Origin of the sequence: Micromonospora sp. NPDC000089, assembly GCF_042899365.1 — a bacterium.
In the GTDB taxonomy this organism is placed as follows: domain Bacteria; phylum Actinomycetota; class Actinomycetes; order Mycobacteriales; family Micromonosporaceae; genus Micromonospora.
Genome location: NZ_JBIAZT010000011.1, coordinates 1 through 56,631 on the forward strand (window position 1 = coordinate 1; position 56,631 = coordinate 56,631).

Annotated in this window: 52 protein-coding genes (1 of these 52 only partly in view); 37 read left to right on the top strand and 15 right to left on the bottom strand. The window is 73.0% G+C overall.

Annotated features, from left to right (window positions below):
- Positions 1-115: 115 nt before the first annotated feature.
- The 3 genes from ACFY3U_RS20240 to ACFY3U_RS20250 all read right to left on the bottom strand — a co-directional run bounded on the left by ACFY3U_RS20240 (position 116) and on the right by ACFY3U_RS20250 (position 2,492).
- Positions 116-811 (bottom strand): winged helix-turn-helix domain-containing protein, encoded by a 696-nt coding sequence (locus tag ACFY3U_RS20240; protein ID WP_387203701.1) that lies wholly within the window; start codon positions 809-811, stop codon positions 116-118.
- Between the two features lie 201 nt (positions 812-1,012).
- Positions 1,013-1,681, bottom strand: coding sequence for a DUF305 domain-containing protein (locus tag ACFY3U_RS20245; RefSeq protein WP_387203704.1), 669 nt, complete (start codon positions 1,679-1,681; stop codon positions 1,013-1,015).
- 10 nt (positions 1,682-1,691) lie between these two features.
- Positions 1,692-2,492 carry a DUF3105 domain-containing protein gene (locus ACFY3U_RS20250; protein WP_387203707.1) on the bottom strand — a complete coding sequence of 267 codons (801 nt, stop codon included), beginning with the start codon at positions 2,490-2,492 and terminating at the stop codon, positions 1,692-1,694.
- A 96-nt stretch (positions 2,493-2,588) separates the two neighbouring features.
- Between ACFY3U_RS20250 and argS the strand changes: the two genes are divergently transcribed.
- From argS to rho, 8 genes are all read left to right on the top strand, one after another.
- Positions 2,589-4,253 carry an arginine--tRNA ligase gene (argS, locus tag ACFY3U_RS20255; protein WP_387203710.1) on the top strand — a complete coding sequence of 555 codons (1,665 nt, stop codon included), beginning with the start codon at positions 2,589-2,591 and terminating at the stop codon, positions 4,251-4,253.
- 6 nt (positions 4,254-4,259) lie between these two features.
- Complete coding sequence (gene lysA / locus ACFY3U_RS20260; protein WP_387203713.1) at positions 4,260-5,642, top strand: diaminopimelate decarboxylase; 1,383 nt, start codon at positions 4,260-4,262, stop codon at positions 5,640-5,642.
- Positions 5,639-6,964: a homoserine dehydrogenase gene (locus tag ACFY3U_RS20265; protein WP_387203716.1), complete on the top strand. Its 1,326-nt coding sequence runs from the start codon at positions 5,639-5,641 to the stop codon at positions 6,962-6,964. Before lysA ends, ACFY3U_RS20265 begins: the two co-directional genes overlap by 4 nt.
- Positions 6,965-7,069: 105 nt before the next feature.
- Positions 7,070-8,119 (top strand): threonine synthase, encoded by a 1,050-nt coding sequence (thrC, locus tag ACFY3U_RS20270; protein ID WP_387203719.1) that lies wholly within the window; start codon positions 7,070-7,072, stop codon positions 8,117-8,119.
- A gap of 99 nt (positions 8,120-8,218) precedes the next feature.
- Positions 8,219-11,491: an efflux RND transporter permease subunit gene (locus ACFY3U_RS20275; protein ID WP_387203722.1), complete on the top strand. Its 3,273-nt coding sequence runs from the start codon at positions 8,219-8,221 to the stop codon at positions 11,489-11,491.
- Between the two features lie 154 nt (positions 11,492-11,645).
- Entirely contained in the window at positions 11,646-12,917 is a 1,272-nt protein-coding gene (locus ACFY3U_RS20280) for an MFS transporter (protein ID WP_387203725.1), read from the top strand.
- 4 nt (positions 12,918-12,921) lie between these two features.
- Complete coding sequence (gene thrB / locus ACFY3U_RS20285) at positions 12,922-13,869, top strand: homoserine kinase (RefSeq protein ID WP_387203728.1); 948 nt, start codon at positions 12,922-12,924, stop codon at positions 13,867-13,869.
- Between the two features lie 298 nt (positions 13,870-14,167).
- Positions 14,168-16,306 carry a transcription termination factor Rho gene (gene rho, locus ACFY3U_RS20290; RefSeq protein ID WP_387203731.1) on the top strand — a complete coding sequence of 713 codons (2,139 nt, stop codon included), beginning with the start codon at positions 14,168-14,170 and terminating at the stop codon, positions 16,304-16,306.
- Between the two features lie 107 nt (positions 16,307-16,413).
- On the opposite strand, the gene ACFY3U_RS20295 is transcribed toward rho, so the two are convergent.
- Entirely contained in the window at positions 16,414-17,403 is a 990-nt protein-coding gene (locus ACFY3U_RS20295) for an AAA family ATPase (protein ID WP_387203734.1), read from the bottom strand.
- 233 nt (positions 17,404-17,636) lie between these two features.
- On the opposite strand from ACFY3U_RS20295, the gene rpmE reads away from it, so the two are divergent.
- Both rpmE and prfA read left to right on the top strand, forming a co-directional pair.
- Positions 17,637-17,861: a 50S ribosomal protein L31 gene (gene rpmE, locus ACFY3U_RS20300; RefSeq protein WP_387203737.1), complete on the top strand. Its 225-nt coding sequence runs from the start codon at positions 17,637-17,639 to the stop codon at positions 17,859-17,861.
- A gap of 99 nt (positions 17,862-17,960) precedes the next feature.
- Positions 17,961-19,049: a peptide chain release factor 1 gene (gene prfA / locus ACFY3U_RS20305; RefSeq protein WP_387203740.1), complete on the top strand. Its 1,089-nt coding sequence runs from the start codon at positions 17,961-17,963 to the stop codon at positions 19,047-19,049.
- Between the two features lie 18 nt (positions 19,050-19,067).
- Here prfA and ACFY3U_RS20310 read toward each other — a convergent pair whose 3' ends face one another.
- Entirely contained in the window at positions 19,068-20,618 is a 1,551-nt protein-coding gene (locus ACFY3U_RS20310; RefSeq protein WP_387203743.1) for a diguanylate cyclase domain-containing protein, read from the bottom strand.
- A gap of 75 nt (positions 20,619-20,693) precedes the next feature.
- On the opposite strand from ACFY3U_RS20310, the gene prmC reads away from it, so the two are divergent.
- The 4 genes from prmC to ACFY3U_RS20330 all read left to right on the top strand — a co-directional run bounded on the left by prmC (position 20,694) and on the right by ACFY3U_RS20330 (position 25,169).
- Positions 20,694-21,641: a peptide chain release factor N(5)-glutamine methyltransferase gene (prmC, locus tag ACFY3U_RS20315; protein ID WP_387203746.1), complete on the top strand. Its 948-nt coding sequence runs from the start codon at positions 20,694-20,696 to the stop codon at positions 21,639-21,641.
- Positions 21,641-22,285 carry an L-threonylcarbamoyladenylate synthase gene (locus ACFY3U_RS20320; RefSeq protein ID WP_387204225.1) on the top strand — a complete coding sequence of 215 codons (645 nt, stop codon included), beginning with the start codon at positions 21,641-21,643 and terminating at the stop codon, positions 22,283-22,285. Before prmC ends, ACFY3U_RS20320 begins: the two co-directional genes overlap by 1 nt.
- The gene (locus ACFY3U_RS20325; protein ID WP_387203748.1) at positions 22,286-22,918 is read left to right on the top strand and encodes a phosphotyrosine protein phosphatase; all 633 of its coding nucleotides are present in this window, start codon (positions 22,286-22,288) and stop codon (positions 22,916-22,918) included.
- A 133-nt stretch (positions 22,919-23,051) separates the two neighbouring features.
- On the top strand, positions 23,052-25,169 hold the full coding sequence (locus tag ACFY3U_RS20330; RefSeq protein WP_387203750.1) for a transglycosylase domain-containing protein: 2,118 nt from the start codon (positions 23,052-23,054) through the stop codon (positions 25,167-25,169).
- A gap of 124 nt (positions 25,170-25,293) precedes the next feature.
- Here the strand turns inward: ACFY3U_RS20330 and ACFY3U_RS20335 are convergent, their stop codons facing one another.
- The gene (locus ACFY3U_RS20335; protein ID WP_387203753.1) at positions 25,294-26,763 is read right to left on the bottom strand and encodes an SDR family oxidoreductase; all 1,470 of its coding nucleotides are present in this window, start codon (positions 26,761-26,763) and stop codon (positions 25,294-25,296) included.
- Positions 26,764-26,871: 108 nt separating this feature from the next.
- Between ACFY3U_RS20335 and ACFY3U_RS20340 the strand changes: the two genes are divergently transcribed.
- The 12 genes from ACFY3U_RS20340 (at position 26,872) to ACFY3U_RS20395 (ending at position 36,576) form a co-directional block, all read left to right on the top strand.
- Positions 26,872-27,288, top strand: a complete 417-nt coding sequence (locus ACFY3U_RS20340) for a hypothetical protein (RefSeq protein ID WP_387203756.1) — start codon at positions 26,872-26,874, stop codon at positions 27,286-27,288.
- A gap of 175 nt (positions 27,289-27,463) precedes the next feature.
- Positions 27,464-27,700 carry a hypothetical protein gene (locus ACFY3U_RS20345; RefSeq protein ID WP_387203759.1) on the top strand — a complete coding sequence of 79 codons (237 nt, stop codon included), beginning with the start codon at positions 27,464-27,466 and terminating at the stop codon, positions 27,698-27,700.
- A gap of 11 nt (positions 27,701-27,711) precedes the next feature.
- A complete protein-coding gene (atpB, locus tag ACFY3U_RS20350; RefSeq protein WP_387203762.1) occupies positions 27,712-28,509 on the top strand; it encodes a F0F1 ATP synthase subunit A in 798 nt (265 codons plus the stop codon).
- 97 nt (positions 28,510-28,606) lie between these two features.
- Positions 28,607-28,843 carry an ATP synthase F0 subunit C gene (locus tag ACFY3U_RS20355; protein WP_357110459.1) on the top strand — a complete coding sequence of 79 codons (237 nt, stop codon included), beginning with the start codon at positions 28,607-28,609 and terminating at the stop codon, positions 28,841-28,843.
- Between the two features lie 27 nt (positions 28,844-28,870).
- Positions 28,871-29,410 (top strand): F0F1 ATP synthase subunit B, encoded by a 540-nt coding sequence (locus ACFY3U_RS20360; RefSeq protein WP_387203766.1) that lies wholly within the window; start codon positions 28,871-28,873, stop codon positions 29,408-29,410.
- Positions 29,410-30,231 carry a F0F1 ATP synthase subunit delta gene (locus ACFY3U_RS20365; RefSeq protein WP_387203769.1) on the top strand — a complete coding sequence of 274 codons (822 nt, stop codon included), beginning with the start codon at positions 29,410-29,412 and terminating at the stop codon, positions 30,229-30,231. Before ACFY3U_RS20360 ends, ACFY3U_RS20365 begins: the two co-directional genes overlap by 1 nt.
- 85 nt (positions 30,232-30,316) lie before the next feature.
- Positions 30,317-31,969, top strand: a complete 1,653-nt coding sequence (atpA, locus tag ACFY3U_RS20370) for a F0F1 ATP synthase subunit alpha (RefSeq protein ID WP_387203772.1) — start codon at positions 30,317-30,319, stop codon at positions 31,967-31,969.
- A gap of 3 nt (positions 31,970-31,972) precedes the next feature.
- Positions 31,973-32,902, top strand: coding sequence for a F0F1 ATP synthase subunit gamma (locus ACFY3U_RS20375; protein WP_387203775.1), 930 nt, complete (start codon positions 31,973-31,975; stop codon positions 32,900-32,902).
- Entirely contained in the window at positions 32,902-34,341 is a 1,440-nt protein-coding gene (gene atpD / locus ACFY3U_RS20380) for a F0F1 ATP synthase subunit beta (RefSeq protein WP_387203778.1), read from the top strand. Before ACFY3U_RS20375 ends, atpD begins: the two co-directional genes overlap by 1 nt.
- Positions 34,342-34,553: 212 nt before the next feature.
- Complete coding sequence (locus tag ACFY3U_RS20385; protein WP_387204228.1) at positions 34,554-35,693, top strand: LCP family protein; 1,140 nt, start codon at positions 34,554-34,556, stop codon at positions 35,691-35,693.
- A gap of 136 nt (positions 35,694-35,829) precedes the next feature.
- The gene (locus ACFY3U_RS20390) at positions 35,830-36,108 is read left to right on the top strand and encodes a F0F1 ATP synthase subunit epsilon (protein WP_387203781.1); all 279 of its coding nucleotides are present in this window, start codon (positions 35,830-35,832) and stop codon (positions 36,106-36,108) included.
- A 12-nt stretch (positions 36,109-36,120) separates the two neighbouring features.
- Positions 36,121-36,576: a DUF2550 domain-containing protein gene (locus tag ACFY3U_RS20395; protein ID WP_387203784.1), complete on the top strand. Its 456-nt coding sequence runs from the start codon at positions 36,121-36,123 to the stop codon at positions 36,574-36,576.
- Positions 36,577-36,604: 28 nt separating this feature from the next.
- On the opposite strand, the gene ACFY3U_RS20400 is transcribed toward ACFY3U_RS20395, so the two are convergent.
- Positions 36,605-37,201: a class I SAM-dependent methyltransferase gene (locus ACFY3U_RS20400; RefSeq protein WP_387203787.1), complete on the bottom strand. Its 597-nt coding sequence runs from the start codon at positions 37,199-37,201 to the stop codon at positions 36,605-36,607.
- 130 nt (positions 37,202-37,331) lie between these two features.
- Here ACFY3U_RS20400 and ACFY3U_RS20405 point away from each other — a divergent pair, with 130 nt between their 5' ends.
- The 3 genes from ACFY3U_RS20405 (at position 37,332) to ACFY3U_RS20415 (ending at position 40,005) form a co-directional block, all read left to right on the top strand.
- A complete protein-coding gene (locus tag ACFY3U_RS20405) occupies positions 37,332-38,510 on the top strand; it encodes a sensor histidine kinase (RefSeq protein WP_387203790.1) in 1,179 nt (392 codons plus the stop codon).
- Entirely contained in the window at positions 38,507-39,205 is a 699-nt protein-coding gene (locus tag ACFY3U_RS20410; protein WP_387203792.1) for a response regulator, read from the top strand. The genes ACFY3U_RS20405 and ACFY3U_RS20410 overlap by 4 nt, the downstream gene beginning before the upstream one ends.
- An 80-nt stretch (positions 39,206-39,285) precedes the next feature.
- Complete coding sequence (locus tag ACFY3U_RS20415) at positions 39,286-40,005, top strand: DedA family protein (RefSeq protein ID WP_387203795.1); 720 nt, start codon at positions 39,286-39,288, stop codon at positions 40,003-40,005.
- 21 nt (positions 40,006-40,026) lie between these two features.
- Here ACFY3U_RS20415 and ACFY3U_RS20420 read toward each other — a convergent pair whose 3' ends face one another.
- Positions 40,027-40,446 carry a VOC family protein gene (locus ACFY3U_RS20420; protein ID WP_387203798.1) on the bottom strand — a complete coding sequence of 140 codons (420 nt, stop codon included), beginning with the start codon at positions 40,444-40,446 and terminating at the stop codon, positions 40,027-40,029.
- Positions 40,422-40,994: a cob(I)yrinic acid a,c-diamide adenosyltransferase gene (locus tag ACFY3U_RS20425; protein WP_387203801.1), complete on the bottom strand. Its 573-nt coding sequence runs from the start codon at positions 40,992-40,994 to the stop codon at positions 40,422-40,424. The genes ACFY3U_RS20420 and ACFY3U_RS20425 overlap by 25 nt, the downstream gene beginning before the upstream one ends.
- Here ACFY3U_RS20425 and murA point away from each other — a divergent pair.
- Entirely contained in the window at positions 40,993-42,432 is a 1,440-nt protein-coding gene (gene murA / locus ACFY3U_RS20430) for a UDP-N-acetylglucosamine 1-carboxyvinyltransferase (protein ID WP_387203804.1), read from the top strand. The two genes, ACFY3U_RS20425 and murA, sit on opposite strands and share 2 nt — an antisense overlap.
- A gap of 72 nt (positions 42,433-42,504) precedes the next feature.
- On the top strand, positions 42,505-43,353 hold the full coding sequence (locus ACFY3U_RS20435; protein WP_387203807.1) for a 3-hydroxyacyl-CoA dehydrogenase family protein: 849 nt from the start codon (positions 42,505-42,507) through the stop codon (positions 43,351-43,353).
- A 57-nt stretch (positions 43,354-43,410) separates the two neighbouring features.
- Here the strand turns inward: ACFY3U_RS20435 and ACFY3U_RS20440 are convergent, their stop codons facing one another.
- Together ACFY3U_RS20440 and ACFY3U_RS20445 are read right to left on the bottom strand one after the other, a co-directional pair.
- Entirely contained in the window at positions 43,411-44,259 is an 849-nt protein-coding gene (locus tag ACFY3U_RS20440; protein ID WP_387203810.1) for an ABC transporter permease, read from the bottom strand.
- Positions 44,259-45,104, bottom strand: a complete 846-nt coding sequence (locus ACFY3U_RS20445; RefSeq protein ID WP_387203813.1) for an ABC transporter ATP-binding protein — start codon at positions 45,102-45,104, stop codon at positions 44,259-44,261. The genes ACFY3U_RS20440 and ACFY3U_RS20445 overlap by 1 nt, the downstream gene beginning before the upstream one ends.
- Positions 45,105-45,260: 156 nt before the next feature.
- Between ACFY3U_RS20445 and ACFY3U_RS20450 the strand changes: the two genes are divergently transcribed.
- The 4 genes from ACFY3U_RS20450 (at position 45,261) to ACFY3U_RS20465 (ending at position 50,732) form a co-directional block, all read left to right on the top strand.
- Positions 45,261-45,785, top strand: coding sequence for a PadR family transcriptional regulator (locus ACFY3U_RS20450; RefSeq protein WP_387203816.1), 525 nt, complete (start codon positions 45,261-45,263; stop codon positions 45,783-45,785).
- Positions 45,782-46,462, top strand: coding sequence for an ABC transporter ATP-binding protein (locus ACFY3U_RS20455; protein WP_387203819.1), 681 nt, complete (start codon positions 45,782-45,784; stop codon positions 46,460-46,462). Before ACFY3U_RS20450 ends, ACFY3U_RS20455 begins: the two co-directional genes overlap by 4 nt.
- On the top strand, positions 46,459-48,612 hold the full coding sequence (locus ACFY3U_RS20460; protein WP_387203821.1) for an FtsX-like permease family protein: 2,154 nt from the start codon (positions 46,459-46,461) through the stop codon (positions 48,610-48,612). The genes ACFY3U_RS20455 and ACFY3U_RS20460 overlap by 4 nt, the downstream gene beginning before the upstream one ends.
- A 113-nt stretch (positions 48,613-48,725) precedes the next feature.
- A complete protein-coding gene (locus ACFY3U_RS20465; RefSeq protein ID WP_387203824.1) occupies positions 48,726-50,732 on the top strand; it encodes a protein meaA in 2,007 nt (668 codons plus the stop codon).
- Between the two features lie 114 nt (positions 50,733-50,846).
- Here ACFY3U_RS20465 and ACFY3U_RS20470 read toward each other — a convergent pair whose 3' ends face one another.
- Both ACFY3U_RS20470 and ACFY3U_RS20475 read right to left on the bottom strand, forming a co-directional pair.
- Positions 50,847-51,143, bottom strand: coding sequence for a DUF1540 domain-containing protein (locus ACFY3U_RS20470; protein ID WP_387203825.1), 297 nt, complete (start codon positions 51,141-51,143; stop codon positions 50,847-50,849).
- 155 nt (positions 51,144-51,298) lie between these two features.
- On the bottom strand, positions 51,299-52,399 hold the full coding sequence (locus ACFY3U_RS20475; protein ID WP_387203828.1) for a polysaccharide deacetylase family protein: 1,101 nt from the start codon (positions 52,397-52,399) through the stop codon (positions 51,299-51,301).
- An 820-nt stretch (positions 52,400-53,219) separates the two neighbouring features.
- Here ACFY3U_RS20475 and ACFY3U_RS20480 point away from each other — a divergent pair.
- Positions 53,220-53,819: a hypothetical protein gene (locus tag ACFY3U_RS20480; protein ID WP_387203831.1), complete on the top strand. Its 600-nt coding sequence runs from the start codon at positions 53,220-53,222 to the stop codon at positions 53,817-53,819.
- Positions 53,820-53,907: 88 nt separating this feature from the next.
- On the opposite strand, the gene ACFY3U_RS20485 is transcribed toward ACFY3U_RS20480, so the two are convergent.
- Positions 53,908-54,525, bottom strand: coding sequence for a DUF4126 domain-containing protein (locus ACFY3U_RS20485; RefSeq protein ID WP_387203834.1), 618 nt, complete (start codon positions 54,523-54,525; stop codon positions 53,908-53,910).
- 71 nt (positions 54,526-54,596) lie between these two features.
- On the opposite strand from ACFY3U_RS20485, the gene nucS reads away from it, so the two are divergent.
- Positions 54,597-55,256, top strand: a complete 660-nt coding sequence (gene nucS / locus ACFY3U_RS20490) for an endonuclease NucS (protein ID WP_387203837.1) — start codon at positions 54,597-54,599, stop codon at positions 55,254-55,256.
- 11 nt (positions 55,257-55,267) lie between these two features.
- Here the strand turns inward: nucS and ACFY3U_RS20495 are convergent, their stop codons facing one another.
- Positions 55,268-56,631 carry the 3' portion of an aldehyde dehydrogenase family protein gene (locus tag ACFY3U_RS20495; RefSeq protein WP_387203839.1) on the bottom strand. 139 nt of this gene lie beyond the right edge of the window, so only the last 1,364 of its 1,503 coding nucleotides appear in the window; its start codon lies beyond the right edge, outside the window; the stop codon is at positions 55,268-55,270.

Consider the following 56,631-nt stretch of genomic DNA (forward strand, 5'->3'; position numbering starts at 1 on the left):
GGTGAGTGCACGAGTAGTCCTCCCGGCCACGGTCGACAGATCCCGTTCAAGACCCGAAGTCAGTTAGGGGGCGGGTCAGACCGGACCGGGAGGACCCTCTCGCACATCCTCACTGTTAGGCGGCGGCGAGGGTGCGGCCGCAGCTGGGGAGGGGGTGCAGGACGATGCGGCGGGGGAGGCGGCGGGGCCACTCGTTCTTCGGCCAGGAGCCGTCCACGATCAGGTGCACCGTCCGCTCCTGGGCGCCGCTGAGCCGCAGCACGAAGTCCCGGGGCAGCGGTGCGTCCACGCCCGGCGTGGTGACCATGAACCGGACCCGCCCGCGCGACGAGACCGCGGAGATCACGTCGGCGGCGGGCATGGTGCCGCGCAGTCGGATCCGCCCGATCCAGTAGACCTCCGCGTCGTGCTCCTGGGCCACCCGGGTGATCGCCGGGTAGTCCAGGCGTACCCAGCGCTCCACCGCGCCGACGCAGAGCCCGCAGGCGCGCTCCCGCGGCTCCCGCGGGCCCAATCCCCAGGCCCGCAGGTACGCCCCGACGGTGCCGGCGTCCGTGGTCAGGTCGAACCGCCGCTGGATCAGCGCGGCCAGGCTCTGCCGCGTCCACAGCTCGTCGTCCAGCCCGAACTCGTCGGGGTGGACGCCCCGCAGCACGTCGATCAGTTCGAGTTCCTGCTCGCGGCTGAGCGCTCCGGACTCGCCCTGCCGATGTCCGCGACGGATGGCTGCCACCGCTCCGTCACCGCCGATGGTGTGGCGCCGGCACCAGCTGGTGACCGAGCGCCGCGCGTCTCTGAGTGCAACCCCCACGTCCTGCGCAACGAGCCCGAATCATAACTGGTCACGATATGTGGGGAGAAAAGTCTCTAACGAGTTCAATGGGTTGCATGTTGCGATTGGTGCTAAAGCCATCAAAGTGCCATCAAAGCACCACCAAGGTCGTAGAAGCGCGGAGGCCCGCGTGCCGCCGAAGCGGTACGCGGGCCTCCGGAGACGCCGGGGCGGAACGGCTCAGCCGCCCAGCCGCTTGAGCGCGTTGTTCATGTTGGTCAGGTCGGTCTGCTGGGTGTTCTTCATGACCTGGGCCACCCGCAGCACCTCGTCGTCGTGCCCCTCGTCGAGGACGCCGTCGAGCATGTGGATCCCGCCGAGGTGGTGCTTGATCATCATCTTCAGGAACAGCACGTCCAGCTGGCGACCCTGGGCGGCGCGCAGCGCGGCCATCTCGTCGGCCGTCGCCACCCCCGGCATCAGCCCGTCGTGCATCAGGGCGGGGCCGTCCGGCATCCAGGCCATCCGCTCCTGCGAGCCGGTCGGGTCCAGCCCCCAGGAGCGCAGCCAGGCCTGCATGGTGCCGATCTCACCCTGCTGGCCGGTGGCGATGTCGCCGCCGATCTGCCGCACCTCGGGGTCGGTGCCCCGCTGGAAGGCGATCAGCCCCATCTCCACCGCCTGGGCGTGGTGGGTGCTCATGTCCCGGGCGAAGCCCGCCTCGGCCGAGGTGTCACCCGGGCGGGTGAGCTTCGGCGTCAACAGGCCGCCGGCGTACCCGAGGAGCAGCCCGACCACGACGGCGGCGGCGAGCGCGAGCACGCCGTAGCGCCCCGCGGCGCGCCGGCCGACGTCGCCGGTGACCGGGGTCTCGTCCGGTGGGCTGGCCGTCGTCGGTGAGGCGGTCATCGCACCGTCCTTACTGGGTGGGCTGCTGCTGCTGGACGTTGTCCCGCGGGGTGGTGCCGGTGGCGGTGATGCCCTGGCCGCAGTTGGCGTTCGGGCCCTCGACCGAGGCGTTCACCCGCAGCGTCTTGATGAACTCGTCGATCCGGCCGTCGTCGGCGTTGTCGACCTTGAGCTGGTAACCCCAAGCCTGCAGGGAGATCGGCTTGTCCAGCCCGTCGAACGGGCTGAGCATCATCTTCTCCTTGCCCTGCACCTTCGCCTTGAGCTTCGCCACCTGGTCGGCCGGCAGGTCGGGGCGGTAGGTGATCCAGACCGTGCCGTGCTCCATGCTGTGCACCGCGTGCTCGTTGGCGATCGGCGCGTCGTAGACGTCGCCCATGCAGTTCTGCCAGGCCGGGTTGTGCGGGCCGGCGACCGGCGGGAGGACGTCGTACTTGATCGGGCCCTGCTGGTGCTGGCCGCCCTGGACGAGCTTGTCGTCCTTCTTGCGGTAGTCCACGATGCCGCTGATGCCGTCGGCGCGCTTCTCCCACGGCTTCGAGCCCTGGAACGTCGCGTAGGCGCCGTACCCGATGATCGCCACGAACAGGACGCCGACGGCGGCGAAGAGGGCGATCGGCCCCCAGGAGCGGCCCTGGCTCACCTTGACCGGCGTGACCGGCTTGCGTGGGCCCTTGCCGCCGCCCGCGGTCTGGCGCGGAGTCGTCGACGGCTTGCCCGCGCCGGACGCGGGCCGGCCGGCGGCCGGCTTCTTGCCGGTGCTGACCACGGTCGGGCGGCGCTCGGGGCCGCCCGGGGTGCTGATGCTCATCGTGCCTCGTCAGGTCGGTCGGTCAGGGATCTGGCGGGCCGGTGACGCGAAGGGTCGCCGCCGAGTGCCCGAGTCTACCCCCGATAACATGGTTCGGTGACTCCCGCAGAACTCGCCGAGGTCGTCCTGTCCGCCGCCCACGCCGTCTTCACCGACCGGGGCCTGGACCCGGCCGCCCTGCCGGCCCGTACGGCGGTGGAGCGCCCGCGCAATCCCGAGCACGGCGACTACGCCTCCACGCTCGCGCTGCAGCTCAGCAAGAAGGTCGGCGTCCCGCCGCGGGAGCTGGCCGGCGCCCTGGCCGAGCAGCTCGGCCGCGCCGAGGGGGTCAAGTCGGTGGAGATCGCCGGCCCCGGCTTCCTCAACATCCGGCTGGACGCGGCCGCCGCCGGCCAGCTGGCCCGGGTGATCGTCGAGGCCGGCGAGGCGTACGGGCGCAGCGACCGGCTGGCCGGCGAGAAGATCAACCTGGAGTTCGTCTCGGCCAACCCGACCGGCCCGGTGCACATCGGCGGGGTCCGCTGGGCGGCCGTCGGCGACGCGCTGAGCCGGCTGCTGCGGGCCACCGGCGCCGAGGTCGGCACGGAGTACTACTTCAACGACGCGGGCTCCCAGATCGACAGGTTCGCCCGGTCGCTGCTCGCCGCGGCCAAGGGAGAGCCGGCGCCGGAGGACGGCTACGGCGGGGCGTACATCGCCGAGATCGCCGAGGCCGTCCGGGGGATCCGGCCGGACGTGCTGGAGCAGGACGACGCCGCCGCCCAGGAGACCTTCCGGATCGAGGGCGTGGCGCTGATGTTCGCCGAGATCAAGGCCTCGCTGGCCGCGTTCGGGGTGCACTTCGACACGTACTTCAACGAGAAGGACCTGCACGAACGGGGCGAGCTGGACCTCGCCCTGGAGCGGCTGCGGGCCCAGGGCCACCTGTTCGAGGCCGACGGGGCGACCTGGCTGCGCACCACCGACTTCGGCGACGACAAGGACCGGGTGCTGCGCAAGTCCAACGGCGAGTGGACGTACTTCGCCGCCGACTGCGCCTACTACCTGGACAAGCGCGAGCGCGGCTTCGAGCGGGTCGTGATCATGCTGGGCGCCGACCACCACGGCTACATCGGCCGGATGAAGGCGATGGCCGCCTGCTTCGGCGACGACCCGGCCGTCAACCTGGAGATCCTGATCGGCCAGCTGGTAAACCTGGTCCGCGACGGGCAGCCGGTGCGGATGAGCAAGCGGGCCGGCACGGTGGTCACCCTGGAGGACCTGGTCGACGCGATCGGCGTGGACGCCTCCCGGTACGCGCTGGCCCGCTACTCCAGCGACTCCCCGATCGACATCGACGTCGAGCTGTGGACCCGGGCCACCCGCGACAACCCGGTCTACTACGTGCAGTACGTCGCGGCCCGGACGGCCAGCGTCGGGCGCAACGCCGCCGAGGTCGGCCTGAGTCGGGGCGACGCGGCCGCGTTCGACCCCGGCCTGCTCGACCACGAGAAGGAGAACGAGCTGCTCAAGGCGCTCGCCGAGTTCCCCGCCGTGGTCGCCTCCGCCGCCGAGCTGCGCGAGCCGCACCGGGTGGCCCGCTACCTGGAGGACCTCTCCGGGGCGTACCACCGGTTCTACGACAGCTGCCGGATCCTGCCCCGGGGCGACGAGGAGGTCACCGACCTGCACCGGGCCCGGCTCTGGCTGAACGACGCCACTCGGACGGTGATCGCCAACGGCCTGCGGCTGCTCGGCGTCTCCGCCCCCGAGCGGATGTAACCCGACATGCGCGCGCACGAGGCCGGCGCCCTGCACGGCGACATCGGCAGCCGCCCGCCGTGGCTGCGGCCCCCGGCCGACGTCAACGACCTGGTGCCGCAGCTGTGGCCGCGCAACGTGGCGCGCGGCGCCGACGGCGCGCTCACGGTCGCCGGCCTGCCCGTCGGCGACCTGGCCGCCGAGTACGGCACCCCGGTGTACGTCCTCGACGAGGACGATCTGCGCTCCCGGTGCCGGGACTTCCGGGCCGCCTTCGACGGCGCGGACGTCTACTACGCCGGCAAGGCGTTCCTCTGCCGCGCGGTGGTCCGGATGATCGCCGAGGAGGGCCTGTTCCTCGACGTGTGCACCGGCGGCGAGCTGGCCACCGCGCTGGCCGCCGGGATGCCCCCCGAGCGGATCGGCTTCCACGGCAACAACAAGTCGACCGCCGAGCTGACCCGGGCGCTGGACGCGGGGGTGGGGAGGATCATCCTCGACTCGTTCACCGAGATCGACCGGCTCACCGCGCTGGCCCGGGAGCGCGGGGTCCGCCCCGGCGTGCTGATCCGGGTCACCGTCGGGGTGGAGGCGCACACCCACGAGTTCATCGCCACCGCCCACGAGGATCAGAAGTTCGGCTTCTCGCTGGCCGGCGGGGCGGCCGCCGAGGCGGCGTTCCGGGTGCTCGACGAGGACGTCCTGGAGCTGCGCGGGCTGCACTCGCACATCGGCTCGCAGATCTTCGACGCCGCCGGCTTCGAGGTCTCCGCCCGCCGGGTGCTCGGCCTGCAGGCCCAGCTCCGGGACGCGCGCGGGGTGCAGCTGCCCGAGCTGGACCTGGGCGGCGGCTTCGGCATCGCGTACACCACCCAGGACGACCCGGCCACCGCGCAGGATCTCGCCAAGCGGCTGCGCCGGATCGTCGAGGCGGAGTGCGCGGCGGAGAACCTGGCCGTGCCGCACCTGTCCATCGAGCCGGGGCGGGCGATCGTCGGGCCGGCCGTGTTCACCCTGTACGAGGTGGGCACGGTCAAAGACGTGGACGGCATCCGGACGTACGTGAGCGTGGACGGGGGGATGAGCGACAACATCCGGACCGCGCTCTACGACGCGTCGTACTCGGCCACCGTGGCCAACCGGGCGTCGCAGGCCGGGCCGATGCTCGCCCGCGTGGTGGGAAAGCACTGTGAGTCCGGGGACATCGTGGTGAAGGATGAATTCCTGCCCGCCGACGTGCAGCCCGGAGATCTTGTCGCGGTGCCCGGCACCGGGGCGTACTGCCGGAGCATGGCCAGCAACTACAACCACGTGCCCCGGCCGCCGGTGGTCGCGGTGCGCGACGGTCGGGCCCGGCTGATCGTCCGGCGGGAGACCGAAGCGGATCTGCTGGCATTGGATGTGGGATGACGTCACCCGTTCGTTTGGCGCTGCTCGGCTGCGGAACCGTGGGCAGCGAGGTGGTCCGGCTGCTGCACGAGCAGTCCGCCGACCTCACCGCCCGGATCGGCGCCCCGCTGGAGATCGCCGGCATCGCCGTACGCCGGACCGGTCGCGACCGCGGTGACCTGCCGGTCGACCCGGCGCTGTTCACCACCGACCCGCTCGGGCTGATCAAGCGCGACGACGTGGACGTGGTGGTCGAGGTGGTCGGCGGGATCGAGACGGCGCGCGGCTGGCTGGTGGAGGCGCTGCGGGCCGGCAAGAGCGTGGTCACCGCCAACAAGGCGCTGCTCGCCGAGGACGGCGCCAGCCTGCACGACGCGGCAGCCGAGGGCGGCGCCGACCTCTACTACGAGGCCAGCGTGGCCGGCGCCATCCCGCTGCTGCGCCCGCTGCGCGAGTCGCTGCACGGGGACAGGATCAACCGGGTCACCGGCATCGTCAACGGCACCACCAACTTCATCCTCTCCGCCATGGACGCCACCGGCGCCGGCTTCGCCGAGGCGCTGGAGGAGGCCACCGAGCTGGGGTACGCCGAGGCGGACCCGACGGCCGACGTGGAGGGCTTCGACGCCGCCGCCAAGGCCGCCATCCTCGCCTCGCTGGCCTTCCACACCCGGGTCTCCGCCGCGGACGTGCACCGCGAGGGCATCACCGAGGTGACCGCCGCCGACGTGGCCAGCGCCAAGGCGATGGGCTGCACCATCAAGCTGCTCTGCATCGCCGCCCGGGGGGTGGACGACGTGGGCCGCGAGACGGTGAGCGTCCGGGTGCACCCGGCGATGATCCCGCTGAGCCACCCGCTGGCCGGTGTCGGCGACGCGTTCAACGCGGTCTTCGTCGAGGCCGAGGCGGCCGGGCAGTTGATGTTCTACGGCCGGGGCGCCGGTGGCGCGCCGACCGCCAGCGCGGTGCTCGGCGACGTGGTGGCGGTGGCCCGCAACCGGCTCGCCGGGGCCCGGGCGGCCAGCGAGTCCGCGTACGCGGACCTGGCGGTGCGGCCGATGGGCGAGGCGCTCACCCGCTACCACGTCAGTCTCGACGTGGCCGACCGCCCCGGTGTGCTGCAGGCCGTCGCCGGGGTGTTCGCCCGGCACGACGTCTCCATCGCCACCGTCCGGCAGGGCCCGGCCGGCGGCGGACCGGCCGGCCGGGGCGCGGACGCCGACCTGGTGATCGTCACCCACGTCGCGCCGGACGCCGCGCTCGCCGCCACCGTCCGCGAGCTGCGCGGGCTGGACATCGTCCGCTCGGTGGCCAGCGTGCTGCGAGTCGAGGGCGGCGCGTAACCCGCCGTCTCGCCTGATGGTTAGGGACGGGTGCGCCGGGTGCCGCCGTGCGCCGGTGGTGGAGTCTGGCAGGCGAGCAGAGCCGACTGAGGCGAGGAGAGCGACATGTGGCGCGGTCTGATCGAGACGTACCGGGACCGGCTGCCGGTCACCGACGCCACCCCCGTCGTCACCCTGCACGAGGGGAACACCCCGCTGCTGCCCGCGCCGGCGCTCGCCGACCGGCTCGGCTGCGAGGTGCACCTGAAGGTGGAGGGGGCCAACCCGACCGGCTCGTTCAAGGACCGCGGCATGACCGTCGCGGTCTCCAAGGCGGTCGAGGCCGGCGACAAGGCGATCATCTGCGCCTCCACCGGCAACACCAGCGCCTCCGCCGCGGCGTACGCGGCCCGGGCCGGGATCACCTGCGCGGTGCTGGTGCCGCGGGGCAAGATCGCGCTGGGCAAGCTGGCCCAGGCGCTGGTGCACGGCGCGAAGCTGCTCCAGGTGCAGGGCAACTTCGACGACTGCCTCGCGCTCGCCTCGAAGCTCGCCCAGGACTACCCGGTGGCCCTGGTCAACTCGGTGAACCCGGACCGGCTGCACGGGCAGAAGACCGCCGCGTTCGAGATCGTCGAGGCGCTCGGCGACGCACCGGACATCCACTGCCTGCCGGTCGGCAACGCCGGCAACGTCTCCGCGTACTGGATGGGCTACTCCGACGACCTGCTGGCGGGCAACGCCACGAAGGCCCCGAAGATGTACGGCTTCCAGGCCGCCGGCGCCGCCCCGATCGTCACCGGTCAGGTGGTGCACGAGCCGGCCACCATCGCCACCGCCATCCGGATCGGCAACCCGGCCAGCTGGACCAAGGCGGTCGACGCCCGGGACGCCTCGCAGGGCCTGATCGCCGCGGTCACCGACCGGGAGATCCTGTCGGCGTACCGGCTGCTCGCCCGCGAGGTCGGGGTCTTCGTCGAGCTGGGCAGCGCGGCCAGCGTGGCCGGCCTGCTCCAGCAGGCCGCCGCCGGCCGGGTGCCGGCCGGGTCCACGGTGGTCTGCACGGTGACCGGGCACGGCCTGAAGGACCCGGAGTGGGCCATCTCCACCGCGCCCGCGCCGCTCACCATCGCCAACGACGCGCTGGCCGCGGCCCGCTCGCTCGACCTTGCCTGAGCCCGACGGGGTAGCGCGCCCCGACGGGGTCGGGGAAGATCGGGTCGGGCACACTTTGCGTACCCCGTATGCCCCTCTCCCCAGGAGTGAGCCAAGCTGATGTCGCTGCTCGCCAGATCCAGTCTCGCCAACCGGGGGTTGGTCGCCCTCATCGCGGTGGTGACCGCGCTGTTCGGGGCGTTCGCCGTGCCCTCCCTGAAGCAGCAGCTCCTGCCGTCGCTGGAGTTCCCCGGCGCCTTCGTCGTCGCGGTCTATCCCGGCGCCGGCCCCGAGGTCGTCGAGTCCCAGGTCACCGAGCCCATCGAGACCAGCCTCCAGGGCATCCGCGGGCTGGAGAAGGTCACCTCGGTCTCCCGGGAGGGCTCGGCCACCGTCTCGGTGCAGTTCGCGTTCGGCACCGACATCGACGCCGCCGCCAACAAGATGCAGACGGCGCTCGGGCGGATCGACGCGCAGCTGCCCGACGCGGTCGACCCGCAGGTGATCACGGGCAGCACCGACGACTTCCCGGCCGTGGTGCTGGCCGCCACCGGCGGCGACGACCAGCGCGCGCTGGTGGAGAAGCTGCGCGCCACCGTCGTACCAGAGCTGGAGGGGATCGACGGCGTCCGCACCGTCGCGATCACCGGGGCCCGCGACCAGGTCGTCACGGTCACCCCGAACCCGGCGAAGTTCGCCGCCGCGAAGCTGGCGCCGACCGCCATCGGCGCCGCGCTGAAGACCAACGGCGTCACCGTCCCGGCCGGCGCCCTCGCCGACGGCACGCGGTCCCTGCCGGTGCAGGTCGGCACCCCGATCGCCACCCTGGACGAGCTGCGCGGCATCGTGCTCACCCCGAGCGCCCCGGGCGCCCCGCCGGTCCGGCTCGGCGACGTGGCCACCGTCGAGCAGCAACTCGCCCCGGCCACCGCGCTCACCCGCACCAACGGCACCGACAGCATCGGCATCGCGGTCACCGCCGCACCGGACGGCAACGCGGTCCGCATCTCGCACGAGATTCGGGACCGGCTGGCCGACCTGCGCTCCGCCTCCGGCGCCGAGCTGACCGTGGTCTTCGACCAGGCGCCGTTCGTCGAGCGCTCGATCAAGAGCCTGACCACCGAGGGCCTGCTCGGCCTGCTGATGGCGGTCGTGGTGATCCTGGTCTTCCTGCTGTCGGTGCGCTCCACCCTGGTCACCGCGGTCTCCATCCCGCTGTCGGTGGTGGTGGCGCTGCTCGCGCTCTGGATCGGCGACTACTCGCTCAACCTGCTCACCCTCGGCGCGCTGACCATCGCGGTCGGCCGGGTGGTCGACGACTCGATCGTCGTGCTGGAGAACATCAAACGACACCTGGAGTACGGCGAGGAGAAGCGCTCGGCGATCGTCGCGGCGGTCCGCGAGGTGGCCGGCGCGGTGACCGCGTCCACCCTCACCACGGTCGCGGTGTTCGCGCCGATCGCGCTGGTCGGCGGCTTCGTCGGGCAGCTCTTCGCGCCGTTCGCGATCACCGTGACGGTGGCCCTGCTCGCCTCGCTGCTGGTCGCGCTGACGGTGATCCCGGTGCTGGCGTACTGGTTCCTCAAGCCGCCGAAGGCCGGCACGGACGGCGCCGCGCTGCGCCGGGCCGCCGAGGAGAAGGAGCTGCGCAGCCCGTTGCAGCGGGCGTACCTGCCGGCGATCGGCTTCGCCACCCGTTCCCGGGCCACCCGCTGGATCACCCTGGGCGTGGGCCTGCTGCTGCTGCTCGGCACCTTCGGCCTGGCCAGCCGGTTGCAGACGAACTTCCTGGACGACTCGGGCCAGGACACCCTCACCATCCAGCAGGAGCTGCCCGCCGGCACCGGCCTGGCCGGCACCGACGAGGCGGCCAAGCGGGTCGAGTCCGTGCTCGCCGACACCGCCGGGGTGAAGACGTACCAGGTGACCGCCGGCGGCACCGACCGGCCGTGGGAGGGCGGCGGTGGCAACAACACCGCCACCTGGTCGGTCGCCCTGGACGAGGGCACCGACGCCAAGGCGACCAAGGAGACCCTGCGGAAGAGCTTCGACGCCCTCGGCGACGGCGTCGGCGAGCTGACCTTCGGGCAGGGCCAGGGCGACCAGCTCGAGGTGGTCGTCCAGGCCGCCGACCCGGACGCGCTGGCCCGGGCGGCCGACGAGGCGAAGACCGCGCTGGCCGGGATCTCCGGCGTCGAGGACGTCTCGACCAGCCTCGCCCAGCGGGTGCCCCGGGTGGACGTGACCGTCGACCGGGTCGCCGCGGCCCGGGCCGGGCTGAGCGAGGCCGCCGTCGGGCAGCTGGTCGCCCAGGCGTACCGGGGCGCCCCGCTGGGGCAGGTGAACCTGGCCGACGCCCAGCAGGACGTGGTGCTGCGCACCAGCGCGACCCCGCCGCTGACCCTGGACCAGCTGCGGGCGCTGCCGGTCGGCCCGGTGAAGCTGGACGACATCGCCGACGTGACCGAGGGCGAGGGCCCGCAGCAGATCACCCGGATCGACGGTGAGCGCAGCGTCTCGGTGACCGGCACGGCCACCGGGTCGAACCTCGGCGCCACCACCACGGAGCTGAAGAAGCGGCTGGCCGACATCGACGTGCCGGGCGCGACCGTGACGGTGGGCGGGGCCAGCGCGCAGCAGGAGGACGCCTTCGGCGACCTCGGGCTGGCGGTGCTGGCGGCCATCGCGATCGTGTTCCTGATCATGGTGGCGACGTTCCGTAGCATCACCCAGGCGCTGATCCTGCTGATCTCGATCCCGTTCGCGGCGACCGGCGCCATCGCGCTGCTGCTGGCCACCGGCACTCCGCTGGGCGTGCCCGCGCTGATCGGCGTGTTGATGCTGGTCGGCATCGTGGTCACCAACGCGATCGTGCTGCTGGATCTGATCAACCAGTACCGGGCCCGGGGGATGAGCGTCGCCGAGGCGGTCCTCGAGGGCGGCCGGCGCCGGCTGCGGCCGATCCTGATGACCGCGGTCGCCACCATCTTCGCGCTGCTGCCGATGGCTCTCGGGCTGACCGGCGAGGGTGGCTTCATCTCGCAGCCGCTCGCGGTGGTGGTGATCGGCGGCCTGCTCAGCTCGACGCTGCTCACCCTGGTCCTGGTGCCGACGCTCTACACGATGGTGGAGCGCACCAAGGAGTCGCTGCGGGAGCGCCGGGCCCGGCGCGGCGGCGCCGGTGACGTACCGGCCGAGCCGGCGCCCGCGGACCGACCGACCGCCGAGCCGGTCCCGGCCCACGCCGGGGGTACGCCGACCACGGCGGACCCGGCCACGGCCGAGCCGGCGCCCCGGTCGGCGCCGTCGGCGGCCCTGGTGGACGGCACCGACCAGTTCGAGGTGCTGCGGCTGCCGCGCAGCCGCCAGTCGCCGCTGCCACCGGCCGAGTAGTCCGCGACCGACCACGCGCCCCCGGCCCGGTGCCACCACCGGCCGGGGGCGCGTCGCGTCCGGTGGTCCGCGGTCGGAGCGGCCGGCGCGGTCGGGTCGGATGTCCGTCGGGCCACCCGGCCGGGTCGCCCGCGCGCGGGTAGGGTTCCGGCACGTGTCACCCACGTGGTCGGTCCTCACCCGCAACCGGAACTTCCGCAATCTCTTCCTGGCCGAGCTGGTGGTCTTCGGGGCCGACTGGTTCGTCATGGTGCCGCTGCTGGTGCTGCTCAAGCAGCTGACCGACAGCGGCGTGTGGGGCGCCCTGGTGCTGGCCCTGGACACCGGCGTGGTGGCCCTGCTGCTGCCGTACACCGGCACCATCGCCGACCGGTTCGACCGCAAGAAGATCATGATGGTGGCCAACGGCGTGGCCCTGCTCGGCGTGCTGCTGCTGCTCGGCGTGCGCGGCGCCGGCACGGCCTGGCTGGCGTTGGCGGCGATCGCCGCGGTCGCGGTCGGCAAGGCGTTCTACTCGCCCGCCGCCCAGGCCGCCCTGCCCAACGTCCTCGACCCGGACGAGCTGGCGGTCGGCAACGCGGTCGCCGGCTCGGCCTGGGGCACCATGACCGTGGTCGGCGCCTCGCTCGGCGGCGTGCTGACCGAGGCGGCCGGCCCGTACGCCTGCTTCTGGGTGGGCGCGGTCGGCCTGGCGCTGGCCGCGGGCCTGGCCGCGCTGATCCGCCGCCCGCTGCAGGCGCCCCGGGAGGCCGACCGGCCGACCCCGCGCGCCTGGACGGCGATCCGCGAGGCGCTCGGCTACATCGGGCACCGGCCGCGGGTGCTGGCCCTGGTCACCGTCAAGTCCGCGGTCGGCCTCGGCAACGGGGTGCTGACCGTCTTCCCGCTGCTGGCCGGGGTGTACGGCGCGGGCCCGGCCGGCACCGGCCTGCTCTTCGCGTTCCGCGGCGCCGGGGCGCTGGTCGGGCCGATCCTGATGCGCCGGGTGCTGACCAACCGGGCCTGGCTGCTGCCCGGGCTGGCCCTGTCGATGTCCCTGTACGGCCTGGCCTACCTGGGCGCCTCGCTGGCGCACTGGTTCCCGCTGGTGCTGCTGCTGGTCTTCGTGGCGCACTTCGGCGGCGGCAGCAACTGGGTGCTGTCCAACTTCGCGCTGCAGGGTGAGGTGCCGGACCGGCTGCGGGGCCGGGTCTTCGCCACCGACATGATGCTCGCGACGCTGGCCATCTCGGTCAGCCAGCTGGTGGTCGCCGCGGTGGTGGACGTGGTGGACGAGCGGGTGGTGCTGGCCGGCTGCGGCCTGGTGACCCTGGTCTACGCGCTCGGCTGGCGGCTCGCCACCCGCCGGCTGTCGCTGTCGGACCCCACCCCGGATTCCCAGGAGTCGGGCGCGGCGGCGGAAGGTCGGACCCGCGACCTAGCATGAGCCCGTGCCGACGACTTTCGCCTCCGGGCCGGTGCGGGTGCGGACGCCCGCGACCAGCGCCAACCTGGGCCCGGGCTTCGACGCCCTGGGGCTCGCCCTCGGGCTGCACGACGACGTCACCGCCGAGGTGACCACGACCGGCGGCGTGACGGTGGAGGTCACCGGCGAGGGCGCGGCCGAGCTGCCGCGCGACGGCCGGCACCTGGTGGCCGCGTCCATGCGGACCGCCTTCGACCTGCTCGGCGGTCAGCCGGTCGGGTTGGCGGTGGAGTGCGTCAACCGGATCCCGCAGGCCCGTGGGCTGGGCTCCTCCTCCGCCGCGATCGTGGCCGGCGTGCTGCTGGCCCGGGCGCTGGTGACCGACGGCGAGCGGCGGCTCGACGACGCCGGGGTGCTGCGGCTGGCCGCCGAGATCGAGGGCCACCCGGACAACGTCGCGCCCTGCCTGCTCGGCGGCTTCACCGTCGCCTGGACGGAGCCCACCGGCGCCCGGGCCGTCTCGCTGGCCGTCGCCGAGGCGGTCCGGCCGACGGTGTTCGTGCCCGCCGAACGCGGTCTCACCGAGGTGGCCCGGGCGGCGCTGCCGGCGACCGTGCCGCACGCCGACGCCGCGTTGACCGCCGGCCGGGCGGCGCTGCTGGTGCACGCGTTGACCACCGAGCCGGCGCTGCTGCTGCCGGCCACCGTCGACCGGCTGCACCAGGGCTACCGGGCGGCCGGCATGCCGCGCACCGCGGCGCTGGTGGATGAGCTGCGTGCGGCGGGTGTGGCCGCCGTGGTCAGTGGGGCGGGGCCGACCGTGCTGGCCCTGACCGCGCCGCCCGACGGCTTCGATCCGGGAACAGGCTGGCAGGGGATCGGGTTGCCGATAGAGGTGCGCGGCGCCACCGTCGTACGGGGTAGAGTTGGACACGCCGAGCGGGGCCCTGTTGCCGCAGGTCGGAAGAGTTGATTACGCTCTAGCCTTAGCACAGCCGCGAAGCATGCGATCTCCCTGCGGGACGGCGCACCCCCGAAGCTCTCGGCGGTAAGCCCGTCACCCCTGCTCAAGGCAGCCGCCACACCGCAGTTTCCGCAGGTCGCCGCAGGCGGCGAGACCCGCTCACCGAGGTCTGGTGGGTCGGGATACCGACCGGCTGTCGTGCTACAGACTCCCGCGACGCGTCAATGCGAGGCGGGTGCACCGAGGCCGCCCGGCCACCTGGTTCTTCGAACCCGGGCAGTCCCGGCCTATCGAGGGAAGGAATCCATTGAGCGACACCACCGACGTGACGTCGGATGTTTCCAACGTCGCTGGCGATGCCACCACCGCCGCCCCCGCCCGCCGTCGGCGTAGCGGAACCGGCCTCTCGGCGATGCTGCTGCCGGAGCTGCAGAGCCTGGCCGCGTCGCTCGGCATCTCCGGCACCGCTCGCATGCGCAAGGGCGAGCTGATCAGCGCCATCTCCGAGCGGCAGGGCGGCGCCGCCACCGGCACCCCTCGACCCCGGGCCGAGGTTGCCGCGGCGGCCGCACCCGTCCGCGAGGAGGTGCACGCCGAGGTTCGCGAGGAGCGGGCCGAGCCGGCGCCTGCCGCTGCGGCCGGCGAGACCGAGGGTCGCACCCGGACCAGGCGCACCCGCGCCGCCGCCGGCGAGGCGCGGGCCACCGAGGCCCGGACCGAGGCGGCCCCCGCCGAGACCGGCGAGCGGACCGACCGTGCCGAGCGGACCGACCGTGCTGAGCGGACCGACCGTGCCGAGCGGACCGACCGTGCTGAGCGGACCGACCGTGCCGAGCGGACCGACCGTGCTGAGCGGACCGACCGGAACGAGCGGGCGGACCGCAACGACGGCGCCGACCGTGTCGAGCGGACCGACCGGGGCGAGCGCGGCGACCGTAACGACCGGGGTGACCGCAACGACCGCGGGGAGCGCGGCGAGCGCACCGACCGGGGCGAGCGGGCGGACCGGGACCGGGGCGACCGCAACGACCGGGGCGACCGCAACGATCGGGGCGACCGCAACGAGCGCGGCGACCGTAACGACCGGGGCGAGCGGGCCGACCGCGGGGACCGCAACGAGCGGGCCGACCGTAACGACCGCAACGACCGGGGTCCGCAGCGCAACGACGACTCCGACGACGACGGTGAGGGTGGCGGCCGGCGCGGCCGGCGCAGCCGGTTCCGTGACCGTCGCCGGGGTCGGGGCGACCGTCCCGAGGGCGGCAACGACGGTGGCGGCCGCGAGCCGCAGGTCAGCGAGGACGACGTGCTCGTCCCGGTGGCCGGCATCATCGACGTGCTGGACAACTACGCCTTCGTCCGGACCACCGGCTACCTGGCCGGCCCGAACGACGTCTACGTCTCGATGTCCCAGATCAAGAAGTACGGCCTGCGCCGCGGTGACGCGATCACCGGTGCGGTCCGGGCCGCGAAGGACGGTGGCAACAGCGGCGACCAGCGGCGGGACAAGTACAACCCGCTGGTCCGGCTGGACACCATCAACGGCATGGAGCCGGATGAGGCCCGTCGGCGCCCCGAGTTCTACAAGCTCACCCCGCTCTACCCGCAGGAGCGACTGCGGCTGGAGACCGAGCCGCACATCCTCACCACCCGGGTGATCGACCTGGTGATGCCGATCGGCAAGGGGCAGCGCGCGCTGATCGTGTCGCCGCCGAAGGCCGGTAAGACGATGGTGCTGCAGGCCATCGCAAACGCCATCACCCGGAACAACCCGGAGTGCCACCTGATGGTGGTGCTGGTGGACGAGCGGCCGGAAGAGGTCACCGACATGCAGCGGTCGGTGAAGGGCGAGGTCATCGCGGCCACGTTCGACCGTCCGCCGCAGGACCACACCACGATCGCCGAGCTGGCCATCGAGCGGGCCAAGCGCCTGGTCGAGCTGGGCCACGACGTGGTCGTACTGCTCGACTCGGTGACCCGGCTCGGCCGGTCGTACAACCTGGCGGCGCCGGCCTCCGGCCGGATCATGTCCGGTGGTATCGACTCGACCGCGCTCTACCCGCCGAAGCGGTTCCTCGGCGCGGCCCGGAACATCGAGAACGGCGGCTCGCTGACCATCCTCGCCACCGCGCTGGTGGAGACCGGGTCCATGGCGGACACGGTCATCTTCGAGGAGTTCAAGGGCACCGGCAACGCCGAGCTGAAGCTGGACCGGAAGATCGCCGACAAGCGGGTCTTCCCGGCGATCGACATCAACCCCTCCGGCACGCGCAAGGAGGAGGTCCTGTTCGCGCCGGAGGAGCTGGCGATCATCCACAAGCTCCGCAAGGTGCTGCACTCACTGGACTCGCAGGCGGCGCTCGACCTGCTGCTGGACCGGCTCAAGCAGTCCCGCACCAACATCGAGTTCCTGATGCAGATCGCGAAGTCCACGCCGGGGGAGTGACCACCCCCGGTTGACCCACCACGAAGGGCACGGCCGTCCGGCCGTGCCCTTCGTGCCGTCCACCCTCCACTTCGGAGCGGTTGCCGGCCGGGCGCGCGGAGCCGGGCTCAGAAGTCGCCCTCGGCCACCTGGAAGACGGTCAGGCCGAGGGAGCGCCACATCCGGACCACCTGCTGCCGGTCGTCGAACACGCCGACCACCCGGTACCGGTCGCGGATCTCCCGCTCGTAGATCTCCCGCTTCACCACGGCGTCCCTGCGGGTGTCGCCGACCGCGCGCAGGTGCAACGCCAGGTACGGCACCCGTACGTGCCGGTCCAGCCAGGCCACCGTGGCGTCCCGGGCCGAGGCGTCCCGCCCGGAGCAGAAGACCACGCCGTACCCGGCGGCGTGCATGGCCCGGACCGCCTCGATCACCGCCTCGTTCGGCCGGTCCCGACCGACCCTGGTCATGTCGTACGGGCTGCGGGAGGTGGCCAGCGCGACGGTCCCGTCGATGTCGACCAGCACCACGGGCGGCGGCGCCGGGGTGGCCGGGTCGACGGCGCCGGGCCGGCCCACCCGGGCGGTGGGCACCGGCAGCGGTAACGGGCGATCGGCCAGGTAGCGCTCGTGCAGCCGGCGGATGTGGTGCGCGCCGACCCGGTCCGGTTCCGGCCGTGCGGCGTCCCGGCGCAGGCACTCGTCCAGGGGCACGTCGGTGAAGTCGTGCACCTCGAAGGCGGCGTCGTGCCGGGCGGCCAGGTCGGCCCACTCACGCAGGGTGCGGGCGCGCAGGTTGGTGTCGTCCACGCACACGCTCACCCCGGCGGCCAGCAGCGCCTCCACCTGGGCCCGCTGGGCGACGGTGACCTGGTACTCCGCCCGCTGGGTGAACAGCCGCTCGCCGTGCAGCATCCGGCGCAGGTCGTCCCGGTTCACCCGGGTCACCGCCGGTTGCAGGGTGCGGGCGAAGGTGGTCTTCCCGGAGGCGGGCAGCCCGCGGGTGGCGATCAGCCGGGGCGTCGGGGGCACTTCGGGCGTGGGGCGTACTCCGGACGCCGGGTGTACTTCGGGCGCCGGGCCGACGACGCGCGCCGCGGGGGACGAATCGGGCACGGTCCAACGGTAGCCGGGCGTGCGGGAATGCCGTCCGGGGGCGGCGGGAATGCGGTGGGGGAGGTGCGCGTTACTCCTGCCGGACCGATCGTGCGGCCCGCTCGGCGGGTCGGCTCACGCCCATGGCACACTGGTCAATCGGCCACGGTTCCGGTTCACGTCCTGGCCCCGGCACCCTGCGGGACCGATCAGCGACGACCCGGCGACCACCTGACGAAAGGACCGAAGGCGATATGAAGCCCAACACCCACCCGGAGTACACGACCACCGAGGTCAAGTGCTCCTGCGGCAACTCCTTCACGACCCGCAGCACCGCCAAGGGCGGCTCGATCACCGTCGAGACCTGCAGCGCCTGCCACCCGTTCTACACCGGCAAGCAGCGCGTCCTCGACACCGCCGGCCGGGTCGCGAAGTTCCAGCAGAAGTACGCCAAGGTTCAGGCCAAGAAGGCCAAGTAGCTCCACCGACGACGCCCGTGTCCGGCCCCGTGCCGGACGCGGGCGTTCGTCCGTTCCCGCCCGTTTCCCGCCCGGCCGTCGTCGAAGGAGCTTCCCCGCATGAGCAGCGAGCGTCTGGCCGCCCTCCTCGACGAGTACGCCGAGCTGGAGAAGCGGCTGGCCGATCCGGCCATCCACGCCGACCAGGGCACCGCCCGCCGGGTGGGTCGCCGGTACGCCGAGCTGGTCCCGCTGCACAAGGCGGCCGGCGAGCTGGAGCAGGCCCGCGCCGACCTGACCGCCGCCCGCGAGCTGGCGGCCGAGGACCCGGCCTTCGCCGCCGAGGCGGACGCGATCGCCGCCGGCCTCCCGGCCCTGGAGGAGCGGCTGGCCGAGCTGCTGATCCCCCGCGACCCGCACGACGCCAAGGACGTGATCATCGAGATCAAGGCCGGCGAGGGCGGCGAGGAGTCGGCGCTGTTCGCCGGCGACCTGCTGCGGATGTACACCCGGTACGCCGAGCGACACGGCTGGCTGACCGAGGTGATCGACGCGCAGGACTCCGACCTGGGCGGGGTCAAGGACGTCTCGCTGGCGATCAAGACCAAGGGTGTGCCGGAAGGCGGAAACGGCGTCTGGTCCCGGCTGAAGTGGGAGGGTGGCGTGCACCGGGTGCAGCGCGTCCCGGTGACCGAGTCGCAGGGCCGGATCCACACCAGCGCCGCCGGTGTGCTGGTGCTGCCCGAGGCCGAGGACGTCGACGTCACCATCGACCCGAACGACCTGCGGATCGACGTGTTCCGCTCATCCGGGCCCGGTGGCCAGTCGGTGAACACCACCGACTCGGCGGTCCGCATCACCCACCTGCCGACCGGTGTGGTGGTGTCCTGCCAGAACGAGAAGTCCCAGCTGCAGAACCGGGAGCAGGCCATGCGGATCCTGCGCGCCCGGCTGCTCGCGGTGGCCCAGGAGCAGGCGGACGCGGCCGCCTCGGACGTCCGCAAGGCGCAGGTGCGTACGGTTGACCGCTCGGAGCGGATCCGCACCTACAACTTCCCGCAGAACCGGATCACCGACCACCGGATCGGTTACACGGCGTACAACCTCGACCTGGCGCTGGCCGGCGAGCTGGACGGCGTCCTGGACGCGCTGGCCGAGGCCGACCGCGCCGCCCGCCTGGCCGGCGACACCGAACTCACCCGCCGCTGACGCACCCGCCCGCCTGGGTCAGCAGGCGCGGGGGCGGGTCTTGGCGCGGAGCATCTCGCGGTCGGCGATCTCGAACGCGGTGCCCAGGGCGTCGCGCAGCGAGGTGCCGGCGCCGTCCACCTCGGCGAAGCCGATGCTGACCCCGACCGGGGTGCCGGGCACCAGCGACTCCCAGTCCTCCGCGCGCACCGCCGCCTCGATCCGCCGGGCCACCTCGGCCGCCTCGGTCATCCCGGTGCCCGGCAGCACCACCACGAACTCGTCGCCGCCGTAGCGGGCCACGAAGTCGCCCCGGCGCATCACCCGGTTGACCACCCCGGCGATCCGTTGCAGCACCAGATCGCCGGAGTGGTGGCCGTGCCGGGTGTTGACCGCCTTGAAGCCGTCCAGGTCGCAGACGCCGATCACCACCCGCTCGCCGCGGGACACCATCGCGCCGATGTACCGCTCCAACCGCCGGCGGTTCGGCAGGCCGGTCAGCGGGTCGGTGAGCGCCTCGCCCTCGTACCGGGCGGCCTCCCGGCGCATCTCCTCGTGGTCGATCCGGGCCGCGATGCCGTCGATGTAGACGTCCCGCAGCCGGTCGTTGCGCTGCCCGGCGAGTCGGAAGGCGATCCGGTCGGCGCGGTGCGCCGCCGCGTGGTCCCCGGCCCGGGCGAGGGCGAGGCTGCGCAGTCGGGCCGGCTCGGCCGCGCCCAGGGTCTCGTCGGAGACCCGGCTGGTGTCCAGCCGGGTGACCGCCTCGATCGGCCGGCCGTCGGCGATCGCCAGGCACGCCTGGCCGAGCTGGCGCATCTCCCGCGCCCGGACGCTGTCCCCGCCGTGCCGCAGCAGCGCCGCCGGGTCGGTGGCGCCGGCGGCTTCCGCCCGGTCGCCGAGCGCGGCCCGGCGGGTCGCCGCGTAGCCGTACGCGGCGAGGCTGCTCGGCCGGATCCGGTCGGCGCGGCCGTCCCGGACGAACCGCTCCAGGTCGGCGGCGATGTCGCGGAGCACCCGTAGGCAGCCGTCGCTGTCGCCGTGATGGTCCAGCGCGACGGCGTTGCGCAGCCGGATTCCCGGGGCGGCGAACATCTCCTCGGGGATGCCGGCGGACGCGCCCAACTGGCGGGCCCGCTCGATCGCGCCGAGCGCGTACCCGTGGAAGCTCAGGTAGGAGTACGCCATCGCGAGGTCGTGCCAGCCCCAGGCGGTGTCCCGGTCCCGGTCCTCCGCCGCGCCCAGCGCCCGGGCGGCCCGGACCAGGTGGGTGACGCAGCGGTCCAGCGCGCCCTGGTGGTGGGCGGCCAGCCCGGCCAGCGCGTTGAGGTGCCCGTGCAGGTACGGCTCGGGGAGGTCGCGCACCGCGGTGAAGGCATCCTCGATGGCCCGGGTGAACTCGGCCGTCCGGCCGAGATTGATCAGCCCGCAGAGCCGCTGCACCAACGCGTCGGCCCGGGTGTACGGGTCAGTGGTGGTGTGCAGCACCCGGTCGAGGACGGTGACCGCCTCGGCCGACCGGTCGGTCTCCTGCAGTTCACGGGCGTGCGTGAGGGCGTCAACCTGGTCGTCGACCCGGTCGAGCCATCCCACCTGGCACCCTCCCTGTCGGTGTGCGCCCGGACGCACCCGCTCGTGTCGTCAACCCCGACGCTTCATGATTATGTCGTGACCTCCCTCCCGCGCCACCCCCCCGAAGGGGCAGAACGCGAACGGCCCTCGGTGGCCGTGGCCCGCGCCGCCCGTACCCTCGCCGCCGCCGGGGTGGAGTCGGCCCGGGCCGACGCCGAGCTGCTCGCCGCGTACGTGCTGGGGGTGCCCCGGGGCCGGTTGGCGCTGGCCGACGGGTTCGCCGCGGACCAGCGGGACCGGTACGCGGCGCTGGTGGCCCGACGGGCGGCCCGGGAGCCGTTGCAGCACCTCACCGGCGTCGCCGCCTTCCGGCACCTGGAGCTGGCGGTCGGCCCCGGGGTGTTCGTGCCCCGCCCGGAGACCGAGCTGCTGGCCGGTTGGGGGATCGCCCGGGCGGCTGCCGAACCCGAGCCGGTGGTGGCCGACCTGTGCAGCGGCTCGGGCGCGATCGCGCTGGCGGTGGCCCAGGAGGTGCCCTCGGCCCGGGTGGTCGCGGTGGAGCGCTCGCCGGCCGCGCTGGCCTGGCTGCGGCGCAACGCCGCCGACCGGGCAGCCGCCGGGGACCGGCCGGTGCAGGTGGTCGAGGCCGACGTCACCGACCCCGAGCTGCTGGCCGGGCTGCTGGGCCGGGTGGACGTGCTGCTGTGCAATCCGCCGTACGTGCCGCGGGCGGTGGCCGTACCCCCGGAGGTGGCCGGTCACGACCCGGACGAGGCGGTCTTCGGTGGGGCGGACGGGCTGGCGGTGATCCGGCCGGTGCTGGCCCGGGCCGCGGTGCTGCTGCGGCCGGGCGGGTCGCTGGGCGTCGAGCACGACGACACGCACGCCACGGCGGTGCCCGCGCTGCTGTCCGGCGACGGCCGGTACGAGCGGGTGCGCGAGCACCCGGACCTCGCCGGCCGGCCCCGCTTCGCCACCGCGTCCCGTCGCGGGGACGGCCCCCACGCCGGAGCGGGCGCGGCGTGGCAGACTGGCTCCTCGTGATGCTCTACGACTGCCGGTCCCCCGCCGACCGCGACCGCGGCATCGCCGCCGCGATCGAGGCGGTCAAGAACGGCGAGCTGGTGGTCCTGCCCACGGACACGGTCTACGGGATCGGCGCGGACGCCTTCACCCCGTACGCGGTGAAGGCCCTGGGCGACGCCAAGGGCGGCGGGCGGGCGGCGCCCCCGGTGCTGATCGGCTCCCGGCACACCCTCGACGGCCTGGTCTTCTCGCTGCCGCGGGCGGCCCGCGACCTGGTCGAGGCGTTCTGGCCGGGCGCGCTCACCATCGTGGTGGAGCACTCGCCGAGCCTGCAGTGGGACCTCGGCGACGCCGGCGGCACGGTGGCGGTGCGGATGCCGCTGCACCCGGTGGCGCTGGAGGTGCTGCGGGAGACCGGCCCGATGGCGGTCGCCTCGGCCAACAAGGCCGGCCAGCCGGCCGCGCTGACCGCCGAGGAGGCCCGCACCCAGCTCAGCTACTCGGTCCGGGCGTACCTGGAGGCCGGGCCGTGCCCGGACCCGGTGCCCAGCACGATCGTCGACCTGACCGGTGAGGTGCCCCGGCTGGTGCGGCCGGGCGCGATCAGCCTGGACAAGCTCCGCGAGGTGGCCCCCGACCTGGTCGACGAGCGGGGGGCCTGAGTGCCGCCGTTCACCGTCCTGCACGTGTGCATGGGCAACATCTGCCGCTCCCCGATGGCCGAGCGCCTGCTGGTGCTGGCCGTCCGCGAGCGGCTGGGCCGGCTGGGCGCCGACCCGGACGACGTCGACGCGCTGCTGCACAGCCACAGCGCGGGCACCGGTGGTTGGCACGCCGGCGAGGAGATGAACCCGCCGGCCGCCCGCCAGGTGCTGGCCCGCGGCGGTGACGTCACCGGGTTCGCCGCCCGCAAGCTGCGCTCGGATCTGATCGACGCCGCCGACCTGGTCCTCACCGCCACCGCCGACCAGCAGGAGTACGTGGTGGCGCTGCGCCCCGACGCGGCGGCCCGGACGTTCGTGCTGGGGGAGTTCGGCCGGCTGCTCGGCGCGCTGGACACCGGCGCGCTGCCCCCGGCGGAGCCCACCCCGGGCGCCGTGCACGCCCGCGGGGTGGCCCTGGTGGCGGCGGTGGACGCGGCCCGGCAGGGCGCCGGCCCGTTGCACTCGGACGACCTGGACGACCCGTGGGGCCGCGGTGACCAGTGCTTCAGCCGGGTCGCCGACGAGATCGAGGAGACGGTGCACCCGCTGACCGCGACGCTGCTGCCCGCGCCGGCGGCCCCGACCGGGTGACCCGGGCGGCGAGTCCGGCGCGGCGCCCGGTGGGGTGATCGCGAGCCGCATCCGGATTCGCCGAAAGGTGAGGGATTGGGCGGTTTGCCGGGTCATGCTGGACGGGTCCTGACGGCTCCTGCGGGGAGAACTCATGATCCGGGCCCAGCTCGACAAGTTGTTCACCGTGCTGATCGCCGGGGTGCTCGCCGGGCTGGTGCTGGCGGCCGCCGCGCTCCCGCTCGCGCTGGTGTTCGGGGTCGGCTTCGGCGCGCTCGCCGGGCCGTACGCGGAGCTGCCGAACAGCCTGCGCACCCCGCCGACCGCCCAGCGGTCCAACCTGTACGCCAACGACGGCACCACCCTGATCACCTCGTTCTACACCGAGGACCGGGTGGAGGTGCCGCTGACGAAGGTCGCCCCGGTGATGCGGCAGGCCATCGTGGCCGCCGAGGACGCCCGCTTCTACCAGCACAAGGGCGTGGACCTGCGGGGCGTGGTGCGAGCCTTCACCGTGAACCGGCGGGACGGGAGGACCCGGCAGGGCGCCTCCACGCTGACCATGCAGTACGTCCGCAACGTGCTCGGCAACGATCCCCGGCTCACCGAGGAGCAGCGCCGCAAGGCGACCGAAATCAGCACCGCCCGCAAGCTCCAGGAGATGCGGTACGCGCTGGCGCTGGAGCGGGAGCTGAACAAGGACCAGATCCTGTCCCGCTACCTGAACATCGCCTACTTCGGCGCCGGGGCGTACGGGATCGCGGCCGCCGCGAAGCGCTACTTCTCCACCAGCCCGGCGAAGCTCAGCCTGGCCCAGGCGACCCTGCTGGCCGGGCTGGTGCGCTCACCGGACACGGACGAACCGATCCACGGCGACGCCGACGCGGCGCTGGGTCGCCGGGCGTACGTGCTGGACCGGATGGTCGAGCTGGGGCAGGTGCCGGCCGCGGACGCGGCGACGGCCAAGGCCGCCCCGCTGGCGCTGCGACCCAGCGAGACCCCCAACGACTGCACGGCGGTGCCCGAGCGGCAGAACGACTGGGGCTTCTTCTGCGACTGGTTCACCCAGTGGTGGAGCGCCCAGCCGGCGTTCGGCGCCACCGCCGCCGAACGGCAGGACAACCTGCGCCGGGGCGGCTTCCGGATCGTCTCCTCGCTCGACCCGGCGGTGCAGAGCGCCACCGTCCGGGAGGTGCGGGACATCTACGGCGAGGACGACCGGCGGGCGGTGCCCACCGCGGTGGTCCAGCCGGGCACCGGGCGGGTGCTCGCGCTGGCGGTCAACCGCGTCTACAGCGTCGCGGCGAACCCGCGCGGCCAGAAGAACTACCCGAACACGGTGAACCAGCTGGTCGCCGGCGGCAACGGCATCGAGGGGTACCAGGCCGGCTCGACGTTCAAGCTGTTCACCATGCTGGCCGCGCTGGAGTCGGGGCTGCCGCTGGAGACCGGCTTCAACGCCCCGGGCCGGATCCTCACCCGCTTTCCGGTCGACGACGCCGCGGCCAGCTGCGGCGGCCGCTGGTGCCCGGCGAACGCCACCCCGTCCTGGATGAACGGCTACCGGACCATGTGGACCGCCTTCGGCCGCTCGGTGAACACCTACTTCGCCTGGCTGACCGAGCAGGTCGGGGCGGACCGGGTGGTGGAGATGGCGCAGCGGCTGGGCATCACGTTCCGCGCCGCCGACGACGCCGAACTGGCCGCCCACGGCGCGAAGGACTGGGGGGCGTTCACTCTGGGCGTCTCCTCCACCACCCCGCTCGACCTGGCCAACGCGTATGCCACGGTGGCCGCCGAGGGCACCTGGTGCGCGCCGCTGCCGGTGATGTCGATCACCGACAGCTCCGGTCACCAGGTGGCCGCCGGGCGGCCGGACTGCCGGCAGGTGATCGACACCGACGTGGCCCGAGCGGCCGCCGACGCGGCCCGCTGCCCGGTCGGCGACCAGTCGATGTACGGCCGTTGCGACGGTGGCACGGCCCCGCAGCTGCGGTCGCTGGTGGGCCGCCCGGTGGCCGGCAAGACCGGCAGCTCGGAGCGGAACGAGACCGAGTCGGTGGTGGCCTTCACCCCGCAGCTCGCGATCGCCTCGATCGCGGCGAACCCGGACGACCCCCGGGACGCCGTCGGCGCCGCCGTCCAGTCCCGGATGGTCGACGCCGTCGGCCGGGTCCTCCTCTCCACTCTCTACGACACCCCCGTCCGCGACTTCGTCCCCCCGTCGGAATCCGTCACCTACCGCCGCACCCCACCCCGCACCGGCAACTGACCCCGCCCCGGCACCGACCCCGCCCCGGCACTGACCCCGCCGATCTTGCACTTTCTGCCCCGACAAAAGGGGCGAGGGGCACAGAACGAGGGCCCAAAATGCAAGATCGCGGGGGTGTGGGGGGTCAGGAGGGGGTGGGGGGTTCGGCGCCCCGGGCGATGTTGCGGGCCATGCCGCCGAAGACGACGGCGTGGAAGGGGGCGACCGAGCCCCAGTAGAGGTGGCCGGGGAGGCCGCGGGGGAGGAAGACGGCGCGCTGGACGTACCGGCTGCGACCGTTGTCCAGCGGCTCGGCGCGCATCTCCAGCCAGGCCCGGCCGGGCAGTCGCATCTCGGCGCGCAGCCGCAGCAGCTCCCCGGGCACGATCTCTTCGACCCGCCAGAAGTCCAGCGCCTCGCCGACCTGCAGGTGGTGCGGGTCGCGCCGGCCCCGGCGCAGGCCGACGCCGCCGACCAGCCGGTCCAGCCAGCCGCGCACCGACCAGGCGAGCGGGAACGAGTACCAGCCGTGCTCGCCGCCGACCCCCTCGATCACCCGCCAGAGCGCGGCCGGCGGGGCGTCCACCGCCCGCTCCCGGACGTCGGTGTAGACCGTGCCGCCGGACCACTTCGGGTCGGTGGGCAGCGGCTCGGCCGGCGCGTCCGGGCCACTCGCGGTGGACCAGCGGGTCTCCACCTGGGCGTCGCGCACCTTGCGCAGCGCCAGCCCGACGGCCTGGTCGAAGCCGGTCAGCCCGCCGGGCGGGTCGGGGACGAACTCCGCGATGTCGTGCTCGTGCGCCACCGCCTCGTGGATCAGGCTCTCCACCAGCGGGCGGGCGATCGCGTTCGGCACCGGCGTGATCAACCCGACCCAGTGCGAGGAGAGCGACGGGGTGAGCGGCCGGACCGGCACGATGATCCGTTTGCGCAGCCCGGCCACCGCGGCGTACCGCTGCATCATCTGCAGGAAGGTCAGCACGTCCGGGCCGCCGATGTCGAAGGCCCGGTTCACCTCGGGCGGCAGGGTGGCGGCCCCGACCAGGTAGCGCAGCACGTCCCGGACCGCGATCGGCTGGATCCGGTTGCGTACCCAGCGCGGGGTGACCATGGCCGGCAGCCGCTCGGTCAGGTAGCGCAGCATCTCGAACGAGGCCGAGCCGGAGCCGATGATCACCGCGGCCCGCAGCACCACCGTGGGCACGCCGCTGTCCAGCAGGATCCGCGCCACCTCCGCGCGGGAGCGCAGGTGCGGCGACGGCACGCCGGCGTCGTCCTTGGGCTCCGGCCCACCCAGATAGACGATCCGGCGTACGCCGGCCTCGGCGGCCGCCTTGGCGAAGGCGGTGGCCGCCTCCCGGTCGGCGGTCTCGAAGTCGGCCTGGCCGAGCGAGTGCACCAGGTAGTACGCGACGTCCACGCCCTCGAACGCGGCCGGCAACGTCTCCGGCTTGCGCAGGTCGCCCTGCACCACCTCGGCGTCGGCCGCCCAGGGCACGTCGCGCAGCCGGCCGGCCGTCCGGGCCAGGCAGCGCACCTGGTGCCCCTCGGCCAGCAGTCGGGGCGCCAGGCGCCCGCCGATGTAACCCGTTGCTCCGGTGACGAGGCATCTCACGAGCTCCAGTCTGCGGCTCCGTAGACTCCTTCGCTGTGGAGAACGCGAGTCGGACCGGACCGGAGCGCCGGCAGCCCTCGGGAATCACCGGTTGCGGGGCGTACCGCCGTGGTTGAGTCGCGCGCGCCGGAGGCCGCGGCGGACCGCCGTTGGCGGCTGCGGCACCTGCCGGTCCTGCTGGCCGCGTCGGCGGCGCTCGCCGTGCTGGCCGGGGTGGTCGGCGGAGTTGCCGGCGGGGTGGACGCGGCGCTCGGCGCGGTCGCCGGGGTGGCCGTGACCGCGCTCAGCTACACGCTCACCACGGTGGTGCTGGCCTGGGCGGACGGGGTCAACCCGCAGCTGGTGCTGCCGTTCGGGCTGGGCCTGTACGCGGCCAAGTTCACCCTGCTGGGGGTGGTGATGGTGGCCGTCGCGTCGACCGGCTGGGCCGGGCTGATCCCGCTCTGCCTGGGCATCGCGGCCGGCGTCGCGGTCTGGACCGGGGCGCACATCTGGTGGCTGACCAGGGTGCACGCCCGGCGCTGAGCCGTCCCACGCCGCGGAACACGCGGCCGACTGTCCGTGACCGGTCATTCTCCCACGGGCGGAAGGGGAGTAGCGTGCCCCCAGACGAGTGCACCCGGCAGACGCCCACACAACGACGGTTGTGCGGGGGGTGAGGCACAGCCTCGTCTTCCCGGCTGATATCGTTCGCCCCGTCATGGCTGGTGACCAAACCCCCCGATCCACCGGCGGCCCGGACGATGTTCCGACCGGCGCCGGTCAGGGTTGGACCGCGCTCTCGTACCTCATCGGGGGCATGCTCGTCTGGGGTTTCATCGGCTGGCTGGTCGACCAGTGGCTCGACTCCGGCGGCATCGCCACCGGGATCGGTGTCGTGCTCGGCATGGCCGGGGGGATCATCCTGGTCGTCCGCCGGCTCGGCACGCCTACTTAGGAAGGGACGCGGTGTTCGGACAGGCGAACGTCCTGGCTCAGGGCCAGGCGGAATTCCCACCGAGTGTGGGGGACTTCTACCTGCCCAGCATCCTGCCCTGGGGTGCGGAGAACTCGTACTGGTTCACCAAGATCACGGCGATGGTGTGGATCGCCGTCGGCGTGCTGATCATCTTCTTCCTGGCCAGCTACCGGAAGCCTCAGCTGGTCCCGACGAAGAAGCAGTGGTTCGCCGAGTCGATCTACGGCTTCGTGCGGAACAACATCGCGGTCGACATGATCGGGCACGCGGGGGTGCGGTTCGCGCCGTACTTCACCACGCTGTTCTGCTTCATCCTGCTGACCAACTTCTTCGCGATCGTGCCGTTCTTCCAGATCTCGCCGAACTCGCACATCGCCTTCCCGGCCTTCCTCGCCGTGATCAGCTACGTGATGTTCAACTACGTCGGCATCCGGCACCACGGCTTCGTGAAGTACTTCAAGAACTCTCTGGTTCCGCCGGCGCCCTGGTTCATCCTGCCGCTGCTGATCCCGATCGAGCTCTTCTCGACCTTCATCGTCCGGCCGTTCTCGCTGGCGGTGCGACTCTTCGCCAACATGTTCGCCGGGCACATGCTGCTGCTGGTCTTCACCCTCGGCGGCTTCGCGATGATCAGCGCCAACGCCTGGCTCGCGCCGGTCTCGGTGCTGTCCTGGGCGATGACCATCGCGCTCACCTTCCTCGAGTTCCTGGTCATCTGCCTGCAGGCCTACGTCTTCACCGTCCTGACCGCCAGCTACGTCCAGGGCGCGCTCGCCGAAGAGCACTGATCCACCCGGACCGGCGCTCGCGAGGGCGTCGGTCCACCGCACCACCCGTTGTCGTCCCGCGTGATCGTCACGCGTGATACCCAGGAGGAACCAACCAATGGACGTTCTCGCCGCGGTCTCCGGCAGCACCGCCGCCATCGGCTACGGTCTCGCGGCCATCGGCCCGGGCATCGGTGTCGGCCTGGTCTTCGCCGCCTACATCCAGTCGACCGCCCGCCAGCCGGAGTCTTCCCGGATGACCCTGCCGTACGTCTGGATCGGCTTCGCCGTCATCGAGGCGCTCGCGCTGCTGGGCATCGCGTTCGGCTTCATCTGGCAGGGCACCCTCTCCTGATCCCGCCCTTCGACCGGGAGGTTTCCCATGTACTTCTTCGCCGCTGAGGGTGGTGAGACGACCCACAACCCGATCATCCCTGCCTGGCAGGAGATCGTGGTCGGGCTGGTCGCCTTCGCCGTGCTCTGCTTCGTGCTGATGAAGTTCGTCTTCCCGCGCATGGAGCAGACGTTCCAGGCCCGGGTCGACGCGATCGAGGGTGGCATCAAGCGCGCCGAGGCCGCCCAGGCCGAGGCGAACCAGCTCCTCGAGCAGTACCGCGCGCAGCTCGCCGAGGCGCGCACCGACGCCGCCAAGATCCGGGACGACGCCCGGGCCGACGCGGAGGGCATCCGCCAGGACGTCCTCGCCAAGGCACGCGAGGAGTCCGACCGGATCATCGCCGCGGGCAAGGACCAGCTCGCCGCCGAGCGGGCCACCATCGTGCGCGAGCTGCGCACCGAGGTCGGCACCATCGCGGTGGACCTGGCCAGCAAGATCGTCGGCGAGTCGCTCGCCGACGAGGCCCGCCGCAAGGGCACCGTGGACCGGTTCCTGAGCAACCTCGAGAGCACGGGGGCCCGCTGATGCAGGCCGCCAGCCGGGAGTCGTACAAGGTCGCGGCCGAGCGCCTCGACGCGTACGTCCGCGGCGCGGAGCCGTCGGCGGTGGCCTCCACCGCCGACGACATCCTCTCCGTCGCCGACCTGCTGCGGCGCGAGCCGCGGCTGCGTCGGGCGCTGTCGGACTCGGCGCGGGCCGGTGCGGACCGCGCCGGCCTGCTCGGCGAGATGCTCCGCGGCAAGATCGGCGCGGACGCGCTCGACCTGCTGTCGACGCTGGTGTCCGGCCGCTGGTCGGCGCCGTCGGAGCTGCTGGACGGCGCCGAGCGGCTCGGCGTGGAAGCGCTGCTCGCCAGCGCCGACACCGCCGGTGACCTCGGCGAGGTCGAGGACGAGCTGTTCCGCTTCGGCCAGGTCGTCGCCGGCCAGTCGGCGCTGTCCAACGCGCTCGCCGACCCGGTGGCCCCGGTCAAGCAGCGCGCGTCGCTCGCCGAGCAGCTGCTCGCCGGCAAGGCCCGCCCGGTCACCGTCCGCCTCGTCGAGGTGGCCCTCGGCGGGTTCGGGGGACGCTCCTTCACCGGCGCGCTCACCCGGCTGGTCGAGCTGGCCGCCGACCGGCGGGACCGCCAGGTCGCGTACGTGACCGTGGCGGCCCCGTTGAGTGACGACGAGGAGCGACGCCTGGGTGCCCGCCTCTCCGCGATGTACGGTCGAGAGGTTTCCGTCAAGCAGACGGTGTCCCCCGAGGTGCTGGGTGGAGTGAGCGTGCGGGTCGGCTCCGACCTGTACGACGGCACCGTCCTGCGCCGCCTCAATGAGACCCGCAACGCGCTCGTGCAGCGCTGACCAGCGTCTCCACAGCCCTGATTCGACGTCATCGGACCGGTCGGTACCAGGTATCCCGGGCCCTGAGATACTAAGGAAGCAGAGGATGGCCGAGCTGACCATCTCGACGGAGGAGATCCGTGGCGCCCTCGAGCGCTACGTCTCCTCCTACTCGACCGACGTCTCCCGCGAGGAGGTCGGCACCGTCGCCGACACCGGTGACGGCATCGCCCACGTCGAGGGCCTGCCCTCGACCATGACCAACGAGCTCCTGGAGTTCGAGGACGGCACGCTCGGCGTGGCGCTGAACCTCGACGTCCGGGAGATCGGTGTCGTCGTTCTCGGTGACTCCGCCAAGCTGGAGGAAGGCCAGCGCGTCAAGCGCACCGGCCGGGTGCTCTCCGTGCCGGTCGGCGACGCCTTCCTCGGCCGCGTGGTCAACGCGCTCGCCCAGCCGATCGACGGCCTCGGCGACATCGCCAACGAGGGCTTCCGCGAGCTGGAGCTGCAGGCGCCGAACGTGATGGCCCGGCAGTCCGTCGACGAGCCGCTGCAGACCGGCATCAAGGCGATCGACGCCATGACGCCGATCGGCCGGGGCCAGCGGCAGCTGATCATCGGTGACCGCAAGACGGGCAAGACCACGGTCGCCCTGGACGCCATCCTCAACCAGCGGGACAACTGGCGCTCCGGCGACCCGAAGAAGCAGGTCCGCTGCATCTACGTCGCCATCGGCCAGAAGGCCTCCACGATCGCCTCGATCAAGGGCATCCTGGAGGAGGCGGGCGCGATGGAGTACACCACCATCGTGGCCTCCCCGGCGTCCGACCCGGCGGGCTTCAAGTACCTCGCCCCGTACACCGGCTCGTCCATCGGGCAGCACTGGATGTACGGCGGCAAGCACGTCCTGATCGTCTTCGACGACCTGAGCAAGCAGGCCGAGGCGTACCGCGCCGTGTCGCTGCTGCTGCGTCGCCCGCCGGGCCGTGAGGCGTACCCGGGTGACGTCTTCTACCTGCACTCCCGCCTGCTGGAGCGCTGCGCGAAGCTCTCCGACGAGCTGGGTGGCGGCTCGATGACCGGTCTGCCGATCATCGAGACGAAGGCCAACGACATCTCGGCCTTCATCCCGACCAACGTCATCTCGATCACCGACGGCCAGATCTTCCTCGAGACGGACCTGTTCAACCAGGGCGTCCGGCCGGCCATCAACGTCGGCACCTCGGTCTCCCGGGTCGGCGGCGCCGCCCAGGTCAAGCCGATGAAGAAGGTCTCCGGTTCGCTGCGGCTGAACCTGGCCCAGTTCCGTGAGCTGGAGGCGTTCGCCGCCTTCGCCTCCGACCTGGACCGCGCCTCGCAGAACCAGCTCAACCGCGGCGCCCGCCTGGTCGAGCTGCTCAAGCAGCCGAACTACTCGCCGTACCCGGTGCAGGAGCAGGTCGTCTCGGTCTGGGCCGGCACCGAGGGCAAGCTGGACGACATCCCGGTCGGCGAGGTCCGTCGCTTCGAGTCCGAGTTCCTGCAGTACCTGCGGCACAAGCACGAGGGCGTCCTGGCGTCGATCGCCGACGGCAAGTGGGGCGACGACATCTCCGGCTCGCTGGATTCGGCCGTCACCGAGTTCAAGCAGGTCTTCCTGGGCAAGGAGGACGAGCACCGGGTGAACGAGGCGCCGGCCGAGCCGCTGGAGGGGGAGCAGAACCGCGAGACGGTGACCCGCTTCCGGGACGGCACGACCGACCGTCCGGCCGAGAGCTGATCCATGGCTGCCCAGGTACGCGTTCTTCGCCAGCGGATCCGCTCGGCGAAGGGGATGAAGAAGATCACCAAGGCGATGGAGCTCGTGGCGACGAGCCGGATCGCCAAGGCCCAGGCCCGGGTGGAGGCGTCCCTGCCGTACGCCAAGGCCATCACCGGCGTGCTCACGGCGCTGGCGTCCAACGCGCGGATCGACCACCCGCTGCTGACCCCGCGCGAGCGGGTGCGGCGGGCGGGCGTCCTGCTGGTCACCAGTGACCGGGGCCTGGCCGGCGGCTACAGCTCCAACGCGATCCGGATGGCGGAGTCGCTGGTCGCCCGGCTGAAGGCCGACGGCAAGGAGCCGGTGCTCTACGTCATCGGGCGCAAGGGTGTCGGGTTCTACCGGTTCCGCAACCGGGAGATCGCGGCGAGCTGGACGGGCTTCTCGGAGCAGCCGTCCTTCGCCGACGCCCGCGAGGTGGGCGAGACGCTGATCAAGGCGTTCACCGCCGGCGCGGACGACACCGACGGCCACGCCGGGGCGGACGGGATCGCCGGGGTCGACGAGCTGCACATCGTCTTCACGGAGTTCCACTCCCTGATGACGCAGACGCCGGTCGCGAAGATCATCGGCCCGATGCAGGTCGAGGACCGCCCCCGGTCCGAGGGCCTGCTGCCGGCGTACGAGTTCGAGCCGGAGGCGGAGGCGCTGCTCGACGCGCTGCTGCCGAAGTACATCAACACGCGGATCTACGCGGCGTTGATCGAGTCGGCGGCCAGCGAGTCGGCGGCGCGTCGGCGGGCGATGAAGAGCGCCACCGACAACGCCGAAGAGATGATCGAGAAGTACACGCGTGAGATGAACTCGGCCCGCCAGGCCGGCATCACCCAGGAGATCAGCGAGATCGTCGGCGGCGCGAACGCGCTCGCCGCGTCGGGAAGTGAAGTGTGATGACTGCACCAGTGGAGACCAAGACGGCCACCGGTCGCGTGGTCCGGGTCATCGGCCCGGTCGTCGACGCCGAGTTCCCGCGCGACGCCATGCCGGCCCTGTTCAACGCCCTGAACGTGGACGTGACCCTGTCCGGCGGTGAGAAGACGCTGACCCTGGAGGTCGCCCAGCACCTGGGCGACAACATGGTCCGCGCGATCTCGATGCAGCCGACCGACGGTCTGGTCCGCGGCACCGAGGTGCGTGACCGCGGCGAGCCGATCACCGTTCCGGTGGGCGACGCGGTCAAGGGTCACGTGTTCAACGCGATCGGCGAGTGCCTCAACCTCACCGAGGGCGAGACCATCCAGGCCGACGACCGGTGGGGCATCCACCGCAAGGCCCCGGCCTTCGCGGACCTCGAGCCGAAGACCGAGATGCTGGAGACCGGCATCAAGGTCATCGACCTGCTCGCCCCGTACGTCAAGGGCGGCAAGATCGGCCTGTTCGGCGGCGCGGGCGTGGGCAAGACGGTGCTCATCCAGGAGATGATCACCCGAGTGGCCCGTAACTTCGGTGGTACCTCGGTCTTCGCCGGCGTGGGTGAGCGCACCCGCGAGGGCAACGACCTGATCGCCGAGATGACCGAGTCCGGCGTCATCGACAAGACCGCTCTGGTCTACGGCCAGATGGACGAGCCGCCGGGCACCCGGCTGCGGGTGGCGCTCTCGGCGCTGACCATGGCGGAGTACTTCCGCGACGTGAAGAAGCAGGAGGTGCTGCTCTTCATCGACAACATCTTCCGCTTCACCCAGGCCGGTTCCGAGGTGTCCACGCTGCTCGGCCGGATGCCGAGCGCCGTGGGTTACCAGCCGACCCTGGCCGACGAGATGGGCGAGCTCCAGGAGCGGATCACCTCCGTCCGGGGCCAGGCCATCACCTCGATGCAGGCGATCTACGTGCCCGCCGACGACTACACCGACCCGGCGCCGGCCACCACGTTCGCCCACCTCGACGCGACCACGAACCTCGAGCGGTCGATCTCCGACAAGGGCATCTACCCGGCCGTGGACCCGCTGGCGTCCTCGTCCCGGATCCTCGCCCCGGAGTTCGTCGGCGAGGAGCACTTCCGGGTCGCCACCGAGGTGAAGCGGATCCTGCAGCGCTACAAGGACCTGCAGGACATCATCGCCATCCTCGGCATCGAGGAGCTCTCCGAGGAAGACAAGATCACCGTGGCCCGGGCCCGGCGGATCGAGCGCTTCCTGTCGCAGAACACCTACGCCGCCGAGCAGTTCACCGGCGTGCCGGGTTCGACCGTCTCGATCGCCGAGACGATCGAGGCGTTCAAGAAGATCAGCGAGGGTGAGTACGACCACTTCCCCGAGCAGGCCTTCTTCATGTGCGGCGGGCTCGAGGACCTCGAGGCCAAGGCCAAGGAGCTGATGTCGGAGGGCTGATCCGCCCCACGACCTCGAAGGACCACCCCGGCACCCGCCGGGGTGGTCCTTCGCCGTTCCGTGGACAGCGCGCCCGTCGCCGTGGTCGCCGGGGTACGCAATCGGGCGCGGCACGCGGTACCGTCGTGCGCGACGTCACGCAACGGGCGTCGATCCGGTGCAACTTTTCGGTACGCGCGCCCGTCTCTACTTCGTGGGCGTGACGAATGGAGATGCTCGTGGGTAAGGCCGGCGGCGGCAAGAAGTCGTCCATCTGGTCGGGGGTGCCGCGGTGGGCGCGCACCTGCACGGTGTTCGGCACCGTGCTGATGGTGCTCAGCGGCGCGGTGCTGGTGAGCTACGAGGCGCTGCTGGCCCGATACGAGGGCGCGGTGGGCAAGGCCGACCTCTTCGGCGACCAGGCGGCGGGCGCCAAGGAGCGCAAGAGCGACATCAAGGGCCCGTTGAACATCCTGCTGGTGGGCGTCGACCCGCGGCGGCCGGAGCAGCGGCCGCTCTCCGACTCGGTCATGATCCTGCACGTCCCGACCTCGATGGACCGGGCCTACCTGTTCTCCATGCCGCGTGACCTGGTCGTCGACATCCCCGAGTTCCAAAAGGCGGAGTACCGGGGCGGCTCCGACCGGCTCAACGCGGCGATGTCGCACGGCAGCAACGTCCCCGGGCAGAACCCGAGCACCCCGCAGGGCTTCGAGCTGCTCGCCAAGACCCTGCAGAACACCACCGGTATCAAGCGCTTCGACGCGGGCGCCATCATCAACTTCGGTGGCTTCCGGCAGATCGTCGACGCGATGGGCGGCGTCGACATGTACATCGAGCGGGACGTCCGCTCCGAGCACCGCAGGCCGGACGGCACCATGCGGACGCTGAACTCGGGCGGACACTACGTCGGCCCGCAGGCGGAGTACAAGAAGGGCAACGCCCACCTCAGCGGCTGGCAGGCGCTGGACTACGTCCGCCAGCGCTACCCGGTCAACGGCGTCCCGGACGCCGACTACGGCCGCCAGCGGCACCAGCAGCAGTTCATCAAGGCGATGGCGGGCAAGGCGCTCAGCGGCGACGTGATCACCAACCCGATCAAGCTGGACAAGGTCGTCCGGGCCGCGGGGGAGTCGCTGACCTTCAACGGCCGGGGCAACACCGTGGTCGACTTCGCGGTCGCCCTCAAGGGCATCCGGCAGGAGAACATCGAGATGATCAAGCTGCCGGGCGGCCCGGTCTTCGACGGGAAGACCTACAAGGGGGAGAAGTTCGTGCCGGCGGTGGCCGACTTCTTCACCGCCCTGCAGAACGAGCAGCTCGACGCCTTCATGCTGGAGCACCCGGAGTTCCGCCAGAAGCAGCAGAGCTGAGCCGTACGCCGCCGCCGGACCGGCCGCGGCGACGGGTGACCCGAGGTGGGTGGTGGAGGTCTCGCCACCCGCCTTGGGGCGCAGCGGACGCCACGACTAGACTTTGCCCAATCCGCCGCCGCAGCAAGGAGACAGCGTGGCAACTCAGCTTCACGTCGAGCTCGTAGCCGTCGAGGAGAAGGTCTGGTCCGGTGAGGCCGAGATGGTCGTCGCCCGGACGACCGAGGGTGAGCTGGGTGTGCTGCCGGGGCACGCGCCCCTGCTCGGCCAGCTCGCCGAGCCCAGCCAGGTCCGGATCAAGCAGGCCGGCGGCCAGCAGGTCGCGTACGACGTGGCCGGCGGGTTCCTGTCGGTCACCGGCGAGGGCGTGACGGTGCTCGCCGAGAGCGCCACCCCGGCCACTCCGGCGCGCTGAGCCGTTCCGCCGATGGAGATCGTGGAGGGGATCGGAATCGGCGTGGCGGTGGTGCTCGCCGCGCTTCTGATCCTCTTCGCCCGGCGGGCCCTGGTCACCCGCAGCGGGGGCATCATCCGGCTCAGCGTCCGGGTCACCACGGTGCTCGACGGGCGCGGCTGGTCGCCCGGCTTCGGGCGGTTCGCCGGCGACGAGCTCCGCTGGTACCGGATGTTCAGCTTCGCGATCCGGCCCAAGCGGGTGCTCTCCCGCAAGGAGTTGGTGGTGGAGCGCCGCCGGCTGCCCGAGGGTCAGGAGCGCCTCTCCATGCCGGGCGACTGGGTGATCCTGCGCTGTACCCGCCAGCACGCCCCGGTCGAGATCGCCATGGCGCGTTCCACGGTCACCGGTTTCCTCTCCTGGCTCGAGGCCGCCCCGCCCGGGGCGGCCTCGCCGCGTATGGCCTCCCAGGACTGGCCGGCCGCCTGACCGCCGCCTGAGCGCCGTTTGAGCGCTGTCAGCGCGCGGTGGCCAGCGGGCGCCGGCAGTGGTAGACCAGCGCCGGCGGCAGGTTGGCCCACACCGTACGGCCCACGGTCACCTCGTCGAACGTCTCGTGGAGCAGCCGCCGGAAGCGCCGCGCCGCCGGGCTGAGCAGCGCGTGCCGATAGGCGAAGGTGGTGAAGGCGCCGCCCGGGGCGAGCCCGGCGGCCACCGCGCCGAGCACGGCGCGCTGACGCTGCCCGCTGAACGCCGCCCAGGGCAGGCCGCTGACCACGACGTCGGCGCACGAATGGCCGCGGGCGGCCAGCAGCTCACCGAGGGTCGCCGCGTCGGCCAGCACCACCTCCACGGCCGGATACCGGCGAGCCACCCGCGCCGCGAAGCGAGGGTTGATCTCCAGCGCCAGGTGCCGGCCGCGTCCGGCGAGCCGGCCCTGCACGGCGCCGGTGAAGGCGCCGGTGCCGGGGCCCAGCTCGACCACCACCGGGTCGCCCGCGCGGGGCACCGCCGCGGTGATGTCGGCGGCCAGCCCCGCGCCGCTGGGTGCCACCGCTCCGACGGTGAGCGGGTGCCGGGCGAACTGCTTCAGGAACGTCGAGGAATCGGTCACGCCGACCGACGCTAGGGGCGCCCCGGGCCGGGCACGATCGCTCCGCCGGCCCGTCCGGCGGCCACCCGGAGGAGGGCGCCCGGCCAGTGGGAGGACGGCCCGGCGACCGGCCTTCCGTAGGGTGGACCAGGTGACGGGTCGATGGTGGCGCTGGCCGGAGCTGCTGCTCGGGCTGATGGCGGCCCTGCTGGGCCTGGCCACCGGCGTGAACAGCGCGTTGCCGGCCGCCGACCGGGTACGCCACACGTTGCTCGCCGTCGTGGCCGGTCTGCTGCTCGTGGCGGTACGCCGGTGGCCCTGGCCGGTGCTCGCGGTGGAGACCGCGTTGATGGTGGTCGCGGTGCACCTGACCCCGTACGGCTCTGGCAACCCGTTGCTCGGCGCCGCGCTGGCGCTGGGCTTTGTGGCGTACCGGTCGGGCTGGCGCTCCATCGGCGTGGCGTTCGCGCTGTTCCTCGGCGCCGTCTTCTACTCGGTGCTCGCCGCGTCCCCGGCCGGCTCGTTCAGTGGTGGGGCGGGCCTGCTGCGTCTGCTCACCCTGCTCGCGGCGGCGGCCGCGCCGGTCGCCTTCGGCCGTTACCTCGGCGGCCTGCGCAAGGCCGCGGCGGTGGCCGAGGAACGGGCCCGGGAGGCGGAGGCCCGGCAGGAGATGCAGACCCGGGCGGCCCGGCTGGCCGAGCGGGCCGGCATCGCCCGTGACCTGCACGACATCGTCGCCCACCACGTCGCGGCGATCGCGCTGCAGGCCGGAGCGTCGCAGTACGCCATCCGGCGGACCGGCCGGGTGGACGAGGCGGTGGCCGCCTTCGGCGAGCTGAGGTCGACGGCCGGCCGGGTGCTGGACGAGCTGCGCGAGCTGCTGGAGGTGCTGCGTGACCCCGAGGCGGTCGAGGGAGGGGCCCCGATGGTGGAGCCGGAACAGATCATCACCGAGGCGCAGCGCCTGGTCCGGGCGGCGGGGCTCAGCGTGCAGGTGACCGTCGACGACCGGGCGGCGCACACGCCGCTGGTGGTGCGCACCACGGCGGCCCGGGTGATCCAGGAGGGGTTGACCAACAGCCTGAAGCACGCCGGTCCGGGCGCGATCGCCACGGTCGCCGTGCGGGCGGAGCCGCCCGGGCTGGTGGTCGAGGTGCTCGACAGCGGCCCGGAGCGGCCCCGGCCCGAGCCGGTCCTGCCCTCGTCCGGGCTGGGGCTGATCGGCATGCGGGAACGGGTCGGCCTGCTCGGCGGCACCCTGACCGCCGGCCCGACCGGCGCGGGCGGTTGGCGGCTGCAGGCCCGGCTACCGGTACGGGAGGCGACATGATCCGGGTGCTGGTCGTCGACGACCAGGCGATGGTACGGGCCGGCGTGGGCCTGCTGCTGCGTACCGCCGGCGAGTTCGAGGTGGTCGGCGAGGCGGGTGACGGTCTCGAAGCGGTACGCCTCAGCGAGCGGCTGCACCCCGACGTCATCCTGATGGACCTGCGGATGCCCCGGCTGGACGGCATCGAGGCGACCCGGCGGATCGTGGCCCGGCAACCGGGAGCCAGGGTGCTGGTGTTGACCACCTTCGCCGAGGACGCCGACGTCTACGGGGCGCTGGGCGCCGGGGCCATCGGCTACCTGGTCAAGGACGGGGAGCCGGAGGACCTGCTGGACGCGGTCCGCCGGGCGGCCCGGGGGGAGCCGCTGGTGGCGCCCCGGGTGCTCGCCCGGATCGTGCAGCGGGCGCTCGGCGCGCACGACCGGGAGGCGCGGGCCGGGTCCGGCGACCCGCAGCCGGGCCTGCGTCTGCTCAGCGCTCGGGAGCGGGAGGTGCTGGCGCTGGTCGGCGCCGGGCTGTCCAACGCGGAGATCGGCGCCCGGCTGCACCTCGGGGTGACCACGGTGAAGACCCACGTGTCGGCGGTGATGGAGAAGTTGGAGCTGCGCAACCGGGTGCAGGCGGCCGTGCTGGCGCACCGGCTCGGCCTGGTGGACGACGACTTCAACCCCGTACCCGAGCGGCCGGCGCCCTAGGGGATCGACCGGCCACTCGGAGGACCCGGCGCGGCCGACGGTAGGGCGGCACGGCCGCCGCGGCGCGGCACGCTTGTCAGGTGACCTTCCTCAGCTCTCTGCCGGACCGGCTCGGCGCCCTGCCGCCCGGGTACGTGCTGCTCGCCGCCGCCGCGATCCTCGCCGCCGAGGTGGGCCTGCTCGTCGGTGTGGCACTGCCGGCGGCGACCACCATGCTGACCGTCGGGCTGCTGGCCCGGGCCGGTCGACTGGACCTGTCGGCGGCGCTGGCCGTCACCACGGCGGCCGCCCTCGTCGGTGATCAGCTCGGCTACCTGGAGGGCCGGCTGCTCGGGCCGCGGCTGCGCGTCTCCCGGCTCGGCCGGTGGGTCGGCGAGCAGCGGTGGCGGCGGGCGGAGGCGTTGATCGAGCGCCGGGGTGGCGTCGCCGTGCTGGTGGGGCGGTGGACCGCCTTCGCCCGGACGCTGGTGCCCCGGGTGGCGGGGATGGCCGGCCTGCCGTACCGCCGGTTCCTACTCTTCGACGCGGCGGCGGTGCTGGTCTGGGTGCCGGGCACGGTGCTGGCCGGGTGGGCGTTCGGTGCGCTGCCGGCCGGGCTTCCGATCGCCGCCGGTCTGCTCCTGGCGGTCGGGGCCGTGGTGGCCGTCGGGCGGCGGCTGCGCGGGCGCCGGGCCGTCCGCCGCTCCTGCCCGGGGCCGGTACGCGGGGCGCGCCGGCTCGCCGGGTCGGTGCCCGGCCCCCGGCGGCCGGGGGCGTGGCGCACCGCCCCGACCCGCCGCGGCGCGCTGGACCGCTCCTGACCGGCTCGGCGACGGGCCCGCTCAGTCGACGGTGCCGACCAGCTCGACCTCGTACCCCTGCCCGTCGGTGAGGTAGCCGGCGTAGGTGTCCGGGCCGCCCGCACGCGGGTGCCGGTCCGGAAAGAGCAACGTCCAGCCGTACGCCGGCGCGGCGGCGACCAGCCGGTCCACCGCGGCGGGCGGACCGGCGTGGAAGGCCAGGTGGTTGAGCCCCGGCGCGAGCCGGTCGTGCACCCGCCCGGTCAGCGCCGGAGACTCCTCCATCACCAGGTACGTCGGGCCGAGCCGCCAGGACCGGCCGGCGGGCCAGTCCTGGTACGGCGTCCAGCCCAGCTCGCCGAGCAGCCAACCCCAGCCACGGGTGGCCGCGTCGAGATCGGGTACCCACAGCTCGACGTGATGCAGCGCCCCGACGCTCAGCGCTTTCCGCCCGGGACCCATAGCACATCGCCCGCCGGATTTGCCGTTCTTGACAGGATAAAGAGCAGATCGGAGAGCCGGTTGAGATACTTGGCCGGGAGCGGGCTGGTCCGGTCGGGGTCGTGGGCGACCAGGGCCCAGGCCGCGCGCTCGGCGCGCCGGGCGATGGTCCGGGCCACGTGCAGCAGCGCCCCGCCGGCGGTGCCGCCGGGGAGGATGAAGGAGTCGAGCTTGCTCAGGCGCCCGTTGTACTCGTCGCACCAGCCCTCGAGGCGCTCCACGTACTGCTCGGTGACCCGCAGTGGCGGGTACTCCGGGTCGGGCTCGACCGGGGTGGCCAGGTCGGCGCCCACGTCGAACAGGTCGTTCTGGATCGAGCCCAGCACCGTACGCAGCTCGTCGTCGAGCTGCCCCAGCGCGAGCGCCACGCCGATCGCGGCGTTGCACTCGTCGACGTCCGCGTACGCGGCGATCCGCGGATCGGTCTTCGGCACCTGCTCGTTGTTGCTCAGCCTGGTCATGCCGGCGTCGCCGGCCTTGGTGTAGATGCGCGTGAGGTGGACGGCCATGACGCACAGCCTACGGATACCGGACCTGACGATCCCGGCGCGGCCGGACCCGACCGGCTGGTCCGGCGGGGTGGGGCCGGGTGACGCGGGGGACCCGGCGGTCGACGACGTCGACGTCATCCGGGTGGCCGGCGACGCCCGGCTGGCCGGCACGGTGCACGTGGTGGGCGCGAAGAACTCCGCGTTGAAGCTGATGGCGGCGGCCCTGCTGGCCCCCGGCCGCAGCGTGATCACCAACGTCCCGCGGATCACCGACATCGCGATCATGGGCGAGGTGCTGCGCCGGCTCGGCTGCGGCGTCCGGTTCGACGCCGACGACCCGGTGGACCCGATGGTGGCGCTCGGCGGCGTCGCCCGGTCCCGCTCGGTCACCATCGACGTGCCCGAGCAGCCCGGCTCGGAGGCCGACTACGACCTGGTCCGCCGGCTGCGCGCGTCGATCTGCGTGCTCGGCCCGCTGCTGGCCCGCCGGGGGTACGTGCGGGTCGCCCACCCGGGCGGCGACGCGATCGGCTCGCGCGGCCTGGACATGCACATCTCCGGGCTGACCCGGATGGGCGCCGACATCTCCGGCGAGCACGGCTTCGTGATCGCCTCCGCCCCGGACGGCCTGCACGGCGCCGAGATCGTGTTGGACTTTCCGAGCGTGGGCGCCACCGAGAACCTGGTGATGGCCGCCGTGCTGGCCCGGGGCGTGACGGTGATCGACAACGCCGCCCGGGAGCCGGAGATCGTCGACATCTGCACCATGCTCCAGCAGATGGGCGCGCAGATCACCGGCGCCGGCACGTCCACCCTGCGGATCGTCGGCGTACCCGCGCTGCACCCGGTGCGGCACGCCACGGTGGGCGACCGGATCGTCGCCGGCACCTGGGCGTTCGCCGCCGCGATGACCCGCGGGGACGTCACGGTCACCGGCGTGGAGCCGGCGTACCTGGAGGTCGCGCTGGACAAGCTGGTCTCGGCCGGCGCGCTGGTCGAGACCCGCGGCGACGCCTTCCGGGTACGCGCCGAGGACCGCCCCACCGCGGTGGACGTGGTCACCCTGCCGTTCCCCGGCTTCGCCACCGACCTGCTGCCGATGGCGATCGGCCTGGCCGCGGTGAGCGACGGCGCCTCGCTGATCACCGAGAACATCTTCGACGGGCGGTTCATGTTCGCCAACGAGATGATGCGGCTGGGCGCGGACATCAAGACCGACGGCCACCACGCCGTGGTCCGGGGCCGCGACCGGCTCTCCGGCGCCCCGGTACGCGCCACCGACATCCGGGCCGGCGCCGGGCTGATCATCGCCGGGCTCTGCGCGGGCGGGGGCACCGAGGTCTCCCACGTGCACCATGTCGACCGCGGCTATCCGGACTTCGTCGCCGACCTGAAGGCGCTCGGGGTCGAGGTGGAGCGGGGCAGCGTCCCGGAGGCGCCGGACCTGACCATCTGACGATCCGTCCTTATCCCTCGTTCAGTAGGGTGCTCCCAGACAGTGGAGAACCACGGGCGAGGGAGTGAGCAGATGGCGGGTCGACTCGCGGTCGTCGGTGCCGGGCTGATGGGCTCGGGCATCGCCCAGGTGGCGGCGCAGGCGGGCTGGCAGGTGACCCTGCGGGACGTGGACGACGCGGCCACGAGGCGGGGCGTCGACGGCATCCGGAAGTCGCTGACGAAGTTCGCCGAGAAGGGGAAGATCGAGGCGTCCGAGGTCGAGGCGACCCTGGGCCGGATCACCCCGACCACCGAGCTGGAGGCGGCCGCCGACGCGGACATCGTGGTCGAGGCGGTCTTCGAGAAGATCGAGATCAAGCACGAGGTGTTCCGCGCGCTGGACAAGATCTGCAGGTCGGACGCGATCCTGGCCACCAACACCTCGGCCATCCCGGTCACCCAGATCGCCACCGCGACGTCCCGTCCGGAGTCGGTCGTCGGCACCCACTTCTTCTCGCCGGTGCCGATGATGAAGCTCTGCGAGCTGGTCCGCGGCTACAAGACCAGCGACGAGACGCTGGCCACCGCGAAGGCGTTCGCCGAGGAGATCGGCAAGACCGTCGTGGTGGTCAACCGGGACATCGCCGGCTTCGTCACCACCCGGCTGATCTGCGCGCTGGCCATGGAGGCGGTCAAGCTGGTCGAGTCCGGCGTGATCTCCGCGGAGGACCTGGACACCGCCTGCAAGCTGGGCTTCGGCCACGCCATGGGCCCGCTGGCCACGGTCGACCTGACGGGCGTGGACGTGCTGCTGAACGCCACGAAGAACATCTACACCGACACCGCCGACGAGAAGTTCTTCCCGCCGGAGCTGCTCCAGCGGATGGCCACCGCCGGCGACCTCGGCCGCAAGACCGGCCAGGGCTTCTACCCGTACTGAGCCGTAGGCCTGAAAAAGGGGGCCGGGCGCACGCGCCCGGCCCCCTTTTCGCGGCGGTCAGCCGTCGCGCTTGGTGGTCCAGCGGAAGGTGGTCAGGCACAGCGCCAGGCCGATGACCACCCAGGCGGCCAGGACGAGCGCCACCCGGCCCAGCTCGAACGAGCCGCCCGGCTCCTGGGCGCCGAAGCTCTCCGGCAGGAAGACCGCCCGCAGGCCCTGGCACATCCACTTCAGCGGAAAGAGCGCGGCGACCTGCTGCATCCAGGTCGGCAGGTCGGTGAAGACGAAGAACACCCCGGAGATGAACTGCAGGATCAGCGCGACCGGGGTGACCACGGCCGAGCCGCTGCGGGCCGTCCGGGCCAGCGACGAGATCGCGATGCCGCAGAGGGTGCAGGCGGTCACCCCGAGCACCGCGACCCAACCGAAGGTGAGCCACTTGCCGGCCGTTGCGGGCAGGTCCAGGTCGAACAGCAGCACCGCGAAGGCCAGCAGCAGGGCGGTCTCCGCGATGCCGATCGCCACCACCATGATCACTTTGCCGGCGAACCAGACCCACTTGGGCATCGGCGTGCCGCGGTAGCGCTTGAGCACGCCCCGGTCCCGCTCGATCGGGATCCAGATGCCGAGGTTCTGGAAGCTCACCGTCATCAGGCCGGTCGCGATCATGCCGGTGATGAAGTACTGGGTGAACTTCACCCCGCCGCCGATCGTCCCGTCGAAGATCGACGCGAAGATCAGGATCATGATGATCGGGAAGCCCATCGTGAACACGACGGACTCCCGGCTGCGCAGGAACTGGGTGATCTCCAGCCGGCCCTGCCGCAACGCCAGGGCGCCCGAGCCGAGGCGCCGGGCACCGGGGGCGGCGGCGACCGGGGCCGCCGGCTTCGTCGTGGTCGTCATCAGTTTCCGATCATCCGCAGGTAGACGTCTTCCAGGGTCGGCCGCTTCACCGTGAGGCCGGGGACCTCGCCGCCGAAGCGCGTGGCCAGCTCCGCCACCAGCGCCGTCGGCGTCGCGCTCTGCGCGCTCTCCACCGTCCCGTCCGGGGTACGCCAGGAGACGGTGGCCAGCGCCTCCTGCCGGTCGCCCAGCCGGTCGGGCGGGGCCACCTCGACCAGCCGACCGCCGGCGATCACGCCCACCCGGTCGGCGAGTGATTCCGCCTCGTCCAGGTAGTGGGTGGTGAGCACGATGGTGGTGCCGGCGGCGGCCAGGTCCCGGATCAGCTCCCAGAACTCGCGCCGGGCCTCCGGGTCGAAGCCGGTGGTCGGCTCGTCCAGGAAGAGCAGCTCGGGGCGGCCGATGATGCCCAGCGCCACGTCGAGGCGGCGCTTCTGCCCGCCGGAGAGGGTGTGCGTACGGGCCTTCGCCTTCTCGGCCAGCCCGACCCGCTCGACCACCTTGTCCGGGTCGTCGGCGTCCGGGTAGAAGCCGGAGAAGTGCCGGACCACCTCGGTCACCGTCAGCTCGTCGAACTCGCCGGTGCCCTGCAGCACGATGCCGACCCGGGAGCGCCAGTCGGCGGACGGTCGGGCCGGGTCGCTGCCGAGCACGCTGACCTCTCCGGCGTCCCGGTGTCGGTACCCCTCGAGGATCTCCACCGTGGTGGTCTTGCCCGCGCCGTTCGGGCCGAGCAGGGCGAACACCTCGCCCCGGCGGACGTCCAGGTCGACCCCCGCCACCGCGACGTTGTCGCCGTACGCCTTGCGCAGTCCCCGTACGGAGATCGCGAGCTCGTCATCCATGCCGTCAAGTGTGCGGCTCCACCACCGCCCCGTGCCGCCCGGGGTGTGGTGGTGTCGGCCATACGTCATCGGCCGCGTTACCGGGCCGGAGCTGCGGCGCGAAGCAATACGCTCAGGCTATATACGCGGCGTATACCCTCAGCGTATTGTCGAGACATGACGGTGCCCCTGACCCTGCTCGGTCTGCTCGACCGCCAGCCGAGCCACGGCTACGACCTGAAACGTGACTACGACACCTACTTCGGCCGCGGGAAACCCCTGCCGTACGGGCAGGTCTACGCGACCCTGGGCCGGCTGGCCCGCGACGGCAAGGTGGTGATCAGCGACGTTGCCCCCGGCGCCGGCCCGGACCGTAAGCGCTACGTGATCACCGACCTGGGCGCCACCGAGGTGGAGCACTGGCTCACCGAAACGGTCGAGCCGGAGCCGCACCTGCAGACCGTCCTGTTCGCCAAGGTGGTGCTCGCCCTCATGCTCGACCGCCCGGCCGAGGAGTACCTGGACAGCCAGCGCACCGCCCACCTGCGCCGGATGCGGGAGCTCACCGAGATCAAGCGGGCCGGCGACCTCGTCGACGGTCTGCTCGCCGACCACGGCCTCTACCACCTGGAGGCCGACCTGCACTGGATCGAGACGACCAGCGCCCGGCTGGACGCCCTACGGAAGGCGGTACGCCCATGACCACGCTGATCGAGGCGCGGGACGTGCGGTTCTCGTTCGGCGACACACCCGCGCTGCGCGGCGCGAGCCTCGCCGTGGACGCCGGAGAGATCGTCGCCGTGATGGGCCCGAGCGGCTCCGGCAAGTCCACCCTGCTGCACTGCCTGGCCGGCATCCTCGTCCCGGACTCCGGCGACATCCTGTTCGACGGTGCCCGGATCGACACCCTCGGCGAGGCCGAACGCAGCCAGCTGCGTCGGGACCGCTTCGGGTTCGTGTTCCAGTTCGGGCAGCTCGTTCCCGAGCTGACGGCCGTGGAGAACGTGGCCCTGCCGTTGCTGTTCGGCGGCGTGCGCCGGGCCGCGGCGCTGCGGGAGGCGAGCGGCTGGTTCGAGCGGCTCGACCTGGCCGGGCTGGAGCGGCGCCGGTCCGGGGAGCTGTCCGGCGGTCAGGCCCAGCGGGTGGCGCTCGCCCGGGGCCTGGTGGCCCGACCACGGGTGCTGTTCGCCGACGAGCCTACCGGGGCACTGGACTCGCTCACCGGCGAGCAGGTGATGGACCTGCTCGTGAGCACGGCCCGCGAGCAGGGCACCACGGTCGTCCTGGTCACCCACGAGGCCCGGGTCGCCGCGTACGCCGACCGGGAGGTCGTCGTCCGGGACGGGCGGGTCAATGCGCCGGCGCGGGTGGCGTCGTGATCGGCCTCGCGCTCCGCCTGGCCGTGGCCGGTGGCCGAGAGGCGCTCACCCGACTCGTCGTCATCGCCGCCGCGGTCGCGGTCGGGGCCGGCATGCTGCTCGCCACGATCGCCGGAGTCAACGCGACCACCGCCCAGTTCACTCGGTACGCGACGATGTACCCGCAGCCGACGCCGGGCGACCGCACCGACCCGCTGCTGTGGTCCACCCGGGACGACTTCTTCCAGGGTCGGCCGATCATCCGGATCGACGTCGCGGCGACCGGAGCTCACGCGCCCGTCCCGGTCGGCGTCCCCCGCGTCCCGCAGCCGGGGGAGTACTACGCCTCGCCCGCGCTGCGGCGACTGCTCACCGCCGTCCCGGCCGACCAGCTCGCCGACCGGTACGGCCGTCGCGCCGCCGGCCCGGTCGGCGACGCGGCGCTGACCTCGCCCGACACGCTGCTCGTCATCGCCGGTCGCACTCCGGAAGAGGTTCGGAAGCTACCCAACACGCGGCCGGTCACCCGGATCGGAGACAACCTCCCGCCTCTCCCCCGGACGACCATCGACCTCGTCCTCGGGGTGGTGGCGGGTGGGTTGCTCTTTCCCGTCCTGGTCTTCATCGGCACCGCCACCCGGATCAGCGCGGCCCGCCGCGAGCAGCGGTTCGCGGCGATGCGGCTGACCGGCGCCACCCCGCGCCAGATCTCCGTGGTGGCGGCGATGGAAGCGGCCGTCGCGGCCACGGCCGGCACCGCCGTCGGCTTCGCGCTCTTCCTCGCGTTCCGCGAGCGGCTGGCCGGCATCCCGTTCACCGGCATGCCGTTCTTCACCGACGACCTGTCCCTCGGGCTGCCGGGAGTGCTGCTCGTCGCGTGCGGCGTGCCGGCCGCGGCGGCGGTCGCCGCGTGGGTGTCGCTGCGCCGGGTCCGGATCTCCCCGCTGGGCGTGAGCCGGCGGGTGACGCCCCGCCCGCCCCGGGCGTACCGGCTGCTTCCGCTGGTGCTCGGCGTCGCCGTCCTGGCGTTCGCGTTCGTCTACCGGCCGGAGAGCGCCGACGGGCAGACCGCGCTCTTCCTGCCCGCGCTGCTGCTGGTGATGACCGGGCTGATCCTCGGCGGGCCGTGGCTCACGATGGTGGGCGCCCGGGTGCTGGCAGGTCGGGCCCGTCGCCCGGCCGCGCTGATCGCCGCCCGACGGCTCGCCGACAATCCGCGGGCCGGGTTCCGGGCCATCAGCGGCGTCATGCTCGCGCTGTTCGTCACGACGGTGGCCGTGGGCGTGATGGCGACCATCGAGGCCGAACGCGGCCCCGCCCCGCAGGGCTCCACCGACGCCGCGACGCTCTCGCTCCCCCTCCCGGAGACCGGCACGCCGCCGGTGCCCGCGTCGCTGCCGGCCGACGTGCGGGCGGTCCCTGGCGTACGCGCGGTTGCCGTGATCCGGAAGAACCCGGCGCGCACCGCCGACTTCGGCGTGATCGCCTGCGCCGACATCCCGCCGCAGTACGGCCGGTGCGCCGCCGGTGCCACCGTCGCCGAGGTGCCGGAGGGCCTGATCCCCTGGAGGGAAGAGGCGTCCCCCGACCGGATCTGGCCCGCCGCCACCGTCGACCCCGCCGACCTGCGGCGCATGGCACCGCTGAATGTGGTGGTGAACGTCGACGGTGTCGCCGCCCAGGAACGTGCGCGGACCGTGCTGGAGCAGCAGTTTCCCGCCTTCTTCGTGGCCCCGCACGCGCCCGGTGACTTCGAGGCGGAGTTCACCGACGTCATGCGCGGCTGGCGGCAACTGGCCGACGTCGTCGTCCTGGTCAGCCTCGCGCTCGCCGGGTGCAGCCTCGCCGTGAGCGTGGTGGGCGGTCTCAGTGAACGTCGGCGTCCGTTCAGCCTGCTGCGGCTCGCCGGGGCGCCGGTACGGGCGCTGCGCGGGGTGGTCGCGCTGGAGAGCGCGGTGCCGATGCTGGCCGTCGCCGGCGTCGCGGTGGGGATGGGGCTGGTCTGCGCGCAGCTGTTCCTCCGGGCGCAGATGCACTACACGCTGCGCCCGCCGGGGGCGGGGTTCTTCGCGATCGTGGGGGTCGCGCTGCTGGCCTGCCTCGGCGTCATCGCGGCCACCCTGCCGCTGCTGGAACGCCTCACCGGGCCGGAGACCGCGCGCAGCGAGTGAGCGCCGGGTGGTTGCCGGCCGGAACGCTCGCTCCGGCCGGCCCACCGGTCGACAAATGCAACTGTGTGGTTTTCCACAGCCCCTTTTACTGAACGGTAACTTAGACTCCCGCCATGGACGACGCGACGTCGGGACGGCTGCCGGAGCGGGACCGTCCCTGGGTGATGCGCACGTACGCCGGGCACTCCTCCGCCGCGGCCACCAACGCGCTCTTCCGCCGCAACCTGGGCAAGGGGCAGACCGGGCTGTCGGTCGCCTTCGACCTGCCCACCCAGACCGGGTACGACCCCGACCACGAGCTGGCCTCGGGCGAGGTCGGCCGGGTCGGCGTGCCGGTGGCGCACCTGGGCGACATGCGGGCGCTGTTCGACGGCATCCCGGTCGCCGACGGCAACACCTCGATGACGATCAACGCGCCGGCCATGTGGCTGCTCGCCCTCTACCGCACGGTCGCTCAGGAGCAGGGCGCCGAGCTGGCCCGCTGCGCCGGCACCACGCAGAACGACATCATCAAGGAGTACCTCTCCCGCGGGACGTACATCTTCCCGCCGGCCGCCTCGCTGCGGCTCACCGCGGACGTCATCGCCCACACGCTGGCGGAGATGCCGAGGTGGAACCCGGTCAACATCTGCTCGTACCACCTCCAGGAGGCCGGCGCCACGCCGGTGCAGGAGGTCGGCTTCGCGCTCGCCACCGCCGTCGCCGTGCTCGACGCGGTGCGCGACTCCGGCCAGGTGCCGGCCGACCGGATCGGCGACGTGGTCCAGCGGATCTCGTTCTTCGTCAACTCCGGGGTGCGGTTCGTCGAGGAGATCGCCAAGATGCGCGCCTTCGGCACGCTCTGGGACGAGATCACCCGCGACCGCTACGGGGTGGCCGACGCCAAGCAGCGTCGATTCCGGTACGGCGTCCAGGTCAACTCGCTGGGCCTGACCGAGGCGCAGCCGGAGAACAACATCCAGCGCATCGTGCTGGAGATGCTCGGCGTGACGTTCTCCCGGGACGCCCGGGCCCGCGCGGTGCAGCTGCCCGCCTGGAACGAGGCGCTCGGCCTGCCCCGCCCCTGGGACCAGCAGTGGTCGCTGCGCATGCAGCAGGTCCTGGCGTACGAGTCGGACCTGCTCGAATACCCGGACCTGTTCGACGGCTCGCACGTGATGACCGCGCTGGTGGACGGGATCGTCACCGGTGCCCGGGTCGAGCTGGACAAGGTGCTGGAGATGGGTGGCGTGGTGGCCGCCGTGGAGACCGGCTACCTCAAGAGCGCGCTGGTCGCCTCGCTGGCCGACCGCCGCCGGCGGATGGAGTCCGGCGCGGACGTGGTGGTCGGCGTCAACCGGTTCACCGAGACCGAGCCGTCCCCGCTGACCGTGGCCGGTGCCGAGGCGGTCGAGCAGGTCGACCCCGCGGTCGAGGCGGCCGCCGTGGCCGCCGTACGCGAGTGGCGGGCCGGTCGGGACGCGGGCGCGGTGGACGCGGCCCTGGCCCGGCTGCGCGCGGACGCCGCGACCACGGCGAACCTGATGCCGGCGACGCTGGAGTGCGTGCGGGCCGGGGTGACCACCGGCGAGTGGGCCGGCGCGCTGCGCCAGGTCTTCGGCGAGTACCGGGCGCCCACCGGTCTGACCGGCGCGGCCGGGGTCGGCGGGGACGCGGGGCTGGTGGCGGTCCGCGAGCGGGTCGCGGCGACCGCGAAGGAGCTGGGCAGCGGCCGGCTGCGGCTGCTGGTCGGCAAGCCCGGCCTGGACGGCCACTCCAACGGCGCCGAGCAGATCGCGGTACGCGCGCGGGACGCCGGCTTCGAGGTGGTCTACCAGGGCATCCGGCTGACCGCTGGGCAGATCGTCGCGGCCGCCGTGGAGGAGGACGTCGACCTGGTCGGCCTCTCGGTGCTCTCCGGCTCGCACCTGGCGGCGGTGCCGGCGGTGCTGGACGGGCTGCGCGCCGCCGGGCGCGGCGACCTGCCGGTGGTGGTCGGCGGCATCATTCCGCCCGGCGACGGCGAGGCGCTGCGCGCCGCCGGGGTGGCCCGGGTGTTCACCCCGAAGGACTTCGCGCTGACCGGCATCATCGGCGAGCTGGTCACCGTGATCCGGCAGGCCAACGGCCTGCCGGCCTGACCGTCCGGCCCGCGCGACAACGGCGTCGCCGCGGGCCGGCGCCGGCCGTGCTGCCTGCCCGGCTGTTCGCGCCGACAGCTGTTCGCGCCGCGGTCTGTCCGCGCGCGGCCGGGGTCAGCGGCTCTGGTACGTCATGCAGTCGGCCATGTCGTTGTCCGGCCCGACGGTGATGGCCGGGGCGTGGCACTCCAGCTCCGAGTTGTGCCGGCAGTCCGAGCGGCTGCACGCGCCCACCTGGGCGATCAGCTGCTCGATGCCGCCGCGCACCGGCATCTCCACGAAGGTGTGGCAGTGCGCGTGGTCGCTGCTGCCGATGGTGATCGCGAAGGCGTGGCAGTCGTTCGCCTGGTTGTAGGCGCAGGACGCGACCGTGCACTCCTGCACCCTGGGCATCTCGGTGGCTGCGGTCATGACGACCTCCCTCTCGGCTCCTGCCCCGATGCTATGTGGATTGTCACGGTTTGCGGCCTACTTCCGCCGCTCGTCACCCACCCGTCCGACGACCGCGCCGTCGGACGATGCGCCCGTCGGTTCCGGTACGCGGCGCCGTCGGTCGGCGTCAGCGGTCAGCCGCCGAGCACCTCGGAGAGCGGGGCCGGGGTGAGGCCCCGCGCCGCCAGGCCGGCCAGAATGTGTGGCAGCGCCTCGTCGGTCATCGGCGCGTTCGCCTCGGTGACGTGCAGGATGATCACCGAGCCGGGGCGCGCCCCGCTCAGCACCGCCCGCACCAGCGGCTGCCACCGGGTCGCGAACGGGTCCCCGCTGACCACGTCGCCGTCCACCACGGTCACCCCCAGCGGAGCCAGCTCGGTCAGCGCCGTCCGGTCGTGACAGAGGCCGGGGAAGCGGAAGTACCGGGTCTGCCGCCCGCCGTACGGGCCGATCACGTCGAAGGTCCGCGCCACGTTCTCGGTCATCCGCCCGGGCGGGATCGCCGGCAGGTGGTAGCAGTGCGGGGTGAACGCCGCATGGTCGTAGGTGTGGTTCGCCAGCTCGAAGCGGGGGTTGGCGGCCAGCCGTCGGGTCAGCTCCGGGTACTGCTCCACCCACATGCCGGTGAGAAAGAAGGTGGCCGGCACCCGCTCGCGTTCCAGCAGGTCGATCACCTTGGTGTTCGCGTACGACGGCGGGTGCGGGCCGCGCAGTTGGCGCCGCATCGCCTCGGTCATGTCGGCGTCGAAGGTCAGCGCCACCTTCGCCCCGGTACGCGGACCGTGCTGCACCACCGGGGGCAGCGTGCCCGGCCGGGTGGCGCCCGGCACCGCCCCGACGCCCGGTGCCCCAACGCCCGGTGCCCCAACGCCCGGTGCCCCAACGCCCGGTGCCCCGGCGCCCGGCGTGCCGGAGTCGGCGGTTGTGCTGGGCGTGCCCGTGCCACCGTCGGTCGCGGTGGCGGGTGTGCTCGGGTTGCTGGTGTCGGTGCCGGTCGGTGTGTCCGGGCCGGGCGTCCCGGTGCCGGTCGGTGCGTAGGGGCCGGGCGTCGCGGTGCCGGCCGGCGTGTCCTGGCCCCTCGTCGTGGAGCCCGCGCCGGACGCTGTTCCGCCGCCCGCCGCGGCCGGGGGAGCGACCAGCCGGCGTAGCGATGCCGGACCGACGAGGACCGCGACGGCCGCCAGCACGGCGACCACCATGCCGGCGAGAAGAAGGCGGAGGTTGTTGGCGCGCACCGCCCGATGATCTCAGCGAGCGGTCACCGGCCGCGGCCCCCGAACGGCCGTTCCTGACTGTCCCGCCGTGCCGCCGTGCAGCCGTGCCGCCGTGCCGTGCGTGCCGTCGTGCCGTGCGTGGCGTCGTGCCGTGCGTGCCGTCGTGCCGCGGCTCTGCGGTGCCACCGAAGGATGTGGATCATTCCGGTTCGCGCAGAGCCTCGGGCCGCCGGCTGGTTTCCTCGGCCGGTGCTTTAACGGGTGCATCTGTTGTCGCCATAACAGCAACAGATGCACCCGATGTGCCAATCACACCGGCTGACCCCTCTGATCGGAAACGTCGGGGAGGTAGGTTGGTGGTTGATTGTCCGTTTCCAGGTCGGTGACGCCGGCTTGGCGTTGGTCAGCGGGCCACCGGCCACCGGGCGGACGGCTGCGGGCCGTCGGTCTGGGTGGCGGTGTCCGGTGGTGTCCCGTGACGGGTGGCACTCTGGCGGTGGAATGGTGGGCCGGCCGGGGTCGTTACATCACCTGGATGACCGCAGCAGCGCCCCGCCCGGCCTGGCCGGTGGGTGGCGGGCCCCCGGGAATGATGGTGGGCCGGCGGTCGTTACACCTGGTCCGGCGCCGCGACCCCCCGCGTTCGGGCAGCCGCCGAACCCCTGTTCAAAGACTTTCCCCGTGCGTGCGCCGCCCGCTGTGGCTGCCCGATACGTGCGCCGCTTGTAGTGGCTGCTGACCCGCACGGTGTCCCCCTGATTGAGAGCGCCCCGTCGTGGTGCTTGCGTCCGTGCCCGGCCCCCGCCGGGTGTGGGCGCCAACCCCCGAGGAGCTGATCTTCATGGCTACCACCATGCTGCGGAAGAGTGTTCTGGGTATCGCTGGTCTTGCTTTCGCCGGTGGCGTGTTCGCCGGTCCGGCCATGCACGCCGACGCCGCCCCCGCGTCGCACGCCAAGCCGGTCGCCGTGGCGGTGCAGGCCGACAAGCCGGGTGTGGACAAGGGCAAGCTGATCCCGCACGGTGTGCAGGGTGCGCAGTCCCGCATCACCCTGAACGACGAGCAGACCAAGAACGTGAAGGCGATCATCGCCGGCACGAAGAAGTCGGGTCTGGACGAGCGGGCCGCGGTGATCTCGATCGCCACCAGCCTGCAGGAGTCGAAGCTGGAGAACCTGGGTCATCTGGGTGACCGCAACGACCACGACTCGCTGGGCCTGTTCCAGCAGCGCCCGTCCAGTGGTTGGGGCACCCCGGAGCAGATCACCGACCCGGTCTACTCCACGATGGCGTTCCAGAAGGGCCTGAAGCAGGTCGACGGGTGGCAGGACATGCCGCTGACCGAGGCCGCGCAGACGGTGCAGGTGTCGGCGTACCCGGACGCCTACGCCCAGTGGGAGCAGCAGGCCGCCGACCTCGTGGCCCAGCACTGGAACAGCTGACCCCGATAAGAGCTGCCGCTGGCCGGCACCCCCAACCCGGGGTGCCGGCCAGCGGCATGAGCACCGGTCGATGGCGTACCCGATGGGGTCAGACGCGGAAGCCCGCGGCCCGGGCGGCCTGACGTTCCCGGCGTCGGTCGGAACGCCGGCGTAGGAACCAGAAGAGGAAGACCACCAGGCCGACCAGGAAGGCCAGCACCAGCACCGGCAGGATGATCGCGGCCAGCGACATCACCACGCTGGTGGCGTCCTCGGCGGTGCTCGCCACCGGGGCGCCGAAGCCGGCGGTGGTGGCGTTGACGACCGGCCGGGCGGCCGACTTGAGCAGGTGCACGCCGAAGGCGATGACCACGCCGGTGACCACCGGCACCCACTGGTGGGACGAGAAGAAGTTCCCCGGGTCGCTGACGGTCACCGTCTCCGAGCCCGACCCGGCGCCGAAGGCGAGGCCGCCGGCGGTCGGCCGGACGACGGTCTGCACGATGTCGTTGACGTGGTCGACGACCGGCACCTTGTCGGCGACGACCTCGACGGCGAGCAGCACGGCCAGGATCAGGATGACCCAGCCGTTGCCCAGCCACTGCCAGCCGCTGGGCAGGTCGATCAGGCCGGTGTAGCGGGCGAGTAGGCCCATGGTGAGCAGGGGTATGTAGGCGTTGAGACCCGCCGAGGCGGCGAGCCCGGTGCCGGTGAGGACTTCGAACACGATCTCAGCATCGCACCGGCGCGCCAGTGCCGCTCGTCGGCGACGACCCGGTCCTCGGCTACCCTCGTCGGGTGCGTCTGGTGATCGCGAAGTGCTCGGTGGACTACGTCGGACGGCTCTCGGCTCACCTGCCGCCGGCCACCCGGCTGCTCATGGTGAAGGCGGACGGCTCGGTGTCGATCCACGCCGACGACCGGGCGTACAAGCCGCTGAACTGGATGAGCCCGCCCTGCCGGCTCGAGGAGGCACCCGGCGTCTGGCGGGTGGTCAACAAGGCGGGCGAGGAGCTGCGGATCACCCTGGAGGAGATCTTCCAGGACACCTCGTACGAGCTGGGGCTCGATCCGGGGCTACGCAAGGACGGCGTCGAGGCCCACCTGCAGGAGTTGCTGGCCGCCAACCCGACCGCGCTGGGTGACGGCTTCACCCTGGTCCGCCGGGAGTACATGACCGCGATCGGGCCGGTCGACCTGCTCTGCCGGGACGCCAACTCCGGCTCGGTGGCGGTCGAGGTGAAGCGGCGCGGCGACATCGACGGGGTGGAGCAGCTCACCCGCTACCTGGAGCTGATGAACCGCGACCCGCTGCTCGCCCCGGTCAGCGGCGTGTTCGTCGCGCAGGAGATCAAGCCGCAGGCCCGGGTGCTCGCCACCGACCGCGGCATCCGTTGCGTGGTGGTCGACTACGACAAGCTGCGCGGCATCGAACGCGACGAGCTCACCCTCTTCTGATCGCGGACGGGTCAGCGGCCCCGGCCGTACATCACCTTGGCCGCCTTGACCAGGCGGGCCACGTCGCCCGGGGTGCGCTCGAACGTCATCGACGGCAGCAGCGAGCGGGCCCGCCGGCGGGTGATCGACTTGGCCCGGCCGAACTCGCGGAGCCCGTCCTCGCCGTGGATCCGGCCGAAGCCCGAGTCGCCGACCCCGCCGAACGGCAGCGTGGACATGCCGGCGAAGGTCAGCGCCGAGTTCACCGAGGCCATCCCGGAGCGCAGCCGCCGGGCGATCGCCACCGCGTCGCGCCGGCCGAAGACCGAACCCCCCAGGCCGTACGACAGGGCGTTGGCCCGGCGTACGGCCTCGTCGGCGTCGCGTACCCGGTTGACGGTCAGGGTCGGGCCGAAGGTCTCCTCGCGGACCGCGGCGGACGACTCGGGCACGTCCACCAGCACGGTCGGGTGCACGTACGGCGCCCGTACCGCCTCGCGGCCGCCGAGCACCGCCCGGCCGCCGGCGTCGAGCGCGTCGTCGATGTGCCGGCGGATCACGTCGAGCTGGCTGGGCATGGTGATCGGGCCGACGTCCGCGCCCTCGGCGCCCACGCTCAGCCGCTCGGCGCGGGCCACCACCTTGCCGACGAACGCGTCGAAGACCTGGTCGACGGCGTAGACCCGCTCGATGCCGATGCAGGTCTGGCCGGCGTTGGTCATCGCGCCCCAGACGCACGCCTCGGCGGCCGCGTCCAGGTCGGCGTCCGCGTCGACGATCATCGCGTCCTTGCCGCCGGCCTCCAGCAGCACCGGGGTCAGCGACTCGGCGCAGGCCGCCATCACCTTCTTGGCGGTGGCGGTCGAGCCGGTGAAGGCGACCTTGTCCACCCCGGAGCGGCACAGCGCCGCGCCGATGTCACCCAGGCCGTGCACGGCGGTGAGCACCGGCTGCTCGGGCACCACCTCGGCGAAGGCGTCGACCAGCCACTGCCCGACGGCGGGGGTGTACTCGCTGGGCTTGAGCACCACGGCGTTGCCGGCGGCCAGCGCGTACGCGGTGGAGCCGATCGGGGTGAAGACCGGGTAGTTCCACGGGCCGATCACGCCGATCACCCCGTACGGCTGGTATTCCAGGTGGCCGGAGAACTCGGCGAGGATCAGTCGGGACCGGACCCGGCGCGGGCCCAGGACCCGCCGGGCGTTCCGCGCCGCCCAGTCGATGTGCTCGACCGCGGTGAGCACCTCGACGATCGCGTCGGCGACCGGCTTGCCGCCCTCGACGTGCACCAGCTCGGCCAGCTCCTCGATCCGCCGGGCCAGCAGACCGCGCCAGCGCAGCAGCCGCTCCCGCCGCCCGGTGAAGCCGAGCCCGGCCCACCACAGGCCGGCGGCCC

What these genes read in the sequence shown, in the direction of transcription:
- ACFY3U_RS20245 (WP_387203704.1), bottom strand. Translation starts at nt 1,681, where the DNA reads ATGACCGCCTCACCGACGACGGCCAGCCCACCGGACGAGACCCCGGTC.
- ACFY3U_RS20250 (WP_387203707.1), bottom strand. Translation starts at nt 2,492, where the DNA reads ATGAGCATCAGCACCCCGGGCGGCCCCGAGCGCCGCCCGACCGTGGTC.
- lysA (WP_387203713.1), top strand. Translation starts at nt 4,260, where the DNA reads ATGCGCGCGCACGAGGCCGGCGCCCTGCACGGCGACATCGGCAGCCGC.
- ACFY3U_RS20265 (WP_387203716.1), top strand. Translation starts at nt 5,639, where the DNA reads ATGACGTCACCCGTTCGTTTGGCGCTGCTCGGCTGCGGAACCGTGGGC.
- thrC (WP_387203719.1), top strand. Translation starts at nt 7,070, where the DNA reads ATGTGGCGCGGTCTGATCGAGACGTACCGGGACCGGCTGCCGGTCACC.
- ACFY3U_RS20275 (WP_387203722.1), top strand. Translation starts at nt 8,219, where the DNA reads ATGTCGCTGCTCGCCAGATCCAGTCTCGCCAACCGGGGGTTGGTCGCC.
- rpmE (WP_387203737.1), top strand. Translation starts at nt 17,637, where the DNA reads ATGAAGCCCAACACCCACCCGGAGTACACGACCACCGAGGTCAAGTGC.
- prfA (WP_387203740.1), top strand. Translation starts at nt 17,961, where the DNA reads ATGAGCAGCGAGCGTCTGGCCGCCCTCCTCGACGAGTACGCCGAGCTG.
- ACFY3U_RS20320 (WP_387204225.1), top strand. Translation starts at nt 21,641, where the DNA reads ATGCTCTACGACTGCCGGTCCCCCGCCGACCGCGACCGCGGCATCGCC.
- ACFY3U_RS20330 (WP_387203750.1), top strand. Translation starts at nt 23,052, where the DNA reads ATGATCCGGGCCCAGCTCGACAAGTTGTTCACCGTGCTGATCGCCGGG.
- ACFY3U_RS20345 (WP_387203759.1), top strand. Translation starts at nt 27,464, where the DNA reads ATGGCTGGTGACCAAACCCCCCGATCCACCGGCGGCCCGGACGATGTT.
- ACFY3U_RS20355 (WP_357110459.1), top strand. Translation starts at nt 28,607, where the DNA reads ATGGACGTTCTCGCCGCGGTCTCCGGCAGCACCGCCGCCATCGGCTAC.
- ACFY3U_RS20360 (WP_387203766.1), top strand. Translation starts at nt 28,871, where the DNA reads ATGTACTTCTTCGCCGCTGAGGGTGGTGAGACGACCCACAACCCGATC.
- ACFY3U_RS20365 (WP_387203769.1), top strand. Translation starts at nt 29,410, where the DNA reads ATGCAGGCCGCCAGCCGGGAGTCGTACAAGGTCGCGGCCGAGCGCCTC.
- atpA (WP_387203772.1), top strand. Translation starts at nt 30,317, where the DNA reads ATGGCCGAGCTGACCATCTCGACGGAGGAGATCCGTGGCGCCCTCGAG.
- ACFY3U_RS20375 (WP_387203775.1), top strand. Translation starts at nt 31,973, where the DNA reads ATGGCTGCCCAGGTACGCGTTCTTCGCCAGCGGATCCGCTCGGCGAAG.
- atpD (WP_387203778.1), top strand. Translation starts at nt 32,902, where the DNA reads ATGACTGCACCAGTGGAGACCAAGACGGCCACCGGTCGCGTGGTCCGG.
- ACFY3U_RS20385 (WP_387204228.1), top strand. Translation starts at nt 34,554, where the DNA reads ATGCTCGTGGGTAAGGCCGGCGGCGGCAAGAAGTCGTCCATCTGGTCG.
- ACFY3U_RS20395 (WP_387203784.1), top strand. Translation starts at nt 36,121, where the DNA reads ATGGAGATCGTGGAGGGGATCGGAATCGGCGTGGCGGTGGTGCTCGCC.
- ACFY3U_RS20410 (WP_387203792.1), top strand. Translation starts at nt 38,507, where the DNA reads ATGATCCGGGTGCTGGTCGTCGACGACCAGGCGATGGTACGGGCCGGC.
- ACFY3U_RS20420 (WP_387203798.1), bottom strand. Translation starts at nt 40,446, where the DNA reads ATGGGTCCCGGGCGGAAAGCGCTGAGCGTCGGGGCGCTGCATCACGTC.
- murA (WP_387203804.1), top strand. Translation starts at nt 40,993, where the DNA reads ATGACGCACAGCCTACGGATACCGGACCTGACGATCCCGGCGCGGCCG.
- ACFY3U_RS20425 (WP_387203801.1), bottom strand. Translation starts at nt 40,994, where the DNA reads ATGGCCGTCCACCTCACGCGCATCTACACCAAGGCCGGCGACGCCGGC.
- ACFY3U_RS20435 (WP_387203807.1), top strand. Translation starts at nt 42,505, where the DNA reads ATGGCGGGTCGACTCGCGGTCGTCGGTGCCGGGCTGATGGGCTCGGGC.
- ACFY3U_RS20440 (WP_387203810.1), bottom strand. Translation starts at nt 44,259, where the DNA reads ATGACGACCACGACGAAGCCGGCGGCCCCGGTCGCCGCCGCCCCCGGT.
- ACFY3U_RS20445 (WP_387203813.1), bottom strand. Translation starts at nt 45,104, where the DNA reads ATGGATGACGAGCTCGCGATCTCCGTACGGGGACTGCGCAAGGCGTAC.
- ACFY3U_RS20450 (WP_387203816.1), top strand. Translation starts at nt 45,261, where the DNA reads ATGACGGTGCCCCTGACCCTGCTCGGTCTGCTCGACCGCCAGCCGAGC.
- ACFY3U_RS20455 (WP_387203819.1), top strand. Translation starts at nt 45,782, where the DNA reads ATGACCACGCTGATCGAGGCGCGGGACGTGCGGTTCTCGTTCGGCGAC.
- ACFY3U_RS20465 (WP_387203824.1), top strand. Translation starts at nt 48,726, where the DNA reads ATGGACGACGCGACGTCGGGACGGCTGCCGGAGCGGGACCGTCCCTGG.
- ACFY3U_RS20470 (WP_387203825.1), bottom strand. Translation starts at nt 51,143, where the DNA reads ATGACCGCAGCCACCGAGATGCCCAGGGTGCAGGAGTGCACGGTCGCG.
- ACFY3U_RS20480 (WP_387203831.1), top strand. Translation starts at nt 53,220, where the DNA reads ATGGCTACCACCATGCTGCGGAAGAGTGTTCTGGGTATCGCTGGTCTT.